This window comes from Agromyces albus (assembly GCF_004134825.1).
GTDB lineage: Bacteria > Actinomycetota > Actinomycetes > Actinomycetales > Microbacteriaceae > Agromyces > Agromyces albus.
On record NZ_SDPN01000011.1, the window covers coordinates 1 to 55,542 of the forward strand.

56 protein-coding genes and 1 tRNA gene (1 of these 57 only partly in view) are annotated in these 55,542 nt (G+C 69.0%); 32 read left to right on the top strand and 25 right to left on the bottom strand.

Translation table 11 applies throughout. The features are described from left to right. Positions 1–26: 26 nt before the first annotated feature. Entirely contained in the window at positions 27–929 is a 903-nt protein-coding gene (efeU, locus tag ESP51_RS07690) for an iron uptake transporter permease EfeU (RefSeq protein ID WP_241843044.1), read from the bottom strand. A gap of 71 nt (positions 930–1,000) precedes the next feature. Between efeU and ESP51_RS07695 the strand changes: the two genes are divergently transcribed. Together ESP51_RS07695 and ESP51_RS07700 are read left to right on the top strand one after the other, a co-directional pair. Further along, the gene (locus ESP51_RS07695; RefSeq protein ID WP_129520323.1) at positions 1,001–3,163 is read left to right on the top strand and encodes a S9 family peptidase; all 2,163 of its coding nucleotides are present in this window, start codon (positions 1,001–1,003) and stop codon (positions 3,161–3,163) included. 94 nt (positions 3,164–3,257) lie between these two features. Continuing rightward, positions 3,258–4,577 (top strand): FAD-binding oxidoreductase, encoded by a 1,320-nt coding sequence (locus ESP51_RS07700; protein ID WP_129520324.1) that lies wholly within the window; start codon positions 3,258–3,260, stop codon positions 4,575–4,577. Positions 4,578–4,633: 56 nt separating this feature from the next. Here the strand turns inward: ESP51_RS07700 and ESP51_RS07705 are convergent, their stop codons facing one another. From ESP51_RS07705 to ESP51_RS07715, 3 genes are read right to left on the bottom strand one after another with little or no spacing between them, the layout of a single operon-like run. Further along, positions 4,634–5,251, bottom strand: coding sequence for a DUF1349 domain-containing protein (locus ESP51_RS07705; protein WP_129520325.1), 618 nt, complete (start codon positions 5,249–5,251; stop codon positions 4,634–4,636). A gap of 27 nt (positions 5,252–5,278) precedes the next feature. Beyond that, positions 5,279–6,055: an aquaporin gene (locus ESP51_RS07710; protein ID WP_129520326.1), complete on the bottom strand. Its 777-nt coding sequence runs from the start codon at positions 6,053–6,055 to the stop codon at positions 5,279–5,281. Further along, positions 6,052–6,420, bottom strand: coding sequence for an ArsR/SmtB family transcription factor (locus tag ESP51_RS07715; protein ID WP_422386835.1), 369 nt, complete (start codon positions 6,418–6,420; stop codon positions 6,052–6,054). Before ESP51_RS07715 ends, ESP51_RS07710 begins: the two co-directional genes overlap by 4 nt. Positions 6,421–6,522: 102 nt before the next feature. Here ESP51_RS07715 and ESP51_RS07720 point away from each other — a divergent pair, with 102 nt between their 5' ends. From ESP51_RS07720 to trxB, 4 genes are all read left to right on the top strand, one after another. Next, positions 6,523–7,884, top strand: a complete 1,362-nt coding sequence (locus tag ESP51_RS07720; protein WP_129520327.1) for an NAD(P)-binding domain-containing protein — start codon at positions 6,523–6,525, stop codon at positions 7,882–7,884. A gap of 174 nt (positions 7,885–8,058) precedes the next feature. Then, positions 8,059–8,958, top strand: a complete 900-nt coding sequence (locus tag ESP51_RS07725) for a metalloregulator ArsR/SmtB family transcription factor (protein ID WP_241843045.1) — start codon at positions 8,059–8,061, stop codon at positions 8,956–8,958. Between the two features lie 79 nt (positions 8,959–9,037). Then, complete coding sequence (locus tag ESP51_RS07730) at positions 9,038–9,448, top strand: arsenate reductase ArsC (protein WP_129520328.1); 411 nt, start codon at positions 9,038–9,040, stop codon at positions 9,446–9,448. A gap of 3 nt (positions 9,449–9,451) precedes the next feature. Then, the gene (gene trxB, locus ESP51_RS07735; protein WP_129520329.1) at positions 9,452–10,510 is read left to right on the top strand and encodes a thioredoxin-disulfide reductase; all 1,059 of its coding nucleotides are present in this window, start codon (positions 9,452–9,454) and stop codon (positions 10,508–10,510) included. A gap of 134 nt (positions 10,511–10,644) precedes the next feature. On the opposite strand, the gene ESP51_RS07740 is transcribed toward trxB, so the two are convergent. The 4 genes from ESP51_RS07740 to ESP51_RS07755 form a co-directional block, all read right to left on the bottom strand. After that, the gene (locus ESP51_RS07740) at positions 10,645–11,322 is read right to left on the bottom strand and encodes a hypothetical protein (protein ID WP_129520330.1); all 678 of its coding nucleotides are present in this window, start codon (positions 11,320–11,322) and stop codon (positions 10,645–10,647) included. 121 nt (positions 11,323–11,443) lie between these two features. Then, a complete protein-coding gene (locus ESP51_RS07745; RefSeq protein WP_129520331.1) occupies positions 11,444–12,757 on the bottom strand; it encodes a cytochrome P450 in 1,314 nt (437 codons plus the stop codon). Further along, positions 12,754–13,017 carry a DUF202 domain-containing protein gene (locus ESP51_RS07750; RefSeq protein WP_129520332.1) on the bottom strand — a complete coding sequence of 88 codons (264 nt, stop codon included), beginning with the start codon at positions 13,015–13,017 and terminating at the stop codon, positions 12,754–12,756. The genes ESP51_RS07745 and ESP51_RS07750 overlap by 4 nt, the downstream gene beginning before the upstream one ends. 57 nt (positions 13,018–13,074) lie before the next feature. Beyond that, positions 13,075–13,302, bottom strand: a complete 228-nt coding sequence (locus ESP51_RS07755) for a hypothetical protein (protein ID WP_129520333.1) — start codon at positions 13,300–13,302, stop codon at positions 13,075–13,077. A 47-nt stretch (positions 13,303–13,349) separates the two neighbouring features. Between ESP51_RS07755 and ESP51_RS07760 the strand changes: the two genes are divergently transcribed. Continuing rightward, positions 13,350–13,829, top strand: coding sequence for a MarR family winged helix-turn-helix transcriptional regulator (locus tag ESP51_RS07760; RefSeq protein WP_129520334.1), 480 nt, complete (start codon positions 13,350–13,352; stop codon positions 13,827–13,829). A 40-nt stretch (positions 13,830–13,869) separates the two neighbouring features. After that, positions 13,870–14,490 (top strand): CBS domain-containing protein, encoded by a 621-nt coding sequence (locus tag ESP51_RS07765; RefSeq protein ID WP_129520335.1) that lies wholly within the window; start codon positions 13,870–13,872, stop codon positions 14,488–14,490. A gap of 8 nt (positions 14,491–14,498) precedes the next feature. On the opposite strand, the gene ESP51_RS07770 is transcribed toward ESP51_RS07765, so the two are convergent. The 3 genes from ESP51_RS07770 to ESP51_RS07780 all read right to left on the bottom strand — a co-directional run bounded on the left by ESP51_RS07770 (position 14,499) and on the right by ESP51_RS07780 (position 17,974). Further along, positions 14,499–15,416 carry an NAD(P)-dependent oxidoreductase gene (locus ESP51_RS07770; RefSeq protein WP_129520336.1) on the bottom strand — a complete coding sequence of 306 codons (918 nt, stop codon included), beginning with the start codon at positions 15,414–15,416 and terminating at the stop codon, positions 14,499–14,501. Positions 15,417–15,538: 122 nt separating this feature from the next. Next, on the bottom strand, positions 15,539–17,110 hold the full coding sequence (locus ESP51_RS07775; RefSeq protein ID WP_129520337.1) for an FAD-dependent monooxygenase: 1,572 nt from the start codon (positions 17,108–17,110) through the stop codon (positions 15,539–15,541). A gap of 60 nt (positions 17,111–17,170) precedes the next feature. Next, complete coding sequence (locus ESP51_RS07780; protein ID WP_129520338.1) at positions 17,171–17,974, bottom strand: DNA/RNA non-specific endonuclease; 804 nt, start codon at positions 17,972–17,974, stop codon at positions 17,171–17,173. Between the two features lie 150 nt (positions 17,975–18,124). Here ESP51_RS07780 and ESP51_RS07785 point away from each other — a divergent pair, with 150 nt between their 5' ends. Beyond that, complete coding sequence (locus ESP51_RS07785; RefSeq protein WP_129520339.1) at positions 18,125–18,694, top strand: hypothetical protein; 570 nt, start codon at positions 18,125–18,127, stop codon at positions 18,692–18,694. A gap of 93 nt (positions 18,695–18,787) precedes the next feature. On the opposite strand, the gene ESP51_RS07790 is transcribed toward ESP51_RS07785, so the two are convergent. After that, on the bottom strand, positions 18,788–19,378 hold the full coding sequence (locus ESP51_RS07790) for a hypothetical protein (RefSeq protein WP_129520340.1): 591 nt from the start codon (positions 19,376–19,378) through the stop codon (positions 18,788–18,790). 138 nt (positions 19,379–19,516) lie between these two features. Here ESP51_RS07790 and ESP51_RS07795 point away from each other — a divergent pair, with 138 nt between their 5' ends. Both ESP51_RS07795 and ESP51_RS07800 read left to right on the top strand, forming a co-directional pair. Then, complete coding sequence (locus ESP51_RS07795) at positions 19,517–19,852, top strand: ArsR/SmtB family transcription factor (protein ID WP_129520341.1); 336 nt, start codon at positions 19,517–19,519, stop codon at positions 19,850–19,852. After that, positions 19,849–20,328 (top strand): SRPBCC family protein, encoded by a 480-nt coding sequence (locus ESP51_RS07800; protein ID WP_129520342.1) that lies wholly within the window; start codon positions 19,849–19,851, stop codon positions 20,326–20,328. Before ESP51_RS07795 ends, ESP51_RS07800 begins: the two co-directional genes overlap by 4 nt. 95 nt (positions 20,329–20,423) lie before the next feature. Here ESP51_RS07800 and ESP51_RS07805 read toward each other — a convergent pair whose 3' ends face one another. Beyond that, positions 20,424–22,124 (bottom strand): cellulase family glycosylhydrolase, encoded by a 1,701-nt coding sequence (locus ESP51_RS07805; RefSeq protein WP_241843046.1) that lies wholly within the window; start codon positions 22,122–22,124, stop codon positions 20,424–20,426. 301 nt (positions 22,125–22,425) lie between these two features. Between ESP51_RS07805 and ESP51_RS07810 the strand changes: the two genes are divergently transcribed. Continuing rightward, positions 22,426–23,283, top strand: a complete 858-nt coding sequence (locus ESP51_RS07810) for a carbohydrate kinase family protein (protein ID WP_241843047.1) — start codon at positions 22,426–22,428, stop codon at positions 23,281–23,283. Positions 23,284–23,326: 43 nt separating this feature from the next. Here the strand turns inward: ESP51_RS07810 and ESP51_RS07815 are convergent, their stop codons facing one another. From ESP51_RS07815 to ESP51_RS07830, 4 genes are all read right to left on the bottom strand, one after another. Then, positions 23,327–25,111, bottom strand: coding sequence for a glycoside hydrolase family 35 protein (locus ESP51_RS07815; protein WP_129520344.1), 1,785 nt, complete (start codon positions 25,109–25,111; stop codon positions 23,327–23,329). Positions 25,112–25,204: 93 nt separating this feature from the next. Beyond that, entirely contained in the window at positions 25,205–26,554 is a 1,350-nt protein-coding gene (locus tag ESP51_RS07820; RefSeq protein ID WP_129520345.1) for an ABC transporter substrate-binding protein, read from the bottom strand. Between the two features lie 103 nt (positions 26,555–26,657). Then, entirely contained in the window at positions 26,658–27,545 is an 888-nt protein-coding gene (locus tag ESP51_RS07825) for a carbohydrate ABC transporter permease (protein WP_129520346.1), read from the bottom strand. Beyond that, a complete protein-coding gene (locus tag ESP51_RS07830; RefSeq protein WP_129520347.1) occupies positions 27,542–28,495 on the bottom strand; it encodes a carbohydrate ABC transporter permease in 954 nt (317 codons plus the stop codon). Before ESP51_RS07830 ends, ESP51_RS07825 begins: the two co-directional genes overlap by 4 nt. Positions 28,496–28,582: 87 nt before the next feature. Between ESP51_RS07830 and ESP51_RS07835 the strand changes: the two genes are divergently transcribed. The 3 genes from ESP51_RS07835 to ESP51_RS07845 all read left to right on the top strand — a co-directional run bounded on the left by ESP51_RS07835 (position 28,583) and on the right by ESP51_RS07845 (position 31,077). Further along, entirely contained in the window at positions 28,583–29,644 is a 1,062-nt protein-coding gene (locus tag ESP51_RS07835) for a LacI family DNA-binding transcriptional regulator (protein WP_241843048.1), read from the top strand. A 105-nt stretch (positions 29,645–29,749) separates the two neighbouring features. Then, on the top strand, positions 29,750–30,091 hold the full coding sequence (locus ESP51_RS07840) for a cupin domain-containing protein (RefSeq protein ID WP_129520348.1): 342 nt from the start codon (positions 29,750–29,752) through the stop codon (positions 30,089–30,091). A gap of 80 nt (positions 30,092–30,171) precedes the next feature. Further along, on the top strand, positions 30,172–31,077 hold the full coding sequence (locus ESP51_RS07845; protein WP_129520349.1) for an LLM class flavin-dependent oxidoreductase: 906 nt from the start codon (positions 30,172–30,174) through the stop codon (positions 31,075–31,077). Between the two features lie 7 nt (positions 31,078–31,084). Here the strand turns inward: ESP51_RS07845 and ESP51_RS07850 are convergent, their stop codons facing one another. From ESP51_RS07850 to ESP51_RS07865, 4 genes are all read right to left on the bottom strand, one after another. Then, complete coding sequence (locus tag ESP51_RS07850) at positions 31,085–32,002, bottom strand: DNA-3-methyladenine glycosylase family protein (protein WP_241843049.1); 918 nt, start codon at positions 32,000–32,002, stop codon at positions 31,085–31,087. A gap of 47 nt (positions 32,003–32,049) precedes the next feature. Further along, positions 32,050–32,922, bottom strand: coding sequence for a universal stress protein (locus tag ESP51_RS07855; RefSeq protein WP_129520350.1), 873 nt, complete (start codon positions 32,920–32,922; stop codon positions 32,050–32,052). 125 nt (positions 32,923–33,047) lie between these two features. After that, positions 33,048–33,695, bottom strand: a complete 648-nt coding sequence (locus tag ESP51_RS07860) for an NADPH-dependent F420 reductase (protein ID WP_129520351.1) — start codon at positions 33,693–33,695, stop codon at positions 33,048–33,050. 79 nt (positions 33,696–33,774) lie between these two features. Continuing rightward, entirely contained in the window at positions 33,775–34,827 is a 1,053-nt protein-coding gene (locus tag ESP51_RS07865) for an SDR family oxidoreductase (protein WP_129520352.1), read from the bottom strand. 86 nt (positions 34,828–34,913) lie between these two features. Here ESP51_RS07865 and ESP51_RS07870 point away from each other — a divergent pair, with 86 nt between their 5' ends. Both ESP51_RS07870 and ESP51_RS07875 read left to right on the top strand, forming a co-directional pair. Then, complete coding sequence (locus tag ESP51_RS07870; protein ID WP_241843050.1) at positions 34,914–35,228, top strand: ArsR/SmtB family transcription factor; 315 nt, start codon at positions 34,914–34,916, stop codon at positions 35,226–35,228. Positions 35,229–35,436: 208 nt separating this feature from the next. Continuing rightward, positions 35,437–35,661, top strand: a complete 225-nt coding sequence (locus tag ESP51_RS07875; protein WP_241843051.1) for a putative antibiotic biosynthesis monooxygenase — start codon at positions 35,437–35,439, stop codon at positions 35,659–35,661. Positions 35,662–35,674: 13 nt separating this feature from the next. Here ESP51_RS07875 and ESP51_RS07880 read toward each other — a convergent pair whose 3' ends face one another. After that, positions 35,675–36,244, bottom strand: coding sequence for a TetR/AcrR family transcriptional regulator (locus ESP51_RS07880; RefSeq protein WP_164990457.1), 570 nt, complete (start codon positions 36,242–36,244; stop codon positions 35,675–35,677). 156 nt (positions 36,245–36,400) lie between these two features. Between ESP51_RS07880 and ESP51_RS07885 the strand changes: the two genes are divergently transcribed. From ESP51_RS07885 to ESP51_RS07895, 3 genes are read left to right on the top strand one after another with little or no spacing between them, the layout of a single operon-like run. Further along, positions 36,401–37,450, top strand: a complete 1,050-nt coding sequence (locus ESP51_RS07885; RefSeq protein ID WP_241843052.1) for a zinc-dependent alcohol dehydrogenase — start codon at positions 36,401–36,403, stop codon at positions 37,448–37,450. A 40-nt stretch (positions 37,451–37,490) separates the two neighbouring features. Continuing rightward, the gene (locus ESP51_RS07890) at positions 37,491–38,195 is read left to right on the top strand and encodes an SOS response-associated peptidase (RefSeq protein WP_129520354.1); all 705 of its coding nucleotides are present in this window, start codon (positions 37,491–37,493) and stop codon (positions 38,193–38,195) included. A gap of 4 nt (positions 38,196–38,199) precedes the next feature. After that, the gene (locus ESP51_RS07895) at positions 38,200–38,868 is read left to right on the top strand and encodes an HAD family hydrolase (RefSeq protein ID WP_129520355.1); all 669 of its coding nucleotides are present in this window, start codon (positions 38,200–38,202) and stop codon (positions 38,866–38,868) included. 13 nt (positions 38,869–38,881) lie between these two features. Here ESP51_RS07895 and ESP51_RS07900 read toward each other — a convergent pair whose 3' ends face one another. Further along, positions 38,882–39,439, bottom strand: a complete 558-nt coding sequence (locus ESP51_RS07900) for a TetR/AcrR family transcriptional regulator (protein WP_277871070.1) — start codon at positions 39,437–39,439, stop codon at positions 38,882–38,884. 127 nt (positions 39,440–39,566) lie between these two features. Here ESP51_RS07900 and ESP51_RS07905 point away from each other — a divergent pair, with 127 nt between their 5' ends. Continuing rightward, on the top strand, positions 39,567–40,613 hold the full coding sequence (locus ESP51_RS07905; protein ID WP_129520357.1) for an SDR family NAD(P)-dependent oxidoreductase: 1,047 nt from the start codon (positions 39,567–39,569) through the stop codon (positions 40,611–40,613). A gap of 3 nt (positions 40,614–40,616) precedes the next feature. On the opposite strand, the gene ESP51_RS07910 is transcribed toward ESP51_RS07905, so the two are convergent. After that, on the bottom strand, positions 40,617–40,919 hold the full coding sequence (locus ESP51_RS07910) for a metal-sensitive transcriptional regulator (protein ID WP_129520358.1): 303 nt from the start codon (positions 40,917–40,919) through the stop codon (positions 40,617–40,619). Between the two features lie 171 nt (positions 40,920–41,090). On the opposite strand from ESP51_RS07910, the gene ESP51_RS07915 reads away from it, so the two are divergent. Together ESP51_RS07915 and ESP51_RS07920 are read left to right on the top strand one after the other, a co-directional pair. After that, positions 41,091–43,391, top strand: a complete 2,301-nt coding sequence (locus tag ESP51_RS07915) for a heavy metal translocating P-type ATPase (protein WP_129520359.1) — start codon at positions 41,091–41,093, stop codon at positions 43,389–43,391. 176 nt (positions 43,392–43,567) lie between these two features. After that, positions 43,568–44,065, top strand: a complete 498-nt coding sequence (locus tag ESP51_RS07920; protein ID WP_129520360.1) for a DUF305 domain-containing protein — start codon at positions 43,568–43,570, stop codon at positions 44,063–44,065. Between the two features lie 157 nt (positions 44,066–44,222). Here the strand turns inward: ESP51_RS07920 and ESP51_RS07925 are convergent. Further along, positions 44,223–44,309: transfer RNA gene (locus ESP51_RS07925), tRNA-Leu, on the bottom strand. 188 nt (positions 44,310–44,497) lie between these two features. Here ESP51_RS07925 and ESP51_RS07930 point away from each other — a divergent pair. The 9 genes from ESP51_RS07930 to pknB form a co-directional block, all read left to right on the top strand. Then, complete coding sequence (locus ESP51_RS07930; RefSeq protein ID WP_129520361.1) at positions 44,498–45,325, top strand: HAD family hydrolase; 828 nt, start codon at positions 44,498–44,500, stop codon at positions 45,323–45,325. Further along, positions 45,322–47,832 carry a glycoside hydrolase family 65 protein gene (locus ESP51_RS07935; RefSeq protein ID WP_129520362.1) on the top strand — a complete coding sequence of 837 codons (2,511 nt, stop codon included), beginning with the start codon at positions 45,322–45,324 and terminating at the stop codon, positions 47,830–47,832. Before ESP51_RS07930 ends, ESP51_RS07935 begins: the two co-directional genes overlap by 4 nt. A gap of 66 nt (positions 47,833–47,898) precedes the next feature. Then, positions 47,899–48,648 (top strand): FhaA domain-containing protein, encoded by a 750-nt coding sequence (locus ESP51_RS07940; RefSeq protein ID WP_129520363.1) that lies wholly within the window; start codon positions 47,899–47,901, stop codon positions 48,646–48,648. Further along, a complete protein-coding gene (locus ESP51_RS07945) occupies positions 48,645–49,190 on the top strand; it encodes an FHA domain-containing protein FhaB/FipA (RefSeq protein WP_129520364.1) in 546 nt (181 codons plus the stop codon). Before ESP51_RS07940 ends, ESP51_RS07945 begins: the two co-directional genes overlap by 4 nt. A 5-nt stretch (positions 49,191–49,195) precedes the next feature. Then, on the top strand, positions 49,196–50,425 hold the full coding sequence (locus tag ESP51_RS07950; protein WP_129520365.1) for a PP2C family protein-serine/threonine phosphatase: 1,230 nt from the start codon (positions 49,196–49,198) through the stop codon (positions 50,423–50,425). After that, positions 50,418–51,827, top strand: a complete 1,410-nt coding sequence (locus tag ESP51_RS07955; RefSeq protein ID WP_422386833.1) for an FtsW/RodA/SpoVE family cell cycle protein — start codon at positions 50,418–50,420, stop codon at positions 51,825–51,827. Before ESP51_RS07950 ends, ESP51_RS07955 begins: the two co-directional genes overlap by 8 nt. Further along, positions 51,824–53,278, top strand: a complete 1,455-nt coding sequence (locus tag ESP51_RS07960; RefSeq protein ID WP_129520366.1) for a peptidoglycan D,D-transpeptidase FtsI family protein — start codon at positions 51,824–51,826, stop codon at positions 53,276–53,278. Before ESP51_RS07955 ends, ESP51_RS07960 begins: the two co-directional genes overlap by 4 nt. Next, positions 53,275–54,999 carry a protein kinase domain-containing protein gene (locus tag ESP51_RS07965; protein ID WP_129520367.1) on the top strand — a complete coding sequence of 575 codons (1,725 nt, stop codon included), beginning with the start codon at positions 53,275–53,277 and terminating at the stop codon, positions 54,997–54,999. The genes ESP51_RS07960 and ESP51_RS07965 overlap by 4 nt, the downstream gene beginning before the upstream one ends. A gap of 50 nt (positions 55,000–55,049) precedes the next feature. Beyond that, positions 55,050–55,542, top strand: partial view of a Stk1 family PASTA domain-containing Ser/Thr kinase gene (gene pknB, locus ESP51_RS07970; protein ID WP_129520368.1) — the 5' portion only. It continues 1,202 nt past the right edge of the window; only the first 493 of its 1,695 coding nucleotides appear in the window; it begins with the start codon at positions 55,050–55,052; its stop codon lies beyond the right edge, outside the window.

Here is a 55,542-nt window from a genome sequence, read left to right on the forward strand (position 1 = left end):
AGCGGATGCCGCGAGGGCACGTCGGGTCATGTGTTGCTCCTGATCGGGGTGGAGGTGGGGGTGGGCGTGGGGGTGGGCGTGGTGGGAGTGGTGCGCTGCTGCAGCATGCCGAGGTAGAGCGCCGTCGTGATGGCGACGTAGCCGAGCCATCCGATGGCCTGCGCCCACGTGGGCTCGGGCGTGAAGTTGAAGATGCCGCCGAGCAGCGTGCCGTACCAGCTGCCGGGCGGCACGGCGGCGACGAGGCTGAACGCGGGCTCACCCCAGCCAGGAATGACGGATGCCTCCTGCAGGTCGCCGATGCCGTAGGCGAGCACGCCGGCGGCGACGAGCACGAGGAAGAGCCCGGTCCAGGTGAAGAAGACGGAGAGGTTGAAGCGAACGAGTCCACGTGAGATGCCCCACGAGATGGCCACCGCGGTGAGGATGCCGAGCACTGCGCCGGTCGTCCCGAGCACGGGATCGCTGCCTCCGGCGACGTTGGCCCACACGAAGAGGGCGGTCTCGATGCCCTCGCGGCCGACGGCGAGCGCGCCGAGCAGCACGATCGCGAACCACGAGCGGTCGACCGCGGCATCCACTTGGCCGCGGAGCTCCTTCGACAGACCGGCGCCGTGCGTGCCCATCCAGAAGATCATCCAGGTGACGAGGGCCACCGCGACGATCGAGAGCGTGCCGCCGAGGATCTCCTGCGCCTGGAAGCTCAGCGCGTAAGGACCCCATGTCAGGATCGCACCGACGCCGAGCGAGATCGCCACGGCGATGCCGATGCCGAACCAGAGCCGGCCGAACAGGTCGCGGCGCTCGATCTTGCCGAGGTAGGCGATGAGGATGCCGACGATGAGCCCTGCTTCGAGGCCTTCGCGAAGGCCGATCAGGTAGTTGGCGAGCACGCGCGTCTCCCGGAACGGAACGAGTGGATTTAGCAAAGGCTAACCTAACCTCACGGATGTCGCGAACCGGGCGTGAACCGCTCGAGGCGAGGGCGTAGCGTGGAGACGTGCTGACCCCTCCCACAACCGAGAAGCGACCCATCCAGCGCGTGCACCACGGCGACACCGTGGTCGACGACTACGAGTGGCTCCGAGAGAAGGACGATCCGGCCGTCGTCGCGCACCTTCACCACGAGAACGCCTACACGAAGGCGAAGACCGAGCACCTCGCGATCCTCCAGGAGCAGATCTTCGAGGAGATCAAGGCGCGCACCAAGGAGACCGACCTCAGCGTGCCGCACCGCGAGGGCGAGTGGTGGTACTACTCCCGCACGGTCGAGGGCGAGCAATACGCCATCCACTGCCGCGCCCCGATCGCCGGTCCAGACGACTGGGAGCCGCCGGTGCTGCCCGCCGCCGGCGAAGACGAGCTGACGGATGCCGCGAGCGGCACCCTTCCCGGCGAGCAGGTGCTCCTCGACGACAATGCCGAGGCCGCGGACCACGACTTCTACTCGCTCGGCAGCTTCGACGTGACGACCGACGGATCCACGCTCCTCTACGCGATCGACACCGAGGGCGACGAGCGTTACACGATCCGCTTGCGCGCGATCGACGGCACCGACCGTGCGTACACCGACGTCATCGAGGGCACGGCCGCCGGCGCCGTCTTCGACCCGAGCGGGCGCTACCTCTTCTATGCGACCGTCGACGAGTCGTGGCGGCCCGACACGATCTGGCGGCACGAGGTCGGCACCGCGGCATCCGACGACGTCTCGGTCTTCCACGAGCCCGATGAGCGCTTCTGGCTCGGCGTCGGCCTCACCCGCAGCCGAAAGTACCTCGTGATCGAGGCGGGCTCGAACATCACGAGCGAGACCTGGCTGCTCGACACCGCCGACCCGACCGGCGAGTTCGGGGTCGTGTGGCCGCGCAAGGACGGTGTCGAGTACGACGTCGACCACATCGTGGCCGGCGGCAGGGATCGCCTGCTCATCGTGCACAACGACGGCGCCGTGAACTTCGAACTCGTGAGCGTCGCGGCATCCGACCCTCAAGGCGACCGGCGGATGCTTCTGCCGCACAATCCCGAGGTGCGACTCGAGGGCGTCGACGCGTTCCGCGACTTCGTCGCCGTCGAGTACCGCCGCGAGGGCCTGCCCCGCGTCGCCATCGCGAAGGTGCCGCCCACCGGCGTGCCGGCCGACGCACGTGCCGACGACACCCTGCACGAGCTCACCTTCGACGAGGAGCTCTTCTCGGTGGGCGTGGGCGGCAACTCCTCGTGGGAGCAGCCGACACTGCGCATCGGCTACACGAGCTTCGTGACGCCCTCGACCGTGTACGACATCGTCGTGGCGAACGGTGAGCGGCGGCTCCGCAAGCGCCAGCCCGTGCTCGGCGACTACGACCCCGCGCGCTACACGCAGCGACGGGAGTGGGCGATCGCCGACGACGGCACGCGCATCCCGGTGTCGCTCGTGTACCGGCACGATCTCGTGAACCTCGGCGATCCCGCGCCGACGCTGCTCTACGGCTATGGCTCGTACGAGCACTCCATCGACCCGGGCTTCGGCATCCCCCGCCTCTCGCTGCTCGATCGCGGCATGATCTTCGCGGTCGCGCACGTGCGCGGCGGCGGCGAGATGGGCCGGCTCTGGTACGAGAACGGCAAGAAGCTCGAGAAGCGCAACACCTTCACCGACTTCGTCGCCGTTGCCCGCCACCTCATCGACAACGACATCACCGCTCCCGATCGGCTCGTCGCCCAGGGCGGCAGCGCCGGCGGTCTGCTGATGGGCGCTGTGGCGAACATGGCGCCGCGCTACTTCAGCGGCATCCTCGCCGAGGTGCCGTTCGTCGACCCGCTCACGTCGATCCTCGACCCCTCGCTCCCCCTCACGGTGATCGAGTGGGACGAGTGGGGCGACCCGCTGCACGACGCCGAGGTGTACGCCTACATGAAGTCGTACTCCCCCATCGAGAACGTGCATGAGAACCACTACCCGCGCATCCTCGCGGTGACCTCGCTGAACGACACGCGAGTGCTCTACGTGGAGCCCGCGAAGTGGGTGGCGCGGTTGCGCGAGTGCGGCGCCGACCCGCTGCTGAAGATCGAGATGGCGGCCGGTCACGGCGGCGTCTCGGGGCGCTACAGCGCGTGGCGCGAGCGGGCGTTCGCGTACGCGTGGGTCATCGACGCTGCGGGAGCGCACCCGAGCGGGGAGTAGCGGTTGCGGCCCGAAACGCACGTATGCGAAGGGATGAATTCCGCGCTGAGCGAGCAACCTTTCGCGTGTCAGAGGCCGCTGACAGACTGACGGAATGACCATCCTCTCCCAGTTGAGTGAGCGTGTTCCAGGCCGGGCGCATGGCCCCGGCGCAACCCACTATGACGCCGGCCGCACCGTGTTCGCGGGCGTCGGCGAACCCGACGCCGTCGTTCGTCCGCACACGGCCGACGAGGTCGCGATCGCCGTGAGCCTCGCCGCAGCAGCCGGCCTGCCCATCGCGGTCCGCAGCGGCGGCCACGGCATGGTGCCGGTCGACGACGGGCTCATCGTCGACCTCGCCGAGTTCACCTCGATCGACGTCGGAGCCGACGGCGTCGTCACCGTCGGCGGCGGCGCGCGGTGGGGCGACGTCGCCGAGGCTCTCGCCGAACATGGGCTCGGCATCAGCTCGGGCGACACACGCGATGTCGGCGTCGGCGGGCTCGCGCTCGGGGGCGGCATCGGATGGCTCGTGCGGGAGCATGGCCTCACGGTCGACGCGGTTCGCGAGGTCGAGCTCGTCACCGCGGCGGGCGAGGTGCTCACGGTCAACGCCGACGAGCACCCCGACGTGTTCTGGGCGCTTCGCGGGGGCGGGGGCAACTTCGGGGTCGTGACGCGGTTCGTCTTCCAGGCGTCCCCCGCCGACGGTCTCGTCGGCGGGCACGTGCAGTTCGACCAGTCCGAGATTCCCGCGGTGCTTCGGGCTTGGCGCGACGTCATGCGTGCCGGGCCCGATGAGCTCAACTCGACGCTCCTCGTGCTTCCGCCGTTCTCCCCCGAGATGCCGGCCGGTCCGCAGCTCGCCGTCGCACTCCGCGGCAGCGAAGAGCAGCTGCGCGAGCTGCTCGAGCCGCTGCTGTCGCTCCCGTCGGTGACCAACGTCTCGCTTGCGCCGGTCGCCTATGGAGACCTGCTCGAAGACGCCCCGCCCGGGCGTCCGCCGTTCCAGTTCATCGGTGGCAACGGGTTCGTGCCCGACCTCTCCGATGAGGCGCTCGACGCGATCGCCGGCGCGTTCGATCGCGAGGTGCCGACGATGATCCTGCTCCGTGCGCTCGGCGGGGCGTTCTCCCGAGTCGCTCCCGATGCCACGGCGATCGCCCACCGCGACGCCGAGGCGCTGCTCATCGTGAACGGTCTGCTCCCGGGCGACGCCACGCCCGAGCAGGTGGCGGCAGCGAAGGTCGGCAGCGATGCCGCTCTCGCCTTCACGACCGGCATCTACGGCAACTTCTCGGTCGAGCGGGGCGACGAGGTCATTCAGGCGATGTATCCGCCGGCGACGCTCGAGCGGTTGCGCCGCGTGAAGGCCGAGCTCGACCCGGGCAACGTGTTCCGGCAGAACCACAACATCACGCCCGCCGGCTGAGCACGAGGGCGGCGGCGGTCGGGGCGACCCGGCCGCCGACCCTCGGGCTCGGCAGCTCAGTCGATAGGCGGATCCTCGTGCAGGTCGGTGTCGAGCGCGACGTGGGCCCAGCGGGTGAACGTCACCTCGAGGTCGGCCCGCATCGGCGCGCAGAGCAGCGGACCCGCCCATGCCGCGCCGGCGGTGAACGGCGCGACCCGCAGCGTGCGCCATCCGCTCGACTCGGTGCGCGCCCGCAGCACCACGGCGTCGCCGGCGACCCCGGCGCGGCTCGCCCGGATGGTCACGAGCTGTCCGGCCCACTCGGGCACCGGTGCGAGCGACCAGTCCGAGACGCCGTTCGTGACGACCGCGCCGAGGTGCAACACTCCGTCAGACACCTCGAGGCCTGACTTGATCCACTGCTCGGGTCCGACGTGCAGCATGAGGCCCGCCTGGTCGTAGAGAGCGGTGAGGCTCGAGGCGTCGAAGGTCACCTCGACCGCGACATCCGTGGGCCAGTCGGCGAGCAGGGCATGGCCGTTGTCGTGCACGAAGCCGTAGTGCGTCGTGCGCCAGAAGTCGCTGTCTTCGATCGCGGTCGCGGTGAGTGCGCCGTCGGCTGTTCGCGTTGCGGCCGGCTCTCGCGTCCATTTGCCGGCGGTCCAGTCGAGCGTTCCCAGTTCATGCGCCATGCTCACACCGTATCGAAGGCGGTCGCGCTACGAGGTGGTCGTCGAGGGCGCGGCCTCGGTCGCCTCGATGCGCACCGGCGCCGGCTCCGGCTCCGGCTCCGGCTTCAGCACCGGCTCCGGCTCCGGCTCCGCCAACTGAACCGGCAACAGCCAGCGCACGAGCGCCAACCCGAGCACCGCGCCCGCGAGCTGTGCAGCGATGAACCACGGCGCCGAGCTCGGTGCGATGCCCGCGAAGCTGTCGCTGAAGATGCGACCGATCGTGATTGCGGGGTTCGCGAAGCTCGTGGAGCTCGTGAAGAAGTAGGCCGAGCCGATGTAGGCGGCGACGACCGTCGCTGCGAGGTGCGCGCGCCCCGAGCGCACGAGCGCGAAGATCGCGAGGATCAGTCCGGCGGTGGCCACGACCTCGGCGACGAGGTGGCCGGGCGTCACGCGATCGGTCGTGCTGATCGAGGCCGCCGCGGCGTCGAACATGACGTTCGCGAGCATCGCGCCGGCGATGCATCCGGCGATCTGCGCTGCGATGTAGGCGCCAACCTCGCGCGCACTCCGGTGCCCGAGCACGAGGTCGACGAGCGAGACCGCGGGGTTGAAGTGCGCGCCGCTGATCGGGCCGAGGACGGTGATCAGCACGAAGAGCCCGAGGGCCGTCGAGACCGCGTTGATGAGCAACTGCACACCGACGTCGCTCGAGAGGCCCGTGGCGGCGATGCCCGAACCGACGACGATCGCCGCGAGCAGCATGGCGCCGAGGAACTCGGTCGCAACCCGGCGGGTCACGGCCGCGACGGGCGCGCTCACACCGAGACCAGCGGTGCGGCGACGGCCTCGAGCGCACCCGGTACGAGCCGGTAGTACGCCCACGTGCCGCGCTTCGAGCGCGAGAGGAAGCCCGCCTCGGTGAGGATCTTCAAGTGATGCGAGACGGTCGGCTGGCTCAAGCCCACGGGTTCGGTGAGGTCGCAGACGCACGCCTCGTGCCCCTCGGAGGCGGCCACGATCGACACGAGGCGCAAGCGCACCGGGTCGGCGAGGGCCTTGAGCCGGCGCGCGAAGGCCTCGGCGTCGGCGGGGGTGATCGTCTCGCGGGTGAGCGGCCCGCAGCATGCGGCATCCGGCGCCGAACCGATTGCGATGGCGGCGGTCTCGCGCGTGACGAGGGGCAGGTCGATGGTGGTCACGAAGCGAGTCTAGCGGAATATTGACATCCGTCGATATAGTGACCAAACTCTGTATATCGACGAACGTCAATGAACGAAGGACAGCGGATGACCCTGATCGACCTCACCACGCCGAAGCCGATCGCCTCCCGACTGCAGGGGCTCCCAGTCGCCATCATCGGCGCCGGTCCGATCGGCCTCGCGACGGCCGCGAACCTCACCGACCGCGGCATCGACTTCGTGGTGCTCGAGGCGGGCGACCGCATCGGCGCGAGCGTGCTCGAGTGGGGGCACATACGGCTCTTCTCGCCGTGGAAGCACCTCGTCGACCCGGTCTCGCGGCGCCTGCTCGCCGACACCGGCTGGACCGAGCCGCCCGCCGACTCGCTGCCGACCGGCGCCGAACTCATCGAACGCTTCCTCACGCCGCTCGCCGCGCTGCCCGCGATCGCGTCGCGCACCCGGTTCACTGCGACCGTGTCAGATGTCACGCGCGAGGGCATGGACCGCACCCGCACCGCGGGCCGCGCGCAGGCTCCGTTCCTGCTTCGCGTGCACACGCCGGCCGGCATCGAGGAGCTCACCGCGCGCGCGGTCGTCGACGCCTCGGGCACCTACCGCACGCCGAACAGCCTCGGCTCGTCGGGCCTCGATCCGCTGGGCCTCCCCGAGGTCGCCGATCTCGTGAGCCACGCGCTGCCCGACGTGCTCGGCCGCGAACGCGCCGCCTTCGCCGGCCGTCACACGGTCGTCGTCGGGGCCGGGCACTCGGCTGCCAACACACTGCTCAACCTCGCGGACCTCGCCGAGCAGGAGCCGGGCACTCGCATCACCTGGGTCATCCGCAACGCCACGGCGGCACGCGTCTCGACCTCGCCCGACGACGAGCTGAAGGCCCGCGCCACGATCGGCATTCGCGTCGATGCGCTCGTCGACGCCGGCCGCATCGAGCTCGTCGATCGTTTCGAGATCGTGCGCCTCGAGCGCACTGTCGCCGACTCGGCCGCCGACGCCACCGCCGCGTCTGCGGGAGCCGCGCGAATCACGGGCCGCCGCGGCGACGGCCTCGAGACCATCGTCGCCGATCGCATCGTGAACGCCACGGGCTTCCGCCCGAACCTCGACATGCTGCGCGAGATCCGCCTCGAGCTCGACGAGATCGTCGAGGCGCCGCGCCGCCTGGCCCCGCTCATCGACCCGAACCTGCACAGCTGCGGCACGGTCGAGCCGCACGGCTTCGCCGAGCTCACCCAGCCCGAGCGCGACTTCTTCATCGTGGGCATGAAGAGCTACGGCCGCGCGCCGACCTTCCTGCTCGCGACGGGCTACGAGCAGGTGCGTTCGATCTCGGCGTGGCTCGCGGGCGACCAAGCCGCGGCGCGCAACGTCGAGCTCGTGCTCCCGGCGACCGGCGTGTGCTCGACGGATGCCGCGCCCGATGCCGGCCGCGGCGCCAGCTGCTGCGGGTGACCAGGGGCGCCTGTCGGGATGGTCATCCCCGGGGCTCATGTGAGATCTGCCTCACGTGAGGCGCGATTGACATGAGCCGAATGGCACATCGGTGAGGCGGCGCGTCAGTGCCGGGAGCGCGGCGCGCGGGTCATCGTCGGGTGATCCCGTGACCAGTCGAATAGACTTCGGTCTATGGATGGGATGGATACGGCGCGCGGCATCCGTCTGCTGACCGACCCGACGCGGCTGCGCATCCTCGGGCTCATCGAGGCGAGCCCCGACGGTCGCGCGCTCGTCGGCCGGCTCGCCGCCGAGCTCGGACTGCGCCAGCCCACCGTGAGCCACCACATGAAGGCCCTGCTCGACGAAGGCGTGCTCGAGCGCACGCCCGAGGGTCGCCAGGTCTGGTATTCGATCGCGCCGTCGGCCGCCGAGCGGGTAAGCGAACTGCTGCAGTCGGATGCCGCGAGCCACGCGTCAGACGAAGTGCTCGAGCGTGTGGCATCCGACCTCGCCCAGCGCTTCGCTGGCGTCTTCTCGCGAGAGACCGTCGAACGCTATGTGCATGAGAGCCACGACCTGCTCGCCGAGCGATCGCGCATCACTCGATATCTCCCATCGCTCACCTCGAAGTTCGCCGCCGACCGGCTGACCGCGCTCGCCCGGGAGCAGGCGCCGCACGGCGACGAGCCACCCGAGGTGCTGTTCGTGTGCGTGCAGAACGCAGGCCGCTCGCAGATCGCCGCGGCGATCCTCCGGCATCTCGCGGGCGATCGCGTGCGGGTGCGCACGGCGGGGTCGGAGCCGGCGAGCGCGGTGCGCTCGACGATCATCACGGCGCTCGACGAGATCGGCGTCGCGATCGGCGGGGAGTATCCGAAGCCGCTGACCGACGAGGTCGTGCGCGCGGCCGACGTCGTCATCACGATGGGCTGCGGCGACGCATGCCCGGTGTATCCGGGGCGGCGGTATCTCGATTGGGAGCTCGACGATCCGGCGGGGCTGCCGCTCTCGCGGGTTCGCGGCATCCGTGATGACATCGAGGCAAGGGTGCGGCAATTGCTCGACGAGCTCGAGGTGAATGCTGTATGAACACGGCCGCCGCGCGGTTGCCCGGCTGGAAAATCAATAGACGCTGATCTATGCTTTGAATGTCGAAAGCGAGGGAACCATGTCTGAAAACCCCACCGTGCTGTTCGTCTGCGTGCACAACGCGGGCCGCTCCCAGATGGCCGCCGGGTATCTCCGCGAACTCGGGCGAGGCCGCGTCGAGGTGCTCTCCGCGGGGTCGGAGCCGAAAGACACCATCAACCCCGTCGCCATCGAGGCGATGGCCGAAGAGGGCATCGACATCGCCGGCAACACGCCGAAGATCCTCACGGTCGACGCGGTGAAGGAGTCCGACGTCGTCATCACCATGGGCTGCGGCGACGCCTGCCCCATCTTCCCGGGCAAGCGCTACGAGGACTGGGAGCTCGAAGACCCCGCGGGCAAAGACCTCGAGACGGTGCGCCGAGTGCGCGACGACATCCGCGGCCGCGTCGAGGCCCTCCTCGCCGAGATCGTACCGACGGCGGCGTAGGCCATGAGCGAGCACATCGACCCCGTCGCATCCGCGGCAGCCGAGGCATCCGCGGCAGCCGCTGACGCCGAGACGCCCACCGAAGCCGACATCGAGAACGTCGTCGTCATCGGTTCCGGTCCAGCCGGTTACACGGCTGCCGTCTACCTCTCGCGAGCGGGCCTCGCCCCGGTCGTGCTCGCGAGCTCGGTCGAAGCGGGCGGAGCGCTCGTCACCACGACCGAGGTGGAGAACTTCCCCGGCTTCGCCGAAGGCATCATGGGCCCCGATCTCATGGAGCAGATGCGGGCTCAGGCCGAGCGCTTCGGCGCGCGCATCGTCTACGACGACGCGGTCGACGTCGAACTCACGGGTGACGTCAAGGTCATTCGTACGATCAACGGCGACGAATACCGAGCGCACACCGTCGTGCTCGCGATGGGCTCGGCCTACCGCAAGCTCGGCGTCGAGGGCGAGGAGCGACTCACCGGCCGCGGCGTCTCGTGGTGCGCCACGTGCGACGGCTTCTTCTTCAAGGGCAAGGACATCGCCGTCGTCGGCGGCGGCGACTCGGCGCTCGAAGAAGCGATGTTCCTCACTCGGTTCGCCGACTCCGTCACACTCGTGCACCGCCGCGACTCGCTGCGCGCTTCGCGGATCATGCAGGAGCGCGCGTTCGCGAATCCGAAGATCAGGCCGTACTGGAACGCCGAGGTGATCTCCGCCGAGGGCGACGACGGCCTCGAGCGACTGCAACTGCGCGACACCACAACGGGCGAGCGCTCGTTGCTCGATGCGACCGGGCTCTTCATCGCGATCGGCCACGACCCGCGCAGCGAGCTCCTCGCCGGCCAGGTCGACGTCGACGACGAGGGCTACGTGCTCGTGGAGCATCCGTCGACCCGCACGAACCTCGAGGGCGTGTTCGCGTGCGGCGACCTCGTCGACAAGCGCTACCGCCAGGCGATCACCGCGGCGGGCACGGGTTGCGCGGCCGCGCTCGACGCCGAGCACTTCCTCGCCGAACGCGGGCTCGCCGACCCTGTGGAGGAGCAGGCCGCCGTCATCTTCGAGACGTCCTGATCCGGCCAGGTCTGAGCCGGGAGGCCTGAGTCGAGAGGCCTGAGTCGAGAGGCCTGAGTCGAGAGACGCGAGCCGGATGTCGCGGCGCCACTGCGCTCCGTGAACGCGCCACCGACCCGCGCGCACTCCGCGCCTCAGCCGACGAAATCGCGAAAGGCGTCGTCAGCCTCAGCGCGACGTACACGTTCGGCCTCGGCCTCGCGGAGGTCGCGTTCGAGATCGACCAGCAGTTCGCGCGTGCGCTCGTCGCGCTCGGCCTCGTACTCCGCGTCGACCTCGATGTCGGGCCATTCACGATCGAGGCGCGCTTCGACCGCGGCCGCGATGTCCTCCCACGCGGCATCGCGCGCGTGCTCGGTGAACCGCTCGAGGTAGTCGGGATCTTCGCGCAGCTCCCAGAGCCGCTTCGCCACCCCGGCGTACACCCGCTCGCGATGGCGGAGGTTCACGGTGTCCACTCGGTGGTAGTCGTGCTGGTGCGCCGAACGCCCCTCGCGCTGCGATGCGCTCTCCCGCTCGGTGGCGGCGCGTTCGGCGGCCTCGTCGGCCTCCTGCACGAGTTCGTAGAGCACGTCGCGCGCGATCGCCTCGGCACGAGCAGGCTCGAACCGCTCCTCGCCCCGCAACGCGAACACGATGAGCCGGTTCTTCAGCGCCATCCGGCCAGCGGATTCCGCGACGAGCACGCCCTCGGCGAGCATCTCGTCGAACGACGGTGCCGGCGGCTTCGGCAAGGCGGATCGGTCGAACGGCTTGAACGGCCTTCGACGACGGAAGAGACGACTGACGAGACGACGGAAGAAGCGCTTCATCCGCTCACCTCCGCACTCCGATCGGCAGTCGTTCCGAGCCTACCGATCCGGGCGCCGGCACGAGCAGGCCGAGCGCGCGACCGAGGCGGGCCGAACGCCACAAGCGGTCGACCGGCCGCACTCACCCCGCGAACGCGAGCCGCATGTGGTCGGCGGGCAGCGCGGGGAAGTGCCGCAGGTTCGAGCTCAGGTCTTGCGGCGGAACCCGGAAATCCGCATCCACGAGAAAGCGTGCGAACTCCTCCATGAGGGCGATCGTGGCGCCTTCACCGGGGCAGCGGTGGCCGTCGTCGACGCTTCCGGGGCCCTGCGGGATGAGCGCGTTCACGTCGCCGTCCCAGGTCGCGAAGCGATCGGGGTCGAACCGGTCGGGCTCGCGCCAGATGCGCCGGTCGTGGTTCGTCGCCCAGAGGTCGAGCAGCACCCAGTCGCCCGAGCGCACGCGACTGCCGCGCCAGTCGAACGCCCCGCGCGCGGTGCCGCCGACGACCGGGAAGAACGGTGCCGTGCGCCGCACCTCGTTGACGAACCAGTCAACGTGGTTACCGCGCCGGATCCGCTCCTTCCATTCGGGATGCTCGATGAGGGCGAGCGCCGTGAACGCGAGGAACCGGCTCACGGCCGCGATCGGACGCAGCAGGTTGAGCAACTCCACGCCGGCGTCTTCGCCGGAGAGCGGATGCCCCTCGGCGTCGCGGTGCCCGGCGAGTCGAGCGATCGGCGAATGCTCGGCGACGGCGATCTGCCCGTGCCGCACGGCGATGATCGCCTCGCTCGCCCACCGCTCGGTGCCATGACGCTTCGCCCTGGCGCGCCAGTTCGACGGCCCGACCCGCCCGGCGTTGTCGACCATCGAGATGAGGTGCTCGGTGAGCTTCTCGGTGTCGACGAGTTCGATGGGGATGCCGCTCCAGCCGAGAGCCGCCCGCGTGAGAGCGAGCGGCGTCGCGTCGGCGATCGCGAGCGGCCGACCGCCGGCAGCTGCGACCTGGGCGCCCCATGCCACCACGAACCGCTCGCGGAGCCGCCCGAGCTCGGCCGGCTCCAGCACGTCGATGAAGAGCGACTTGCGGTGCCGATGCGCCTTGCCCTCGAGAGTCTGCACGCTGCCCTTGTCCTGCAGCAGGTGCTGCACGGTCGACGGCATCGCACGTTCTCGTGAGAACCGGCTTCCTTCGGTGAACATGCGCGCGGCCTCGGCGCCGAACACCACCGTCACCGGCCGGCCCATGAGTCGCGTGCGGAAGGCGTCGCCGCCCACCAGCTCGAAGCGGCGGCGGCCGAACTCGTAGCCGTCGGCCAGGAACCCCGCGGTGCTGTCGGGCACGCCGAGCGCAGGGATGCCGCCATCGCTCGATCCCCGCGCGGTCGCTCCCCGGGCCGCTCCCGGCGCTCGCGCGGTCGTCCGCATCGTCGTCGCCCGTATCACGGTCATCGCTCGCGCCGTGTCCGCAGGAAGGAGACGAGCGCGAGCAGCAGGAGCAGCGCCCCGACGCCCACGAACAGCGCCGACCCGATGATCACACCCGATTGCCACGCGGCATCCGCCGGCGCATCGCCCTCGACGGGCGTGTTCCGCGGCGTGAACGTGTAGATCGCAACGCCGACGATCCCGATGGCCAGCGCGATCACCCCGGCGATCGTGAGCACCCCGGTCTTCGCGCCGCTCGCCTGGATCCCGTCGCTCTCGTCCATGCTCCCGACGCTACGGCGGCCCTGTTCGACTGCACAGGGGGTTGACGCACGCCGCGCCTAAGGGCAGTGCAGTTGCGTGCGCGCACCGGAGCGGTCGATGTCGTGCTGCGACATCGGTGCACGGCAGATCGGGCAGCGCGGCGCCGAGGCCGCGCTCGGCGCCTCGTCGTACGGGCCGAGCGGAGGCGGCCCGAGGTACGGCAGCAGGCGTGCGTTCAGGCGCTCGATGAAGCCGGCGTAGCCTCGGCGGCCGGATGCCTCGGCATCCGACTTTCCTCGTGTCATAATCGTTAGTGTACTAACGATTCGTGCCCACGGCATAATGAGGGACCATGAACACTCGCATCGCATCCGACGCCGAACGCGATGTCGCGGCATCCGACGACCTCCTGGCTCTCGAGAACCAGGTCTGCTTCGCCCTCGCCGTCGCTGCACGCGGAGTGATCGGCCTCTATCGGCCGATCCTCGAACCGCTCGGCCTCACGCATCCGCAGTACCTCGTCATGCTCGCGCTCTGGCAGCGCAGCCCGCGCACCGTGCGCGACCTCGGCTCGGCGCTGCAACTCGAGCCCGCCACGCTCTCTCCGCTGCTCAAGCGACTCGAGGCGCAGGGCTACCTCACACGTGAGCGCAGTACCCGCGACGAGCGCGCGCTCGATGTGTCGTTGACGGATGCCGGCAGGGCCCTCCGCGCGCAAGCGCTCGAGATTCCGCCGCAGGTCGTCGACCGGCTCGGCATGAGCCTCGACGAACTCGGGAGCCTTCGCGACCGGCTGACCGAGGTCATCGCGGCGGTGCAGCACACGGCGTGAGCCGGTGCGCCCTGAGCGCGCGGATCGATACTCTGCTTGGGTGCGAGTGTTCGAGGTGGACGAGCGGGATTCGACGTGGGAGAGCGACCGGGCGCGCTACCGGCTGTATCTGTTCGAGGGACCGGGGAATGCCGTCACCACGCTCGACCTCCTCGACGCTCAGATTCACGACGTGCTCGAGGCGGCGGCATTGGCCGGCAAGGACGACAAGCTGTGGGCGATTGCGCTTGTGGTAGACGAATCGACAGCGGGCCGCGGGTTGATCTGGCTGTCCGGAATGGACTACAACGACACACCGGTCACGGCACCCCAGTGGCGGGCACGGGCGACGATGCAGAATCGCTACCTCATGGCCAAGCACAGTCGAGGGCAACCTCCTCTGTTGCCGGACGGGAGGCGGGTGATTCGGGTCTTCCCTGATCACGGACACCGGTGGCCGCTCTGGGAGAACTTCACCGACAAGTACGCAATGGAGCCCTCGGACTACAACCTCTCCAAGCCGCTCAGCGAAGGCTTTCGACGTTGGTACGACGAATGGGAACGTCGCGGCATTGACTGGCGACCCGACGACACCTGGAAAGAGGAGGGCCTGCGCTTGGTTCAGTCGCTGCAAGCAGAGGTCGTGGCCTTCGCCGAAGTCCGACCGGAATTCGACCGATAACGCTCGCCTCAAACGCTCGCGTCGAACCCCTCCACCGTGCCGTCGGCCGAGGCGTACTTCACGATGAGGCTGCAGTCCTTGCCTCCGTAGCCCTCGTCGATGAGCTGCTCGAACTGGTCGAGCGCGAGCCTCGCCCCGGGAAGGTGCAGGCCCGCCTCCTCGCCCGCGGCGAGCGCGAATGAGAGATCCTTCTCGGCGAGCAACGTCGTGAACGACGCGTCGAAGTTGCGGTTCGCGGGGCTCGTCGGCACGACGCCCGGCACCGGGTACCACATGCGCAGCGGCCACGAGTCGCCGGATGAGACCGATGCCACCTTCCAGAACGTCTCGGCGTCGAGGCCGAGCTCGGCCGCGAGCTGCGAGCCCTCGGAGAGGCCGACGAGCGAGACGAACAGCATGAGGTTGTTCGCGAGCTTGGCGGCGATGCCCATCGTGGGGCCGCCGACCGCGAAGACGTGGCCGGCCATCGGCTCGACGAGCGCCGTCGCCTCGCGTACGTCGGCCTCCTCGCCGCCGAGCATGAACGTGAGCGTGCCCGCCGCCGCTCCCGCGATGCCGCCCGAGACGGGGGCGTCGACGAACCGGAAGCCGTGATCGACGGATGCCTCGTGGCAGTACCGCGAGGTCGCCACATCCACCGTCGACGTGTCGAGCAGGAGCGCCGAGCGCGGCGCGTTCGCCCACACGCCGTCGGGTCCCTCGAGCACCTGCCGCACGTGCTCGCTGCGCGGCAGCGAGGTGAACACGGCGTCGGCGCCCGCAACGGCGTCGGCGATCGAGTCGACCACGAGCACGCCGCGCTCGGCGGCAGCTGCGCGCGCGGCCGGCACGACGTCGACTCCGCGCACCTCGTGACCCGCGGCGGCGAGATTGCCCGACATCGGGCCGCCCATGTTGCCCAGACCGATCCACGCGATGGTGGCCATGGCCCCTCCCGACGTCGTCGACGCGAAGTGCAGTCGGCACCGGCGCCGCTCGGGCGCCCATGCGCTTCCAGCCTATGGTCGGGGCATGCCGCGGGCAACGGATGCCACGCCGTGGGCGGCGTTCATCCGGCGAGCTGCTCGCGGAACGCCCGCGGGCCGCCGGGCACGGCGTGAGCGGATGCCTCGGCCGCGACGAACCCGTCGCGACGCACGAGGTACACCCGATCGGGTCGCAGCCGCCGGTTCGGATCGCGTCCGAACGCGTGCGCCTCGACGCCGAGCTCGCTCGCGATGCGTTCGACCTCGGCGGGCAGCACGCCGTACCCGTGCACCTGCCACGTCAGCGAGCGCAGTACGTCGTAGTTGCCGCCGGTCCACGGGAGGCGCCGGCCGACGACGGGATCGCGGCGGCCGCCGCGACCGCGACGCCCACGTCCGCGGGAGTCGCCCGCACGCGACATCCGATAGTGGATCCTCGTCTGCGACAGATAGCCGAACACCCGCTCGCCGCCGACGAGCCGCGGCACGAGTCTCACGGCGATCGGGCCGATGACCGGCACCACGCGACCGCGCACGAACCGCGCCAGCCGCGAGTCGGAGGTGAGCGTCGCGAACGCCCGATCGGTGGTGCCCACGAGGCGCGCGGCAACCGGTCGGCGCTCCACCTCGTAGCGGTCGAGTCGCGCGTCGGGCATGCCGCCGACGAGCACGTCGGCGAGCGCGCACGCGAGGTTGTGCGCTTCCTGCAGCCCCGTGTTCATGCCCTGGGCGCCGACCGGCGAGTGGATGTGCGCCGCGTCGCCGGCGAGGAAGAACGCGCCGTCGCGGAACCGCGCGGCGAGCCGGTGATGCAGGCGATAGGTCGCGAACCAACTCGAGTCGCGATAGCGCACGCCGAATCCGCGTTCGGCGCGCTCGCGCACGAGCGACTCGGGCAGGGTGCCGTCGGCGGCGAGATCGTGGTCGCGCACGAAGCCGAGCAGCCGCGTGTGCCCGCCGGGGCCCATCGGGAACGCGAGCAGGAAATCGTCGGCGTTGAACCTGATGTTCACCGCGCCGGCGACGAGTCCCGTCACGCCGTGGGCGTCGACCACGTAGAAGGTGTGCTCGTTGGTGATGCCCTCGAACGGGATGCCGCGAAGGCCCCGCACGATCGAGTGCGCTCCGTCGGCGCCGACGCAGTAGCGCGCGCGAACGGTGACGGGCCCGTCGGGCGAGTCGAGCGTCGCGGTCACCGGATGCCGCCGCCCCGCGGCATCCGTTCGCCCCGATGCCTCCTCGAGCGACGCGAGCCGGTGCTGCCAGCGCACCGACCGCCCGAGTTCCCCGAGCGCGTCGACGAGGATCGCCTCATTGCGGCTCTGCTCGAGCACCGTGATCTCGGGGTAGGGCGTGACACCGGCGCCGAGCCCGCGCAGCGCGACGCTGCCGAACGGCCGGTCGCGGAAGCCGGGCACGGCATTGCGCGCCGGATAGCTCTCGGCGAGCACACGGTCGACGAGGCCGAGCTGGTCGTAGAGCTCCATCGACCGCGCCTGCACGGCGAGCGCCCGCGACTCGCGCGTCGGCCCCGACTTGCCGTCGACGATCACCGCGTCGACGCCGAGCCGCGCGAGGCAGACGGCGAGCATGAGGCCGCTCGGGCCCGCGCCCACGATGAGCACGTCGGTGCTGAGCTCGGCCGAGTCGCCCATGCCCCAACTCTCGCACCGCCCGGCGGCCTCGGCCAGCCCGTGCGTCGCGGCGCGCTGCGATCAGAGCAAGAGGTCGGCGGAGGTCTCGAGCCGCCGCCATCCGGCCGCGGCGATCGTCTTGGGCAGGCGGTCGGCCTCGACGAGCTCGGGCATCTCGAGCTTCGTGAGCGCCGCGACATCCGCGACCGGAACCTGGAACGTGCGGAACGGCCCCAGGTCGGGCACTTCGCCCGGCAGGGGTGTCCTCGCTTCGCTCGTGTCGACGAGCGGCGCCTGGTCGACCACGAATCCGGCAGCGGCGAGCTCGCCGCCGGAGTTCCACGCGGCGATCTTCCAGTACCGGAGCGGCACGCGGATGCCGCGATAGGCCGGGTCGCCCGCGGCGAGAATCGGCGCCGTGAAGACGCTGAGCCGCATCCCGTTCACGCTCGCGTGCGCGAGAACGTGGTCTTCGAGCCCGAGCCAGAGCTCCTTCGACTGGTTGAACCCCGACGCCTGGGGCGCGGCGTTCGGATAGCGGAACGTCTCGGCGTTCGCGCGCGCCGCGACCTCTGGGCTGCCCCACACCGGGTCGCGCCGGCGCACGAGATGCCCTCGGTCGAGGTCGTTTCGCGCGTAGACCGCAGGGCCGGCCTGCCAGTCGGCCGGGATGCGCTCGTCGAGCTGCCAGTCGTCGCCGCCGCGATCGAGCTCGACGAGGGAGGCGCCGTCGACGTTCACGCCCGTGACCCGCGCGAGGCGCCTGGCGGTGTCGAGCACCACCGAGAAGTGCACGTAGTCGAGTTCGACGGATGTCGCGGCATCCGCTTCACTTACTCGCGGCATCGCAGCGTGCAACTCGAGGAACCGTGCGTCGAAGCCCATGGCCCCACTCGACCACGAACCGCCGACACGGCGCCACTCCCGGTGGTTGAGTAGGCCGCGCAGCAGCCGTATCGAAACCACCCCGCGCTACCCGCTCGCATCAGGCGCGCCCTGAATCGAAGGCGGGGGCCGACCCATACGATTGCGACCATGCACAGACCTCGACGCGTCGCCATGGCCGCAATCGCTACAGCCGTACTGGCCATCGGGATCTCGGCCTGCAGCTCGTCGAATGAACCGGAGGCCGTGCCGACCGAGACGGCAGTGGCGAGCGCAACCCCGACGGCATCACCCACTCCCGAGCCGACGACCCCGGCTGCAGCGCTCGCGACGTGCGACACGGTGCTGACCGATGCCGGGTACGCCGACCTCGAGAGCTCGAACCTCTCCGCGAGGGACTTCACCGCCCAGAGCTGGGACTACCCGCTGCTGCACACCATGGCGAACGACGGGGTCGTGTGCCTCTGGGGCAACTCGGGTGACGTCATGGTCGTGCTCGGTCAGCTCGCCATGGACCAGGCCACGTGGGACACGACGCGCGCCCAGCTCGAGGCCGAGGGCTACGTGGCGCAGGATGCCACCGTCGCCGGCTTCATGGACGGACCCGAAGCGACCAACGATGACAACTACCCCGGCCGCGGCTTCGTGCATCGCGAAGGCATTCTCTACTACTCGAGCTACGCCGAATTCTTCACGTTCGTGAGGGCGTTCCAGTCATAAGGCCCCCCGGTGGTTGAGTAGGCCGCGAAGCAGCCGTATCGAAACCACCGAGCACGACGAGTGGTTTCGATACGCGTCGGGCTGCGCCCGGCGCTACTCAACCACCGAGAGTCGCTCGACCATCGTGACCTGCAACTCGTCGAGCGCATCGTGCACTGCCGGCTTCGTCTTGCCGCAGCCGTCGCGCGGATAGTGCACGGGCACGAACCCACCGGATCGGGCCTCGAGCCAGAGCGGCGGCACCATCTCCATGTCGGCAGTGCACATGAGCCCCTCGGGTGGCACGTCATCGGCCGCCGCGAGGGCTTCGAGCAGCGGTCCGAGGTCGCCCTCGAAGCGTTCGACCAGCCAGAAGACCTCCATCTCGTCGCCGGCCTCACCGGGCTCGCCGAATTCGACGGAACAGCGAACGGCAGCGGATGCCTCGAACCCCTCAGGCACCCGGCCTGGCACCGGAATCGACTGGTCGGCGGTGGGCTCCTCAGCGCTCGGCAGCAGGGAGCTCGGCTCCGACCGGCAGTCGATGGCCTCTTGGAGCTCGGCCTCGGGGCGATCGGGCTGGCTCGTCCCTGGGCCGTCGGGCGCGTTCTGCGCGCAGCCGCTCACCAGGAGCCCGGCCAAGACCGCGAGGACCGCGAAGCCCAGGCCGCGGCGTCGGTCGCGAACGCTCGTCATGCTCGTCATGTCGTCTCCATCCGAAGGGTGCCCCTTACTCTCTGAGACGTACGAGCGTGGGGAAACGTTGGGTTGGAGACCCGCATCCGGAGAATTCGACCACCGGAATCATTGAACTTCCGGGTTCAGTGTTATACACTGAACCACATGGTTCAGCAACACACCTTGGATCGGGCGTTCGCGGCTCTCGCCGACGAGACCCGCCGCGGCATCCTCACCCGCCTCGGCGACGGCCCGGCCACGATCACCGAGCTCGCTGTGCCCTCGGGCATGACGCTCACCGGCATCCGGAAGCACGTCGACGTGCTCGAGGCAGCGGGCCTCGTCACGACTGAGAAGGTCGGCCGCGTGCGGCAGGTCCAGCTCGGCACCGAGCGTTTGGACGACGCGATGGCATGGATCACCTTCTACCAGCGGCTCTGGGAGCGTCGACTCGACGGTCTCGAGGTCTACTTCACCCTCAAGAAAGGAACGGAATCATGAGCGAGACCGAATCCGGTCAGTCGACGCAGACGAGCGAGATCGGCCTGCGGATGACGCGGCAACTGCCCGCCACTCCCGAAGAGGTCTTCGACGCCTACACCGATGCCGAGAAGCAGAAGATCTGGTACTCGATCCTCGACGAGGAGCCCGGCATCGTCGAGATCGAGGTCGACCTGCGCGTCGGCGGCAAGCAGACCGCCGTGTGGGGGCCCGACCGCGACACGCTCTTCCGCGAGACCCAGGTGTTCCTCGAGATCGACCGCCCGCACCGACTCGTCACCCAGTCCAGCGGCAGCGACCCGAGCGGCGCCATCATGACGACCAGGGTCGAGGTCACCTTCGAGGCCCTCGACGGCGGCACGCTCGTGACCGTCGAGCAGACGGGGTTCCCGACGCCCGAGATCCGCGACTTCTTCGAGACGATGGTCTGGGTTGGCGCATTCGACCGCATCGAGGCATACCTCACGCGCGCCTGAGGCGGAGCGCCGGAGGACTGCAACCGTATGCGTGACACGGTCTGGAAATGCCTTGGGGCGGTGCGTTGCTCGCACCGCCCCAAGAGTTTTTCGTGTCAGAGGACGCCGGTGACGGTCGAGCCGTCGCGGGTCACCGTGTACTGCAGGGTCTTGCCGCTCCAGAAGTGGAACGTCAGGGACACCGGCGAGCCGTCCGTGATGCTGTTCAGGTACCGCTTCGTCAGTTCGATGGTCCCGTTCTCGTAGTCCGGCTTGAAATCGTCCCAGAACTCCGGGAAGGCCGTCCAGCTGTGGTACCCGGCCCCGCTGCCGTCGGCGTAGACGGACTCCATCGTGGCCAGCCGGTCGCCGTTGAACGCCGCCGGGATCAGCACCGAATCGGTGGTGCCGGTTGCGCCTTCGATGACAGGGTCCTCTGAGCTGATCACGTTGAGCTTCCACGGCATGCCGTCGGAGAAGCGGACATTCAGTTGCGAGGTGGTCCCGACCCCCCGGTCGCCGAGGATGCGCTTCAGCAGCTTCGCCTTGAGCGTCAAGGTAGTGCCCTCGAGCGTGTAGTCCGGACCGGGCTTCAACGTGCTGTTCCCGAACCGGAGGTCCTTGAACTCGAGGCCGTTCAGGTTCAACGTGACCGACTTGTCCGTGACCTTGTCCGAGGCGTCGACGAACACGAGGTCGGACGAGGCGGTGGCTGAACGCGTAGTCCAGGCCGTGGAGATGTAGTCGAACTGCTCCTGGTCGCGCCATTCGCGCTTGTAGCGGTCGAAGTGCGTGCCGTTGTCCCACCACATGGTCGTGATGCCCGTGGTGCGAGCGAGGTAGCCGAAGTGCTCGAAGAACTTCAGATATTCGCCGCGCTCGACCTTGTTGTCGTAGTTGTCGAGCAAGCTGTACTCGCCGATGATGACCGGGACGCCCTTGGAGACGAAGGTGTCGACCTGGCTCTGGAAGTTCTCCACCAGCATGGTCTGCACCTCCTCGTTGTACGTCGTGTATCCGGCGACGTTGACGCTGAAAGGCCAGAAGCTGTAGTTGTGGGTGGTCGCGGCCAGCATCGGGTCGTCGAGCGCCTCGATCTCGGCGGCGAGGGCGTCCATGTGGACCGGGTCGGCTCCGGTGTGGAGCGTCGGCAGGACCAGCAGGCGGTCGGTGTTGTCGCCGCCGGAAGTGCGCACGATGTCGAAGAACGAGCTGTTCAGCTCGGCCATGTGACGGTGGTCCTCTTCAGTGCCGGAGGAGCCTTCGAAGCCCTGCTCGTTGATGGACTCGAACATGAGCTCCTGGGGGTAATCCCGGAAGGTGCTCGCGATCTGGGTCCAGGTGGAGTTGTACTGGGCCATGACCTCGTCGTGCCTGGTCGGCATGTCCTTGACCCACTGCCACGAGTCGTGATGGATGTTGATCATGACGTAGAGGTCGGCGTCGAGGGCCATATCGACGATCTCTTGCACTCGGGCCATGACGGCGGGGTCGATCGTGTAGTCCGGCGCTGGGCCGGTGTGGTTCCCCCAGCTGACCGGGATGCGGACCGACTCGAAGCCTTCGGCCTTGATGTCAGTGAAGAATGTGCTGTCGACCCGCGGGTTGCCCCACGCGGTCTCGTCAGCGCCCTCGCTGCAGCACATCGCGTCGAGGGTGTTGCCGAGGTTCCAGCCCGGCTGCATTGCCGCGACGAGATCTTGAGCGGACAACTGGGCGGTGTCGGCCTCTTCCTGGGCCTGCGCTGTGGTCGGCAGGGCCACCATGGCGAGAGCGAGTGAGGTGGCGACGAGCAGTTTCGAAGTTCGGCGTATCAACGGACGTCATTCCTTCCATCGCGCCAGGGACTGGCTGCGTCGGTGCAGCAGGTGGCGCGCTCCCTAGAGAGAGTGGCAATATTCGCGCGCATATGTCAATCAAGAGATGGGATGTCTGGCGCTGAAGAGCCGGGAATTTCGGGGATGATCGCGCGCTCATTTCGGCCCTGACCGGGTATTCATACGACCTTAAGTCGTTGAAGCGCTTCGATGAATTTCTCAAGCCAATGCCCCGGCGACGGTGGGCTGCGGCAGGATGGAGCGGCACCATCCAAACGACCCGCACCTAGGAGCACAACCGGTGACCGAGCACCTCTTCATCGCCGGGCCCGCCGCCTGGAACCGCATCGTCTACCTCGACCGACTGCCCGAACCGGTGCCGCACATGCAGTTCGCGCTCGACGAGTACGAGACGGTCGGCGGCACCTCGGCAGGCAAGGCGCTCGGGCTCGTCGGCCTCGGCCGCCGCGTCACGCTGCACCTGCTGCTGGGCGGCGACTCCGATGGAGCGAGGCTTCGAGGTCTGCTCGAGGCGGCTGGCGTCGAGCTGCTCGCTGAAGACAGCCCCGCCACCGAACGGCATCTCAACCTGATGACCCCGGCGGGCGAGCGCGTGTCGCTGTACCTGTCGACTCCCGGCGATCCGGCCGAGGGCCCCGGCCCGGCGGTCGAGTCGGCGATGACGGATGCCGCCGCCATCGTGCTCGATCTCGGCGAACGCACCCGCCGGCTCATCCCGGCAGCTCGCGCGACCGGTCGCCCCATCTGGACCGACATCCACGACTACGACGGCGAAGCCGACTTCCATCGCCCGTTCATCGAGGCCGCCGACGCGATCTTCATGAACGCCGACCGCATCGGCGACCCGCAGCCGTTCATGGAGCGCTGCATCCGCGGCGGGGCCGAACTCGTCGTCTGCACCCTCGGCGAGCGCGGCGCGATCGCGATCGACGAGCGGATGACGCTCCACGAGGTCGCGGCGGAGCCCGTCGACGTGGTCGACACCAACGGGGCCGGCGACGCGTTCATGGCCGGCGTGCTCGACGCGACGCTCGGCGGCGCCGAGCTGCCCGACGCCTTGCGGGCGGGAGCCCGGCACGCGGCATCCGTACTCGTGACCAGGCACCTGCACCCGGCCCTCGACGCGCTGCTCGCCTGACGGCGCGGCGACCGAAGCTATTCGGCCACTGGCTGGAGGCGCACTACACCTCGGTGTGGCCGAGGCTCGGTCGATCGACGAAGCTCGCGCCCGCGCCCGTGAACACGTCGAGCTCGAGCACGACGAGTTCGTTCACGCCGTCGCGCGTCGCAGGGCCGGGCACGTACAACGTCTGCTGCGGCCCGCGGCGCCAGTAGCGCCCGAGCGCGAAGTCGTTGATCCACGCGAATCCCTTGCCCCACGCGCTCGTGTCGAGGAAGAGGTCGGTCGCCGCACCGAGCGTGAAGCTCGCGTGCGCGAGAACGGGGCCGGCGACAGGTGCGGCGGGGGCATCCGCTGCGGCAGGCAGGTAGCCACCGCGGAGTGACGCGGTCGCCACTCCCGGCACGCGTTCGAGATCGAGCGGGGTCACGCTCCAGCCGGTGATCGGAACACCGTCGAGCCGGGCGCCGCCGATGAGCCCCTTCTCCTCGCCGATCCGCGTGCCGTAGTCGACCCGGCCCTGGTCTTCGACGAGCACGGTCAGCTCACCCCGGGCGGCGGGAAGCGCGAGCACCCGTTCGTGCGCATCGCGGGAGAGCACGCCGACCGGCACGCCGTCGAGGAACAGCCATGCACGATCGCGCACCTCGCCGAAGCTCAGGATGCCGGCCCCGCCGTCGCCCTCGAGCTGGGTGCTGTACAGGGCGAGCCCGCGGTCGTGGTGGAGTTCGTCGAAGGTCGGCAGGTCGTGGTGCGCCCGTCGTTCGCCGAGCTGCGCCTCGACCGCGAGCAGCGAGGCGGTGACCTCGAGCGGCACGTCGAAGGCCAGGGCGGGAGCGGATGCCGCAGGCTGTTCGTCGGGCACGGGCGCGTACTTCGCGATCACGTCGCGGAAGGCGAAGTACTTCTCCGTCGGATTGCCCGCCTCGTCGAGCGGGGCGTCGTAGTCGTACGACGTCGTGATGGGCAGGTAGCGGCCCTTGTGGTTCGCGCCGTTCGTGAGGCCGAAGTTCGTGCCGCCGTGGAACATGTAGAGATTGACCGAGCCGCCGGCAGCGAGGAGCGCGTCGAGGTCGGATGCCGACTGCTCGGCGGACGTCGTGTGGTGGTGGGTGCCCCAGCTGTCGAACCATCCGTCCCAGAACTCCATGCACATGAGCGGGCCGGTGGGCTGGAACTCGCGGAGCGTCGCCAACCGCTCGACCGAGCGCGAACCGAACGAGGCGGTCATGTGCAGGCCGGGGAGCCTTCCGGCTTCGAGCATCTCGGGCACCGGCTGGTCGATCGTCGTCAGCGGCAGGGTGATGCCCGACTCGCGCGTCACGCGCACGAGCTCGGCGAGGTAGTCCTTGTCGTCGCCGTAGGCGCCGTATTCGTTCTCGATCTGCACGAGCACGACCGGTCCGCCGTGCTGCACCTGCAGCGGCGCCACGATCTCGTAGACCTGGCGGAGGAACTCCGTGACGGCGTCGAGGTAGGTCGGCTCAGAGCTGCGCGGGCGCACTGCGGCATCGCGCAGCAGCCAGGCCGGCAGGCCGCCGTTGTCCCATTCGGCGCAGATGTAGGGACCGGGCCGCACGATCGCGTGCATCCCCTCGGCCGCGATGAGCGACAGGTAGCGACCGAGGTCGAGCCCGCCGTCGGTGATGAACTCGCCCCGGCGCGGCGCGTGGGCGTTCCATGCGACGTACGTCTCGATCGTGTTGAGCCCCATGAGCCGGGCCTTGCGGATGCGATCGGCCCACTGCTCGGGGTGCACGCGGAAGTAGTGCATCGCTCCGGAGATGATCTGGTGCGGCTTCCCGTCGAGCAGGAAGTCGTCTGCTCCGATGGCGAACTCTGGCATGAGGCTATATTGCCTTCCGATAGTGGGCGAACGTGTGCGGGCCGGTCTCCCGGCCCGCACACGTCGGACTGCGGCGATCAGCCGCGGCGATGATCAGCCCTTGACGTCGAAGCCCTGCTCGTTGCCGTAGTCGATGAGCTGCTCCTGCCAAGTCGCCAGTCCGTCATTGAGATCGGACTTGTTGGCGTAGGCCTGGCCGACGGTGTCGCCGAAGATGCTGTTCGCGTACACCTGGTAGGGCAGGTACGACCAGCCGGGCACGACGTCGCTCGCCGCCTGGGTCAGCACTTCGTTGATCTTCTGGCCGCCGAAGTACTCCGACTCCTGGTTCACGAACTCCTCGGACTCGAGCTCGGCGACCGTCGACGGGAATCCGCCGCTCTCGCCGAAGATCTTGATCGACTCGGGGTCGCTGTTGAGCCACTTGAGGAAGGCCGCGGCGAGCGCCGGGTTCTTGCTCTGCTTCAGCACGGCCTGGCCGCCGCCGCCGTTCTCGGCGGACACAGGCTCCCCGTCATACGTCGGCATCGGCGCAACACGCCAGTCGCCGGCTCCGTCGGGAACGCTCGACTCGAGCACGCCCGGCATCCACGCACCGAGCACGAGGCTCGCGATCGTGCCGTCGCCGAGACCCTTGAACCACTCGTCGCTCCAGCCCGGGATGTCGGAGAGGAGGTCCTTCTCGAGCAGCTGGTTCCACGTGGTCGCCCACTTGGCGCTGCCCTCGTCGGCGAGGTCGACGGTGATGTCGGCGCCGTCGACGTCGAACGGGTGACCGCCGGCCTGCCAGATCATGCTGGTCGCGAAGCCGGAGTCGCCCGTGTCGGAGGTGATGTACTTCGTCGGGTCTGCTGCGTGCAGCTGCTCACCGGCGGCGATGTACTCGTCCCACGTCGTCGGCACGGCGATGCCGAACTGCTCGAACACCGTCGCGTTGTAGAACAACGCCATGGGGCCCGAGTCCTGCGGCAGGCCGTAGAGCTTGCCGTCGATGTTCACCGAACCCCACGTCGAGGCGGTGTACTGGTCTTCGAGCTCGTCGAGGCCGTAGGCCGAGAGGTCGACGAGCGAGTCCGAAAGCGCGAACTGCGGCATCGCGTAGTACTCGATCTGCACGACGTCGGGGCCGCCCGAACCGGCCTTGATGGCGTTCTGGAGCTTCGTGTACTCCTCGGTGTTGGTGCCCGCGTTCACGAGCTTCACGTCGACCTTCGGGTAGGCCTCCTCGAACGCCGCGACCTGCGCCTCGGCCGATGGGGTCCAGCTCCAGTAGGTGATCGTGCCGCCCGCTTCGAGGGCTGCCTCGAGGTCGGATGCCGATGCATCGCCGGTGCCGGCGCCGGCGCTGGGTGCACAGGCGACGAGCGCGCCGCCGAGGGCTGCGACGGTGACGACGGCAGTGGCCATCCGGCGGAAGCCGGACCTGCTGCGCTTGGTGGTCATGGTGTTCCTTTCACTTCGTTGTAATCGGTGATCGTGATACGGGGGGTTCGGTGCAGGACGCGCCAGGTGAGAGGGATGGTGCTCGGCAAGACAGCGCCTCTCGTCACTGCTTGACGCTTCCGGCGCTCAAGCCCGACTGCCAGTACCGCTGCAGCACGAGGAAGGCGACGACGATGGGGACGATCGTGAGCAGCGATCCGGTCAGCACGAGGTTGTAGATCGGATCCGCCGAGGCACCGGTGGCCTGGTCGTTCCACTGGTCGAGTCCGACCGTGAGCGGATACCACGCGGGGTCGCTCAGCATGATGAGCGGGAGGAAGTAGTTGTTCCAGGTCGCCACGACGGTGAAGAGCAGCACCGTGACGACGCCCGGCGCGAGGAGCCGGAGCGAGATCGTGAAGAACGTGCGGAACTCCCCCGCGCCGTCCATGCGTGCCGCCTCGAGCAGCTCCGTCGGCACGGAGTCGACCGCGTAGACCCAGATGAGGTAGAGCCCGAATGGGCTGATGAGCGACGGGATGATGATCGCCCACGGCGTGTTCGTGAGGCCGAGCTGGCTGAACATGAGGAACGTCGGCACGGCGAGCGCGGTGCCCGGGATCGCGATCGCACCGAGCACGATGGCGAACACGGCCCGGCGGCCCGGGAACCGGAACTTCGCGAGACCGTAGCCGGCCACCGTCGCGAGCAGCGTCGCCCCGCCGGCGCCCAGCACGACGTAGAGCAGCGTGTTGCCGAGCCAGCGCACGAAGATGCCGTCGCGATAGGTGAGGGTCTCGACGATGTTCTGGCCGAGCACGAACTCGTCGCCGAACCACAGGCCGAACGTCGTGAAGAGGTCGGCCTGGGTCTTGCTGGCGTTGATCACGAGCCAGACGAGCGGCACGAGCGTGTAGATGACGAAGACCGACATCAACACGGTGAGCGTGATCGACTTGCGGGTGCGCGGGCTGGCGTTGCGGGGTCGGCCCGCGTACGCGATGCGGCTCATCGTTCTTCCTTTCGCGACCCGCGGAGCTGCACGACGTACGCGATCACCGCGGTGATCAGGCCCATCACGATCGCGACGGTCGCCGAGTAGTTGTACTGCTGCCCCGAGAACGACAGGTTGTAGGCGTACATGTTCGGCGTGAAGAACGTCGTGATGATGTTCGGCGCCAAGGGCTTCAGGATGTTGGGCTCGTTGAAGAGCTGGAAGCTGCCGATGATCGAGAAGATCGTCGAGATGACGATCGCACCGCGGAGGGCGGGGATCTTGATGCCGGTGATCACCCGGAACGGGCCGGCGCCGTCGAGCTCGGCCGCTTCGTAGAGCTCATTCGGAATGGTGCGCAGCGCCGCGTAGAAGATCAGCATGTTGTAGCCGACGAACTCCCACGTCACGATGTTGCCGATCGAGACGAGGATCCACTCGCGCGCGAACGGCGTCACGGCCTCGAAGCCGAGCAGGTCGTTGATGTTCCCCGCGAGGCCGAAGTTGCCGCCGTAGATGAATCCCCACATGAGCACCGCTACGACCGCTGGCACGGCGTAGGGCAGGAAGATCACGATGCGGAAGAACCCCGAGACGTGCAGCCGCGCGCTGTCGATGGCGAGGGCCGCGGCGAGAGCCAGCACGAGCATGATCGGCACCTGCACGACCAGGAAGAGCAGCACGCGCAGGAAGGACTCCCAGAACTGCGAGTCTGCGAACACCTCGGCGAAGTTCTCGAGTCCGACGAACGCGTTGCCTCCCATGAGCTGCTCGCGGAAGAGGCTGAGGTAGATCGCGTAGGCGACCGGCGCGATGAACACCAGCACGAACACCGCCATGAAGGGGCCCACGAACGCCCAGCCGCGCCAGTCGGGGCGCGATTTCACCTTGCGGGCGGGGGCCGCGGGGGCGGGCACCGTGCTCGGGCTGGGGGCCTCAGGGGCGTCCAGTTTCGACAACGTCGTCATTTCGCTCTCTCGGGCTCGGGCTATGTTCACGTAAACATCAGTCTGGCGACTGTAGCATGTTGACGTAACCATCACCAAGGGGGACCGATGACCGTTGCCGATGAGGCCACCGACGCAGGCCAGCCGCGCCGGCGGAGTCCTTCGATGGCGGATGTCGCGCGCGAAGCGGGCGTGTCGGGCCAGACCGTCTCTCGCGTCTCGACGGGCCGCCCCAACGTCGACGAAGACACCCGCAACCGCGTACTCGCGGCGATGCGCAAGCTCGGATACCGGCCGAACAGCGCCGCTCGAGCGCTCCGCTCGGGTCACTTCCGCAACCTCGGCGTCATCATGTTCACGCTGTCGTCGTTCGGCAACATGCGCACGCTCGACTCCATCGCCGTCGCGGCGGCGGCGGCCGGCTACTCGATCACGCTCATCCCGGTGCAGCACCCGACGCAGGGCGAGGTGACCGTCGCATTCAGTCGATTGAGCGAGCAGGCCGTCGACGGCGTCATGATCATCATCGAGGCGCACGCCCTCGATGAGGCCGACATCGAACTGCCGCCCGGGCTCCCGGTCGTCGTGGTCGACTCGAGCGCCCGATACCAGTACCCCGTCGTCGACACCGACCAGGCCGAGGGTGCGCGGCTCGCGACCGAGCACCTGCTCGACCTCGGTCACGACACCGTGTGGCACATCTCGGGCCCCGTCCACTCCTATTCCGCCGAGCGGCGGCGCGAGTCGTGGGCCGAGACGCTCACGACCCACGGGCGCCCAGTTCCCGACGTCATCGTCGGCGACTGGTCGTCGGAGGCCGGATACCGCGCGGGCCTCGAACTCGCCGCGCGTCCCGAGGTCACCGCGATCTTCGCCGCCAACGACCAGATGGCGCTCGGGGTGCTCCGCGCGCTGCACGAGCGCGGCCGCGCGGTTCCCGCCGACGTGAGCGTCGTGGGCTTCGACGACATGGATGAGTCGAAGAGCTTCTGGCCGCCGCTCACGACGGTCCACCAGAGCTTCGAGGAGGTCGGCCGGCACACCGTCAGCCAGCTCATCGAGGAGATCGAGGGCGCACCCCCCTCGTCAGTGAGCGTGCTGGTGCCGACCGAGCTGGTCGTGCGCGCGAGCTCAGGGCCCGCGCCGCGGCATCCGACCGCCGACGCCTAGCCTGACACCTCGCGCACGGCTGGTCCGGCGGCACTCCGGATGCCTCTGGACCGCGCCTCCCGCAGCGCGATAGCGTGTGTGCGCGTCAAGCCCTGGAGGTCAACGATGTCCATCTATCAGCGCACCGGCGACCAGACCGACGACGTCGACTGGAACGACAACATCGAGGGCGTCGCCCTCGGATCCGACGTCTCACTGATCCTCGAATACGAGTCGAGATCGGGCGCCGGGCCGCGGCTGCACCGGCATCCGTATTCCGAGACCTTCGTCGTGCGCCGGGGCCGTGCACTGTTCACGATCGGCGAGGAGCGGCTCGAGGCCCACGGCGGGCAGGTGCTCGTGGTGCCCGCGCTCACGGCGCACAAGTTCGAGGTGATCGGCCCCGAGCCCTTCGTGTCGACGAACATCCACGCGAACCCGACCTTCGAGACGGAGTGGCTGGAGTAGAACGGAGGCCCAACCTGTTGTAACGGGCAAGAGTGTTGTCGCAGGAACAGCCTTCGAACCCGGCACAGGATGGAGCACGGATGACCGACTACGGGCACGACCTGATCTTCGGCACGTTCATCACGCCGATGCACGAGAACGCCGAGCAGGTCGTTCGCGCGGCGCAGCACGCCGAACGGGCGGGGCTCGACCTCGTGACGTTCCAGGACCATCCCTACCAGCGGCGGTTCCTCGAAACCTGGACACTGCTGAGCTACGTCGCCGCCCGCACCGAACGCGTGCGTCTCGCCGGTGACGTGCTGAACCTGCCGCTGAGGCCGCCGGCGGTGCTCGCGAAGTCGGTCGCGAGCCTCGACGTGCTGAGCGGCGGACGCGTCGAGCTCGGCCTCGGCGCGGGTGGCTTCTGGGACGCGATCGAGGCGTACGGGGGCCGGCGGCTCTCCCCCGGCCAGGCGGTGACGGCGCTCGGCGAGGCCATCGACGTGATCCGGGCCATCTGGGACGTCGACGCGCGCGAGGCGACGGCGATCCGCGGCGAGTACTACCGGCTCGTGGGCGCGAAGCGCGGCCCGGCGCCGGCGCATCCGATCGAGATCTGGCTGGGTGCCTACAAGCCGCGGATGCTGCGGCTCACGGGCACGAAGGCCGACGGATGGCTCCCCTCGATCGGTCGCATGAGCACCGACGAGATCAGGGCCGGGAACGAGACCATCGACGCGGCGGCGATCACCGCGGGCCGCGAGCCCCGGAACGTGCGGCGGCTCGCCAACATCATCGGCCAGTTCGGACCGACGAGCCCGCGGCTGCTGTCGGGACCGCCCGAGCAATGGGTCGATCAGCTCGCGGCGATGACGCTCGAGCACGGCTTCTCGGGCTATGTCCTCGCCGGCGACAACACCGGCGACTACGACCGCATCGGGCGGGAGGTCATCCCTGCGGTGCGAGAGCTCGTCGCCGCCGAACGCGACCGCAGCCTGGCATCCTGACGTCGGGTCAGATCGCCCGGTGGTCGACGAACGACATCCGCGGACCTCGCCTCGGGCGCCCGCGCACCCCGGCGGCGCCGAGCAACCGCACGACCCGGTAGCGGTGGCCCGCCCACGGGGTCATCGCCTCGAGCATCTCGTCGTCGGTCATGTCGCGGCCCCAGAGCGCGTGGCCGAGGTAGTTCGAGAGGTGGTAGTCGCCGACCGAGAGCGCGTCGGCGTCGCCGAACGCACGCTGGGCGACTTCGGCTGCCGTCCACACGCCGATGCCCGGCAGCAGGGTGAGGCGGGCCGCGGCATCCGCCGGGCTCATCCGCACCGCCTCCTCGAGCCGCGCCGCGTACCGTGCGGCATTGACGATCGTGCGGGCCCGGCGCGGGTCGACGCCGGCCTGGTGCCACTCCCAGCTCGGGATCGACGCCCAGCCGCTCGGCGACGGCACGACGTGCATGGGTCGCGGCGTCGGGCCGGGCGCGGCGCTGCCGTGCCGCTTCACGAGCCGCCGCCAGGAGGCGTGCGCCTGCAGGGTGATCACCTTCTGCTCGAGGATCGCCGGCACGAGCGCCTCGAAGACACGCCCGGTGCGAGGGATGCGCAGGCCCGGGTTGCTCCGGTGCGCGTCGTCGATGAGCCGGATGCGCGGCTCGAACTCCGAGGGGTCGTCGAGGCCGCCGGCCAGCTCGGGCGCCGCCTCGACGGCAGTGGCCGCGCCGGGACCCCATCCGAGGCAGCGGAGCTCGCCGGGCGACCGCTGCTCGATGCGGATCGTCGCGGGCCCGTCATCGGTGAGCGTCGTGCGCCACACGGCACCGGCAGCGTCGATGTGCAGCGTCGGGTCGCCGCCGCCGCGCCCGAGACCCGCGAGCGTCTGCAGCAGGTCGGTCGGATGCGCCGGGCTCCACGTCAGTGCATGGTCGGCGATCACCCCTCCAGTCTGCAACACCGCACCGACGGCTCAGGCCGGTGCCCCGGTCACTCGCCGGGTCGCACGACGATCGTGGGCGACGTCATCGACACCAGTACGTCGTGGCTCACCGACCCGATCAGGAATCGGCCCACCCAATTGCGGCCGTGGCTGCCGACCACAAGGAGCGACGCATCGCGTGCCGCGAAGATGAGCTCCGCGGCTGCGCCGCCCTCCTCGAGCCGCCCCTCGGCCACCGCGCCGCGCGACGCCGCGATGTCGAGCGCATCGTCGAGGATCTGCCGGTGCATGTCCTGCACGACCGCGACGTCTTCCGCGTAGTCGTCGTAGACCGACTGCCATTCCGTGGGCACTCTCCAGACGTGCACGAGCGTGAGTTGCTCGCCCGTGCGTGCGGCCTCGTCGGCGCCGATGCCGATGGCCTCGATCGATGCCGCGGATCCGTCGACGCCCACGATGATCCCCGCCCGCACGGCAGGATCGAGGCCCTCGGGTATCACGGCCACAGCGCCGCCGCCGGGCCGTCCGGCGAGGCGCGAACCGAGCGTCCAGCGTGACGAGCGGCCGTGGGATGCGGCCCCCACGACGAGGAGCGTGCCCTGGGTGAGATAGTCGTCGAGCTCTCGAAGCGGGTCGCCGTGCACGGTCGCGGTCGTGAGCCGAAGCTCTGGGTAGGCTTCGCGCACCTCCTCGGTGACCTCCATGAGGTCGACGTGCGCGTCCGCCGGTGCGCCGGCATCGCGGTGCTCGCCCGATTGACCCGACTGGCCCGACTGCTCGCGGCCCGGCATCACCTGCACGACGACCAGTGGAACCCCGTTGGCGTGAGCCACCGCCCACTGGAGGGCGTCTTGATCGGATGGCGCGTCATCCCAGCCCACCACGATCTTGTCGAACACCGTGATCACCCGCTCTCGCACGTTGGTCGCCCTGGGTCCATTCTCCCACCGACGATCGCGCGGCACTCGGATCGAAGGTCACCTGGATGCGGAAACCGGCGTGGCCGCTTCGATCACGAAGCGGCCACGCCAGGGTCGGATTGCGGCTACGCCGCCAGAAGTCGCTCGGCCCGATCGAGGTTGGCCTCGAGCTCCTCGCGGTTCTGCCGCGCGACGTACGCGGGCTGATCGCGCTCGACCCGCCAGCTCTCGGAGAGCGGTCCGACGTTCACGGTGTCGAAGCCGAACTCGTCGTAGAGGGCGGTGACGAGTTCGATGGCGTCGTCGAAGTCGCTCGCGGTCGCGAGGGCGCGGCGGTTCGGCGAACCGGCGGCACTGCCGTCGGTGAGGATGTCGCCCCAGCCGATGTGATTGAACGCCTTCGCCACACGCGACTCGGGCAGGTGCGCCTGAATGAGGGCGGAGGTGGTGGTGCGGGCGCCGTCGAGCTCGGGAATGCGGCCATCGCGCTCCCAGTAGTAGTTGTTCGTGTCGAGCACGATCTTGCCCGCGAGCGGGGCGACCGGAATCGACGGGTACGCCTTGAGCGGCAGGGTCACGATCACGAAGTCGCCGGCCGCGGCGGCGACCTCTGGGGTGCTCGCAGTCGCCCGCGGGCCGAGCTCGCCGATGAGGGCGCCGAGGGTTTCAGGCCCCCGCGAGTTGCTGATGGTCACGTCGTACCCGCGCTCGATGAGCCCGCGTGCGAGGGTTCCGCCGATGTTGCCTGCGCCGATGATTCCGATTCTCGTCATGCGAGAGGAGAACGCAGGCGGGTCGGGTGTATTCCGCCCGACGTCAAAACCGTCGCGAAGCGCGCCGCCTGCCCGACCCCTAGGGGATGAGGCGCCGGTCGCGGAGATTCTGGAAGATCCGCAGGAACATGGACTCGGTGTCGACGTATTCGTAGAAACCAGCCCGGCGCGATTTCGAGGTGTCCGCGATGACGTCATAGTCCCAGGCGAAGACGAAATCACCGAACTGCCACGACGACACGTCCTCGTAGGGCGTCTGAACCAGACCGTGGCGTTCCACCATCTCGCTCCAGAGGCCGGCCTTGTCGCCCATGACGTCGGTGAGGCTCATCGTCAGTGGCGGCGCAATGTCGAGGTCGAAGAACGCGGCGAGCTTCGGCCACATCGACGACCACCGGAACAGGTCACCGTTGGTGATGTTGTAGGCCTGGTTCCGGCTCTCCGGATTGGTCGCCGCCCAGACGGTCGCTTTCGCGAGCAGGTCCGCGTCGGTCATCTCGATCAGGCTCGTGTACGCCCCGGGCTCTCCGGGGAAGCGAAGCGGGATCCCCAGCTCCTTGCTCATCGACGCATAGACGGCGATGACCATCGCGAGGTTCATCGGATTGCCGAGGCCGACGCCGGCCACGACCGATGGGCGAAGGGCCGACCAGGACCACGGCGCGCCATCCTGGCGCCGTTCGAGGAACTGCTGCTGGTCGACATTGAACTCGGGCGGCATGTGCGGCGGGTCGTCCTCCTTCGCCGGCGTGGCGAAGGGACCCAGATGCGCGCCGTAGACCTTGTACCCCTGCATAAGGCTGATGTGCTCGAGCGCCGGTGCCGCGGGCTCGATCGCGTCGACGACGTTGGTCAGCATCGCCAGGTTCGGTCCGACCAGCTCCGCCCAGGAGGGCCGGTCCTGGTATGCGGCGTAGAAGACGTGCGTCACGTCGACCAGCTCGCTCAGCTTGGCGATCGAGTCATCGCGGTTGAGGAGATCGACCGCAACGTGCCGAACCGCACCGGCATCCGTTCCGCCACGGCGTGAGAGCCCCACGATATTCCAGCCGCCTTCGCGCTCCAGGTGAGCGATGAGGTTTCCCCCGATCACTCCTCGCGCTCCGACCACCAATGCTGTCTTCTGATCCATTTCGCCCCCGTCGTCAAATCGTGATTTACCGATCTATTGTCTAGCACAACATCGATAAATCCCGATATTGCGATACACTCGGCGATGTGGCTGAGTTGACGGAAGAGGAGATGGTCGCAGCGTTCAAGGCGCTGGGTCATCCGACGCGGCTGGCGATCCTCGGCTGGTTGAAGGAACCCGAATCGTTCCCGCCGCAAGACCGGCCGGCTGCCGAGGTCGGGGTGTGCCTGAAGCACATCCAGGCCAGGGCCGGGGTGTCGCAGTCGACGGCCTCCCAGTTCATGGCAACACTGCAGCGCGCCGGGCTGGTCACGTGCACCAGGGTCGGCCAATGGTCCCACTACCGCCGTGACGAAGACGCCATCGCCGCGCTCGGCCAGAAGGTCGCGCTCAACGTATAGATCTGGATTCCCCGATGCTCGCGGGTGGACAATGGAGAAGGGCCAGCTGCGTCCGCATGTCGCGCCCGCTGCCGTGGCCCCACCCGATCGCGGAGTCGAAGAGATGACAGCGACGCCTCCTGAGCACGGCCGGCCGGTGCCGAACGCCGATTCGCCCCCTTCCGAGGCGCCCCCCGCTCCGCCTGTGCCGCCGAGGCCCAATGCGCACGTGACCGCGCTCATCGTGTGGCTCACGATCTTCCCGCTCGTCGCCATCTTCAGCACGCTGCTCGGACCGGTGATGATCGACTGGCATCCCGTGCTCAGAGCGTTGGTGCTCACCCTCGTCGTCGTTCCGATCGCCGCGTACTGGCTCATGCCGCAGATGTTCCGGTGGTACGGGGCGTGGGCGCGGCGTCGGGCCATGCGGCGCGCAGGCAAGCCCGCGCAGTAGAGCGGATGCGGCGTCAGACCGGGCGATACGGCTCGAGCAGACGACGCACCGACTCCGACAGCACGCGACGGAGCGTTGCCCGGTCGATGAGGCTGCTCGCCGGGTCGGCGCCCGTCATCATCAGCCCGCCACCCGCGATGATGAGTGCCGCCCGTGCCGCGGGTGTCGGGTGCTCGCCGATGAGCGCACGGTCGAGTTGTGCGGTGAGCGAGGCGAACGACTCGTCGGCGGTAACGAACTCCGCGACCGCGGCATCCCTGCGGATCATCGCGGCGATCTCGCCGTGCTCCATCACGAGATCGACGAGTCCGTCGAGCACCATGTCGAAGTCATCGGCTCGCGAGCCAGCCTGCTCGACGCTTCGCGGGATGCTCCGCATCTGCTTGATCGCGGGCTCGAGCACTGCTGCGAGGATCTCGGCCTTCGAAGGGAACTGGTGGTACACGGCCGCTTTGGTGACCCCGAGGGCACCGGCGATCATCTGCAGCGAGGTCGCGGCGAAGCCGCGCTCGATGAAGAGGGACCGCGCGGTACGGATCACCCGGTCTCGCGCCGAGACCGTGCCGCCTCGATCCTCTGCCACGCGCACCTCCTGAGTGTCGGCTGCGACTCTACCGGAACAGTTGAGGCGAACTAGCCGATCGGCTATCCTCGTGATCGATCCTAGCCGATCGGCTAGGCGGTTGACGGATGCCCCGGCACCGGCGACCCCGACCACACCCGTGAAAGGCGCCCGACGATGAGCCCCCAGGCATCCGTCTCCCCCACTGACACCATGCACGCCGTCTACGTCACCGGTCCCGGAACCGTGGCGAAGCTCGAGGTGCCGCGACCCACGGCCGGACCGCGCGACATCCTCGTGAAGGTACGCGCCTGCGGCATCTGCGGCTCCGACGCCTTTTATACGCAGATCGGCGGCATCCCGCCCAGACAGGGCGAGACCCCGCTCGGCCACGAGCCGGCAGGCGAGGTCGTCGAGGTCGGGGCCGAGGTCGCCGGCATTCCGCTCGGTGCGCATGTCGTGATCAACCCGATGGTCGCGCCGAGCGGCATCATCGGCAACGGCGGCGCGACCGGCGCCCTCGCGAGCTACCTGCTCATCGAGGACGCCGTGCTCGGCTCGAGTGTGGCGATCGTGCCCGACCACATCCCGTTCGCGGTCGCCGCCCTCAACGAGCCGATGGCCGTCGCCCGTCACGGCGTCAATCGCCTCGAGCCGAAGCCCACCGACAAGGTCGTCGTGTTCGGAGCCGGCCCTATCGGCCTCGGAGCGGCCATCGGCTTCAAGCTCCGCGGCGTCGAGAGCGTGGTCGTCGTCGACCTCATCCCCGCCCGCCTCGAGACCGCACTCGAGGTCGGCGCCGACGCCGTCATCAACTCGGCTGAGGAAGACGTCGTCGCGCGCCTCGTCGAGCTGCACGGCAACGAGCCGCGGCGCCCAGGCGAGTCGCGGCCCGGCACCGACCTCTACCTCGATGCCGCGGGCGCTCCCGTCGTGATCGACACCATCCTGAAGAACGCCAAGCACGGCGCGAAGCTCGGCATCGTCGCGGTGCACAAGAAGCCCGTCGAGGTGGACTTCGGCTCGATCCTCTCGACGGAGCTCACGATCGTGATGGCGATGGGCTATCCGACAGAGATCTTCGAGGTCACGAACGACATCATCGAGCACTGGGAACGGTACGCCGCCATCGTCAGCGACCAGTTCTCGTTCGACGACGTCGAGGAGGCGCTCGCGACCGCGGCGACGCCCGGCGCGGCCGACAAGGTGGTCGTGACCTTCGACTGAGGTACGTGCGCCTGTCGGCGGTCGGGTGCAGACTGAGGGCATGTGCGGACGCTTCGCGAACGACGCCAAAGTCGACGAGATGATCCAGGAGTTCGTCGCGCAAGGCAACGACTACCGCGACTGGAGACCCCAGTACTCGCTTGCCCCCACCCAGCTGGTGCCGATCGTGCGCGAGCGCCAGAACAAGGAGACGGGCGAGATCGTGCGGTCGATCGAGCCGGCCGTCTGGAACTTCCACCCCGCCTTCATGAAGGAGTCGAAGCGCCCGCAGTTCAACACCCGCATCGAGACCGTCGCCACGAACGGGCTGTGGAAGGGTGCATTCGCGTCATCCCGATGCCTCGTGCCGATGCGCGGCTACTACGAGTGGACCGGCGAGCCGGGCAACAAGCAGGCGTTCTTCCTGCACGGCCCACAGCCGATGCTCGCCGCGGCCGGCATCTACACGGCGCGCAAGGTCGGCGACGAATGGGAGGTGTCGACCTCGATCATCACGCGCGAGGCTCGGGATGCCTCGGGCGAGGTGCACGACCGCATGCCGGTCTTCCTCGACCGCGACGCGTGGGACGAATACCTCGCCCCGGTCAAGCTCGACGACGACGGCAAGGAGGAGATGGTCGCACTCCTCAATGCCGAATCCGAGAAGGTGGCCTCGACCATCACGAACTACGAGGTCGATCGCAAGGTGAACAACACGCGCGCGGTCGACCCCGAAGACCCCACGCTCATCGAGCCGCTCGAGTGACCCGGTGAGCACTTCAGGCCGGCCGCGCGCGGTTCTCTTCGACGTCGATGGCACCCTCGTCGACTCCAACTACCTGCATGTCGAGGCCTGGCACCACGCGTTCGAGCGGCTCGGAGTGGCCGCCGATGCGTGGCGCATTCATCGCGCCATCGGGCAGGATTCCGCTCGGCTCATCACGATGGTGGCCGGCGAACGCGACGAGGCGTGGATCGAGCGGGCGAAGGGCCTCCACAGCGACTTCTACCGCGACCTCGCGTCGCGCCTGCGCCCGTTCGACGGGTCTCGAGAGCTGCTCGCGGCAGTGGCCGATCGCGGCATCCGTGTCGTGCTCGCCACTTCGGCGCCCCGCGACGAGCTCGAGCTGTTGCTCGAAGCGCTCGACGCGGGCGACGCGATCCATGCCACCACGTCGGCCGACGACGTCGAGACCGCCAAACCCGATCCGGCCATCATCGGGGTCGCGTTGCAACGCGCGGGAGCCGCCCCGTCTGAGGCCGTCTTCGTCGGCGATTCCACCTGGGACATGATCGCCGCCGGGCGCGCGGGAGTCACGGCATACGGGCTCCGCTCGGGCGGCATCCCCGATGTCGAGCTCACGGATGCCGGTGCGCGAGCGGTCTTCGATGACCCGGGCGACCTGCACGCGAACCTCGACGAGATCGTCGGCGGCTGAGCGACGAACGTGCTCAGCGCGGGGCGAACGCCGCGTGGAAGAGCGCCCACGCTCGCCGTGCGACGTCGCGACGATCCTCGGGGTCGCTGCGGGCGAGCACGCCACTGAGCATCGAGACGGCGAGCAGCAGGTCGTCGGTGGCGACGTGGGCACCGATGCGGCCGGCCGCTCGCTCCCGATCGAGCGCTCGCTCGGCGATCTCGTAGAACCGCTCGCCCAGGTGCACGACCCGTGGATCGTGCGGATTGGCGGTGACCATGTCGATGAACGCCGTCGAGACGAGCGCCTGCTCGATCACGAGGTCGAGCAGGTCGTCGAGCGTCGTGTCGGGACGGTCGACGATGGCCTCGAGGTTGCCGATGTTCTCGTCGAAGACGGCCACGGCGAGCGCCGTGCGATCGGGGAAGTGCCGGTAGAGGCTTCCCTGCCCCACCCCCGCTCGTCGTGCCACGGTGCTGAGCGGTGCGGTGAGGCCCCCGGTCGCAAAGACCTCCCGTGCCGCTGCGATGAGCGCGCGCCGGTTCTCGGGCCCGGCACTGGGGCCACGATTCGCTTTCCGACTCCCAGACACGGGTGTTAGCGTACTACCGGACAAGGGTGTCCGGTAGCACGCACGACTCGCTGCACGGCACGCTGCCGAGGCATCCGTCACGCCCCGTCAACCGCACAGAACCCGAGAAGAAGAAGGAAACGCTCGCATGACCATCTCCCCCGCACCGCTCAGCGGTGACGCCTCGATCGGCACTTGGCTCGACCACTCCGTGGGCGGCCCCATTCTCCGCGACCTGCTCGCCCAATCCGGACAGAGCGCCGAGGTGATGCGGCCCGTGCGCCGGCTCGCGATCAAGCGCCTCGTCAAGCTCAGCCGCGGCTCGTTCACCCAGGAACAGCTCGACGAGCTCGTGCGCCGCGCAGCTGCCGGCGACGTTCCCGTCACGGAACCCGCCACCGAACCCGCCACCGCGCCCCCGGTCGAACGCCCCGAGTGGGTCGAACGCATCGACTCGGGCCGCTTCACCGGCAAGACGGTCATCGTCACGGGAGCGGGCTCCGGCATCGGCCGCGCGACGGCATCGCGTGTGGCCCGGGAGGGCGGCCGAGTGATCGCCGTCGACATCTCGGAGGAGCGCCTCGACGAGTTCGTCGCCGAGCTGCCCGACGCCGACATCGTGCCCGTCGCCGCCGACATCACCGCCGACGACGCGATCGCGCGCATCCTGTCGGCCGCCGGCGACCGCATCGACGCCCTCGCGAACGTCGCCGGGATCATGGACGACATGACCCCCGTCGGCGAGATCTCCGACGCGGTCTGGAAGCGCGTGTTCGCGATCAACGTCGACGGCACCATGAAGCTCATGCGCGCTGTCGTGCCGACCATGCTCGCCCGGGCGAACGGTTCGATCGTGAACGTCGCCTCCGAGGCGGCGCTGCGCGGCTCTGCGGCAGGCGCCGCGTACACCGCCTCGAAGCACGCCGTCGTCGGGCTCACCAAGAGCAGTGCCTTCATGTACGGCCCGAGCGGCATCCGCACCAACGCCGTGGCCCCCGGCCCCACCATCACGAACATCGAGGCGAAGTTCGCGTCGGCGCTCGGCGCTGAGCGCGTTCGGACGGGCATGGCGGTGATGCCCGAGGCCGCCGAGAGCGACGCCCTTGCCGCCTCGATCACCTTTCTGCTGAGCGACGACGGCGTGAACGTCAACGGCGTCGTGCTCGCGAGCGACGGCGGTTGGTCGGCCGCCTGACGATCAGGATCGAACGAGCCGGGCGATGGCCTCGGATGCCTCGCGCAGCTTCTCTTCGGCCTCCTCGCCGCCTTCCTGGGCGGCCGTGAGCACGCAGTGCGTCATGTGGTCGTTCAGCAGGCCGAGCGCGACGGCCTCGAGCGCCTTGGTCATGGCCGACACCTGCGTGAGGATGTCGATGCAGTACTTCTCATCGGAGACCATGCCCTGCAGCCCGCGCGCCTGGCCCTCGATGCGCCTCAGGCGTCGCAAGTACTCGTCTTTGTCGCTGATGTAGCCGTGGTGGCCGGTGGCCGTGTGGCTCATGTGCGTCCTCGTTCCGCTCGTGCGAGCTGCGCTGCCCTCGGTTGACAGACTACCCCTGTGGGGTATAGGAAGAGTGTACCCCATGGGGGTATATACTTCGATGAGTTCGAGTGAGGACACACTGATGCGCGACACCAACGGCACCCACGAGTTCGTCGGCGGCCTGTCGCGATGACCGCCCAGCAGGTCGAACTGCTCGTCGGCGGCATGACCTGCGCGTCCTGCGCCGCTCGCATCGAGAAGCGCCTCAACCGGATGCCAGGGGTCGAGGCGATGGTGAACTACGCGACCGAGAAGGCGAGCGTGCACCTCCCCGATGGCGTCAGCGTCGATTACGCGATCGCGATCGTCGAAGCGACCGGGTACACCGCCGAGCTGCCGGCGCCCCCGCCAACCGAATCGACCGAGTCCGGCGCCAGGTCCGAGATCGGCGCCGAAGCGGCATCCCTCCGCCGGCGCCTGTTCATCTCGATCGCGCTGACGATCCCGGTCGTGGCGATGTCGATGATCCCGGTGCTGCAGTTCACGAACTGGCAGTGGCTCGCCCTCGCCCTCGCCGCCCCTGTCGCCGCCTGGGGTGCGTGGCCGTTCCATCGCGCCGCGTGGCTGAACCTCAGGCACGGCGCGGCGACGATGGACACCCTCATCAGCGTGGGCGTCCTCGCCGCACTCGGCTGGTCGCTGTACGCGTTGTTCTTCGGCATGGCTGGGATGGCCGGGATGACGATGAACTTCGTCCTGTTCAGCGAGCCGGGCGGCGGGGCCGACGAGATCTACCTCGAGGTCGCCGCAGCGGTCACGGTCTTCATCCTCGCCGGGCGGTACTTCGAGGCGCGCGCGAAGCGGCGTTCCAACGCCGCCATCACCGCGCTTCTCGAGATGGGCGCCAAAGAGGCGACTGTGCTCCGCGGCGGCGTCGAGCTGCGAGTGCCCGCCGCGAACCTCGTGGTGGGCGACCTCTTCGTGGTTCGCCCCGGCGAGAAGGTCGCGACCGACGGCAGGGTCGTCGAGGGCAGCTCCGCCGTCGACGCGAGCATGCTCACCGGCGAGGCCGTTCCCGTCGAGGTCGGGCCGGGCGACGAGGTCGTCGGCGCCACCCTGAACGCGGGCGGGCGACTCATCGTGCGCGCCGAGCGAGTGGGCGCCGACACGGAACTCGCCGTCATGGCTCGTCTCGTCGAGCAGGCGCAGACCGGCAAGGCCGACGTGCAGCGGCTCGCCGACCGCGTGTCGGCCGTGTTCGTGCCCATCGTCATCGGGCTCTCCCTGACGACGCTCACTGTGTGGTTGCTCATCGGCGCGAGCCCCGAGGTCGCGTTCGCGGCAGCGGTCGCGACGCTCATCATCGCGTGCCCGTGCGCGCTCGGCCTCGCGACCCCGACGGCGCTGCTCGTCGGCACCGGGCGGGGCGCCCAGCTCGGCATCCTGATCAAGGGTCCGCAGATCCTCGAGTCGACCCGCCGCGTCGACACGATCGTGCTCGACAAGACGGGAACCGTGACGACCGGCAAGATGAGCCTCACTGCCGTCATGCCGGCCCCGGGCGAGGATGCCTCCGAGGTGCTGTGGCTCGCCGGTGCAGCCGAGACCGGCTCCGAGCATCCGATCGGCGCGGCGATCGCTGCCGCTGCCCGTGAGGGCGGCGAGCCCTTGCCGGCGTTGGAGTCGTTCACCTCCGAGCGGGGACTCGGCGTGCAGGCCGTCGTCGACGGGCACCTCGTGCTCGTCGGCCGCCCCTCGTGGCTCTCCGCCAAGTGGGAAGTCACGCTTCCGACCGACCTCGCCGATCAGCAGGCGTCGCTCGAGATGGCCGGCGGCACCGTCGTCGCGGTCGCCTGGGACGGTCGGGCTCGAGGCATCCTTGCGGTCTCCGACACGGTGAAGGTCACGAGTGCCGCGGCCGTGGCACAGCTCAGGGCGCTGGGGCTGAACCCGATCCTCCTCACCGGCGACAACGAGCGGGCAGCTCGCGCGGTCGCGGCAGAGGTGGGCATCGACGACGTGCGCGCTGAAGTGCTGCCCGCCGAGAAGGCCGACGTGGTGCGCACACTGCAGCAGGGTGGCCGCGTCGTCGCCATGGTCGGCGACGGAGTGAACGACGCCGTCGCCCTCGCGACGGCAGACCTCGGCATCGCAATGGGAACCGGCACGGATGTCGCGATCGAAGCGAGCGACCTGACCCTCGTGCGCAGCGAGCTGGTCGCCGTCGTCGACGCGATCCGCCTCTCCCGGCGAACGCTCGCGACCATCAAGGCGAACCTCTTCTGGGCGTTCGCGTACAACGTCGCGGCCATCCCGTTGGCGATGCTCGGCATGCTGAATCCGCTCGTCGCGGGCGCGGCGATGGCGCTGTCATCGGTGTTCGTGGTGAGCAACAGCCTCCGGCTGCGCCGCTTCCGCGGTGCCCCCGACACGGCCGGCGCGCAGTCCCTCCGTCAGCGCCGCGGCGAGGTCGCGATCGCCTCCACCTGAACCACTGCCGACTGGGGCGTGCATTCGCCATGCCTGTCGGCGGCTCCGGTTCGATCGATTCCGACGACGAAAGGAACTCACCGATGCTGAACACACGCAAGTTCGTCCTCGTGTCCGCCGCGGCCGCTGTCGCTCTCAGCTTGAGCGGCTGCGCAGGAGGAGGAGGAGGAGGAGACATGTCCGGAATGGACATGAGCGCCTCGGATGCCCCGGCCGACGCCGCCTTCAACAGCGCCGATGTCATGTTCGCCCAGATGATGATCCCGCACCACGAACAGGCCGTGGAGATGAGTGAGATGCTCCTCGCGAAAGACGGCATCGATGAGCAGGTCCGTGACCTGGCAACCCAGATCAAGGACGCCCAGCAGCCCGAGATCGACCTGATGAGGGAGATGCTCTCCGAGTGGGGTGAGGACGACAGCGCCATGGGTGGGATGGACGACGGCGGCTTGCTATCCGACGAGGAGATGGCCGCGCTCGAGGATGCCACGGGCGCTGACGCTGCCCGCCTGTTCCTCGAGGGCATGACCGTGCACCACGAGGGCGCCATCGAGATGGCCGAGGCCGAGGTGTCCGACGGCGAGAACGCCGAGGCGAAAGAGCTCGCCGACGCCATCATCGCCGCCCAGACCGACGAGATCGCCGTCATGCAGGAACTGCTCGCCGACTTCTAGTCACTCGGGCGGTACGCAGCGCTCCACACCCGTCGCGTTCCAGCTGGGGCCCTTCCTTCTTATAGGGCCCCGCACACGCCTCTTACTGAGAACGCCTGAGATCTTGCGTCATGAAGGTCGCGCCCCGGCTCGGATTCGAGCCAGCCGACATGTCAAGTGGTGCGCGAGGGGGGACTTGAACCCCCACACCCTTGCGAGTACTGGCACCTGAAGCCAGCGCGTCTGCCAATTCCGCCACTCGCGCACGTGCAGCGCGCCGAAGCGCGCCAACCAAGCGAGATTATCACCCTTGGGCGACCAAAGCCATTCGAGCGGCGCGCCGGCGCCGCGCGCCGAACCCTTGGCGATTCCTTCGAGTCTGCATTCTGCCTCGCGCTCGCCCGTCCTCGGGAATAGCATCGTCTCGCGGGTTCTGGCGCCCCGGCCGACACGATGAAAGGAACGCCCGTGACCCCCTCCCCCACCTCAGACGCCGCTGCCGTCGATCTCACCGGCATCCGCGGCTATCTTTTCGACCTCGACGGTGTGCTCACGCCGACCGCCGTCGTGCACATGCACGCGTGGTCGCGCCTGTTCACGCCGATCCTCGAGGCGCACGGCGTCGCGCCGTACACCGACGACGACTACTTCGCCTACATCGACGGCAAGCCCCGGTACGACGGCGTTCGGAGCCTCCTCGAGAGTCGCGGCATCCGCGTGCCCGAGGGTGAGCCCACGGATGCCCCGACCGCCGATACCGTGCACGGCTTCGGCAACCGCAAGAACGAGGCCTTCAACGCGACCCTCGCCGAAGAGGGCGTCACGGCCTACGCCGGGAGCGTCGCGTTCCTCGACGCCGTCGAGCGCGCAGGCCACAAGGTCGCCGTCGTCTCGAGCTCGAAGAACGCGCCGTCGGTGCTCGAGGCCGCGGGCCTCGCCCATCGGTTCGACGTCGTCGTCGACGGCGCCGTCGCCGTGCGCGACGGACTGCCGGGCAAGCCCGAGCCCGACACGTTCGAGCGCGCCGCCGAGCTGCTCGGCCTGCCGACCACCGTGTGCGCCGTCGTCGAAGACGCCGAGTCGGGCGTGAAGGCGGGCGCGGCGGGAGAGTTCGGCATCGTGATCGGCGTCGACCGCGGTGTCGGGCGCGCCGCCCTCGAGGAGCTCGGCGCCGACGTGATCGTCGACGAGCTCGATGAACTGATCCCCGCGGTCGAGCGTGCCGCCGCGGCATCCGACCCCCGAAACCCCACCTCTATCCCCCGAGAGGACCGTGAATGAGGTTCGCCGACCACGACCCCCTGAACCGCAGCCGCTTCCCCGTCGACGAGTGGGCACTCGTCGAGACCGAGTTCGGCGTCGGCGATCTCGGCCGCACTGAGACGCTCTTCGCCGTCGGCAATGGCTACCTCGGGCTTCGCGGCAACGTCGAGGAGGGTCGCGACGGGCACATGCAGGGCACGTTCGTGAACGGCTTCCACGAGACGTGGCCGATCCGTCACGCCGAGGAGGCGTTCGGCTTCGCGCGCGTCGGGCAGACGATCGTGAACGCTCCCGATGCGAAGATCATCCGTCTCTACGTCGACGACGAGCCGCTCGTGCTCACCGAGGCCGAGCTGCTCAGCTATGAGCGCCGGCTCGACTTCCGCCTCGGAGCGCTCTCGCGTTCGATCATCTGGCGCACGCCGTCGGGCAAGCGCGTGCTCATCACGAGCCGGCGCATGGTCTCGTTCACCGACCGGCACCTCGCCGTGCTCGACTACGAGGTCGAGATGCTCGACGCGGATGCCGCGGTCACGATCTCGAGCCAGATCCTCAACCGTCAAGACGGCCGCGACGAGTACCGCTCGGGTGTGCTCGAGGCGGCGGGGGCGTTCGACCCCCGCAAGGCCGAGCAGTTCACCGAGCGCGTGCTGCAGCCGCGCCACAAGCGGCGCGCCGAGGGTCGCTACGTGCTCGGCTACCAGTGCACCAACTCGGCCATGACGATCGCGATCGGCGCCGAGCACTCGATCACCACCGACAACACATTCACCGAGTCGGGTTCGATCGAAGACGACCTCGCAAAGCACATCTACAAGGTGCATGCCAAGCAGGGCGAGCCGATCCGCATCACGAAGACCGTCAGCTATCACACCGCACGCCGGGTGCCCGCGCGCGAGCTCGTCGACCGGTGCGACCGCACGCTCGACCGCGCCGCCGAGCTCGGCGTCGGTGAGGTCTTCGCGCAGCAGCGCGCCTGGCTCGACGACTACTGGGCCCGCTCCGACGTCGAGATCGCGGGCCAGCCGGCGATCCAGCAGGCCACGAGGTGGAACCTCTTCCAGCTGGCGCAGGCCACCGCCCGCACCGACGGCGGCGGCGTCGCGGCGAAGGGCGTATCGGGCTCCGGCTACGGCGGCCACTACTTCTGGGACAGCGAGGTCTACGTCCTCCCGTTCCTGAGCTACACGGCCCCGATCGTCGCGCGCAACGTGCTGAGATTCCGGCAACGGATGCTCGACTCCGCACGCGCCCGCGCGCTCGAGCTCAACCAGCGCGGGGCCCTGTTCCCGTGGCGCACGATCAACGGGCTCGAATCGTCGGCGTACTACGCCGCCGGCACCGCGCAGTACCACATCGACGCCGACATCTCCTATGCCGTGTGCCAGTACGTGGCGGCCACGGGCGACGAGGACTTCCTGGGCCGCGGAGCCATCGACATCCTCGTCGAGACCGCTCGAATGTGGGAAGACCTGGGGTTCTGGCGCACCAACACCGACGACGTGTTCCACATCCACGGCGTGACCGGCCCCGACGAGTACACGACCGTCGTGAACGACAACCTGTACACGAACGTCATGGCGCGCTCGAACCTCGCTGCCGCGGCATCCGCCGTCGACAACCTGCAGGTGCTCGACCCCATCGGCTATCACCGGCTCGTCGACCGTCTCGGCGTCACCGCTGCCGAGGTAGCGAGCTGGCGGCGCGCCGCCGCGCACATGCACATCCCGTTCGACCAGCAGCTCGGCATCCATCCGCAGGACTCGGCCTTCCTCCAGAAGGAGCTCTGGGACCTCGAGAACACCCCCGAAGACCGCCGGCCGCTGCTCCTGCACTACCACCCGCTCGTCATCTACCGCTTCCAGGTGTTGAAGCAGGCCGACGTGGTGCTCGCGCTCTACCTGCAGGGCGACCGCTTCACGACCGAAGAGAAACGCGCCAACTTCGAGTACTACGACCCGCTGACCACGGGCGACTCCACGCTCTCGGCGGTCGTGCAGTCGATCATCGCCGCCGAGGTCGGCTACCACGAGCTCGCGCTGCGCTACTTCCGCTCAGCGCTCTTCGTCGACCTCGCCGATCTCCACCACAACGCCGCCGACGGCGTGCACGTGGCGTCGGCCGGCGGCGTGTGGAGCACGCTCGTGTCGGGATTCGGAGGATTCCGCGACCACAACGGCATCTTCAGCTTCGATCCGCGCCTGCCCGATGGCTGGGAGCAGCTGACGTTCCGCATCACCTTGCGCGGCACCCGCCTGCGGGTCGTCCTCACGGGCGATTCGATCACGTTCGCCGTCGAGGAGGGCGTGGAGGCCCGCGTCCGCGTGCGCGGTGCCGAGGTCGTCGTCACGACCCTCTCCGAGGTGTCGGTGCCGCTGCACGGCCAGGGTCCGCGACTCTACGGTTCGCCCACGATGCGCGACGTCACCGGCTCGCGCCGAGCCGACGGCACCCTGCTCACCGCGTCGATCCCGACCCTGTCCCTCGACTCCGAAGAGGCGGAATCCACAGTCCCTGTCGACTGATCGCAACTGGTTCACAGTCGCTCGGGCTACCATGTCACACAGTCACGGAACCGGATCGGGAGACCTGTGGGCCTACTGGACAACTTCGAGAAGGGTCTCGAGCGCGCCGTCAACGGCGCGTTCGCGAAGACCTTTCGCTCGGGACTGCAGCCCGTCGAGATCACGTCAGCACTGAAACGCGAGATCGACACGAAGGCCGCAGTCGTCTCGCGCGACCGCGTGCTCGTGCCGAACACGTTCACCGTGCGCATGGCGCCGGCCGATCATGACAACATGGCGGGCCTCGGGCCGGCACTCATCGACGAGCTCGTCGACCTCGTGCAGAAGCACGCGGCGAGCCAGCGCTTCCAGTTCGCGGGCGGCATCTCGATCGCGTTGCAGGCCGACCCCGGCCTCAGCGTCGGCATGGTGCAGGTCGACTCGCGCAACGTGAAGGGCCAGGTCGCCTGGACGCCCGTGCTCGAGGTCAACGGCAAGCGGCATCCGATCCTCAAGGGCCGCACGGTCATCGGGCGGGGCAGCGAGGCCGATCTCACCCTCGACGACTCCGGCGCCTCGCGCCGTCACGCCGAAGTGCAGTGGGACGGCACGCGGGCTCGCGTGCGCGACCTCGGCTCCACGAACGGCACCCAGCTGAACGGATCACCCGTCAAAGACGCCATCCTCGAACCTGATTCGGTCATCACCATCGGGCGCTCCCGCATCACGTTCCGGGTGCTCGCGCAAGCGACGCCGGGGGCCACCGACTCCCGCGGTCGCACCGACCCGGCCACCGAACGCCATGACATGGGCGGGTTCTGGGGGCCCGGCGAATGAGCGAACTGACCCTCCTCGTCCTGCAACTCGGCTTCCTGCTGCTCCTCTGGGTATTCATCTTCGCGATCATCTACGCCCTGCGCAGCGACCTCTTCGGCCAGCGGGTGCGCAAGCTGCAGCCCGATGTCGCCGCCGCACCGGTCGCCGCCGCGGCATCCGTCTTCCCGAGCTCGCCGGTCACGCCGCCGCCGACACCCGCGGTCACCTCCCCGGCCGGCCGGCCGGGCGCCGGCGAGCTCGCCTCGACCGAGAACGCCACCCGGCTCGTCATCACCTCCGGAGCGAAGGCCGGGGCCGAGTTCCCGCTCGGCCGTGACGAGATCACGATCGGGCGCTCGAGCGACTCGGCGATCATCATCCGCGACGACTACACGTCCACCCACCACGCGCGGCTCATGCTGTGGAACGGCCGCTGGATGATCCAAGACCTCGACTCCACGAACGGCACGTTCCTCGGCGGCTCACGAGTGACGGTGCCCACCCCGGTGCCCCTCGGAGCCACTGTGAAGGTCGGAGCAACCACGTTCGAGCTGCGACGGTAGCCCCGATGGCGACTGTCAAAGCGAGCGCTGCGGTCTCGCACGTCGGGCGGATCCGCGCGAACAACCAAGATTCCGGTTATGCCGGCCGGCAGTTGTTCCTCGTCGCCGACGGCATGGGCGGCCACGCCGGCGGAGACGTCGCGAGCGCCATCGCGACCCGCCGCATCGCCGAGGCCGATGCCGACTACAACGGCATCACGGATGCCGCATCCGAACTCCAGTCCGCCCTGATCTCCGCGAACCGTCAGCTCGCCGAGACCGTCGCCGAGCACTCCGAGCTCACCGGCATGGGCACGACCGTGAGCGCGCTGCTCCTGCACGGCGACCGCGTGGTGATCGCGCACATCGGCGACTCCCGCATCTATCTGCTCCGGTCGGGCGAGCTCAGCCAGATCTCCACCGACCACACCTTCGTGCAGCGCCTCGTCGACGCCGGCCGCATCACCGCCGAGGAGGCGATGGTGCACCCTCGACGTTCGGTGCTCATGCGCGTGCTCGGCGACGTCGAAGCGTCACCCGAGATCGACACGATGCTGCTCGACACGCGCGCCGGCGACCGGTGGATGCTGTGTTCCGACGGGCTCTCGGGCGTCGTGAGCTTCGACGACATCCACGAGTTGATGTCGGCCGAGGCCGGTGCGAAGCAAGTCGCCGACCGGCTCGTGAAGGCCTCGCTCGACGGCGGCGCACCCGACAACGTCACGGTCGTGGTCATCGACATCGGCGAGCCGCCCGCGCCCGCCACCCCTCCGCTCGTGGTGGGCTCGGCGGCGGCGCCGCTCGCGTTCGGTGCGCCCGAGCCGGTGCGAGCCCGCGGCATCCGGCTCACGCCCTTCCGGCCGCACCCCGTGCAGGAGACGCACTTCGAGCCCGACTCGGCCGACTACTTCGACGAGATCATCGAGGAAGACGCCCGGCGCCGACGTCGGCGCCGCTGGATGTGGGGCTTCTGGATCGTGCTGCTCATCGGCGCGATCTTCACGACCTTCGCACTCGGCTACCAATGGACCCAGACCCGCTACTACGTGGGCGAGTCGAACGGGCGGGTCGCGATCTTCCAGGGCATCCAGCAGGACCTCGGGCCCATCTCGCTGCACGAGCTCCACACCGAGACCGGTCTCGACGTCGCGGATCTCCGCACCTACGACCAGCAACGCGTCGAGCAGACGATCAGCGCCGGCTCGTTCTCCGAGGCGTACCGCATCGTGCAGCGACTGGAGGACTCCCTTGACTGACCAGAGCGGGCCCATCGTGGGCGCCCCGCGGTCGGCCGCCCCGCCGACCGCGAGCGTGCGACGCATCCGGCTGCCCCAGAAGCTGCGCAACCTCGAGCTGGGCCTCCTGCTCGTCGCGTGCATCATCAACGCCGGAGCGATCGTGCTCGTGCAGCTCGGCGCGCTCGGCCGCGTCGACACCCAACTCGTGCTGCTCGGCGCGGGCCTCTCGGCGCTCGTGTTCGGATTGCACATCTGCATGCGGTTCGTCGCTCGCGACGCCGACCCGTTCCTGCTGCCGATCGCGACCGTGCTCAACGGCCTCGGCATCGCCATGATCTACCGCATCGACATCGCGTTCGGCGACACCGGATGGGAGAGCGCCGCGGTGCGGCAGATCGCGTGGAGCGCGATCGCGATCATCGCCGGCATCGCCACGATCCTCGTCATCCGCAACCACCGGGTGCTCTTCCGGTACACCTACCTCTCGGGCCTCATCGCGATCGTGCTCCTGCTCCTGCCACTCGTGCCCGGGCTCGGCCGCCAGGTGAGCGGCGCCCGCGTGTGGATCGGCTTCGGCGACGTCGCCACCTTCCAGCCCGGCGAGATCGCGAAGATCGCCCTCGCGGTCTTCTTCGCGGGGTACCTCGTGCGCAACCGCGACAGCCTCTCGATGGTGGGCACCAAGCTGCTCGGCATGCGGTTCCCGCGGGCTCGCGACCTGGGTCCGCTCCTCGTGGTGTGGGCGCTGTCGATGGCCGTCATCGTGTTCCAGCGCGACCTCGGCACCGCGCTCCTCTACTTCGGCCTGTTCCTCGTGATGCTCTACGTCGCGACCAGCCGGTTGTCGTGGGTCGTGCTCGGGCTCACACTGTTCCTCAGCGGCGCGCTCATCGCGAGCCAGACGCTCGATTACGTGAACGGCCGATTCCGCAACTGGCTCGACGCGTTCAACCCCGAGGTCTACAACGCCGACGGCGGGAGTTTCCAGCTCGTGCAGGGGCTCTTCGGCCTCGCGCACGGCGGACTGATCGGCAGCGGCCTCGGCGAGGGCCGGCCCGACATCACCCCCGTGCCGCAGAGCGACTACATCATCGCGAGCCTCGGTGAGGAGCTGGGCCTCGCGGGCGTCTTCGCGATCCTCGCCCTCTACGTGCTCTTCGTCGCACGAGGCTTCCGCATCGGCTTCGCCGGTCAGGACGACTTCGGAAAGCTGCTCGGCGTGGGCCTCGCGTTCGTCGTCGCCCTGCAGGTGTTCATCGTCGTGGGCGGCGTCACCCGCGTCATCCCGCTCACCGGGCTCACGACGCCGTTCCTCGCGGCGGGCGGTTCGTCACTCGTCGCGAACTGGATCATCGTCGGGCTCCTGCTGCGACTGTCCGACACGGTACGCAACCACCCGAGGCTGGTGATCGACGGATGAATCGCGAGCTCAAGCGCGTCTCGATACTCGCTCTCCTCATGTTCCTGACCCTTTTCGTCTCCTCGACGATCATCCAGTACGCGCAGGCGGAGTCGCTCGGGGCCGACCCGCGCAACTCCCGCACGCTCTACGACAGCTACTCGGTCGAGCGCGGCCCCATCCTCGTCGGCGGCGACCCGATCGCCTTTTCCCAGCCCTCCGACGACGACTACAAGTTCCAGCGCGTCTACGCGAACGGCCCGCTCTATGCACCGATCACCGGGTTCATTCCGGTCAACGGCGAGGCGACGGGCCTGGAGCGCTCGCTCAACGACTTCCTGAGCGGACAATCGAGCAGCCAGTTCTTCGACTCCATCAACCGCTTGATCTCCGGACAGGATCCGATGGGTGCCTCCGTCGAGGTCACGATCGACCCCGTGCTGCAGCAGGCGGCCTGGGATGCGCTCGGCGACTACACCGGCGCCGTCATCGTGACCGAGCCGAGCACCGGACGCATCCTCGCCATGGTCACGAAACCCTCGTACGACCCCAATTCGCTCGCAGTGCACAGCGGAGACCAGGTGGAGGCGACCTACGAGGGGCTGCTCGCCGACCCGGGCGACCCGCTCTTCAATCGCGCGACGGGCGGCGACATGAACCCGCCCGGCTCGGTGTTCAAGCTCGTCGTCACGGCGGCCGCCCTCGAGTCCGGCCGGTACACGCCCGACAGCACCTTCCCGAACCCCGGAACACTCACGCTGCCCGGCAGCGATGCGGTGGTGCGCAACTCTGGTGGAGGCACGTGCGGCGGCGGCGCGGAGGTCACGCTCGCCACCGCGCTGCGGCTCTCGTGCAACATCCCGATGGCACAGCTCGGCATGGAGCTCGGCGACACCGCGATTCGCGAGCAGGCGGAGAAATTCGGCTTCAACCGTGAGTTCGAGATCCCCACCCTGACGGAGTCGAGCGTGTACCCGCGTGCCCTCGACGATCCGCAGACCGGGCTCAGCGCGTTCGGTCAGGGTGAGGTTCGCGCCACACCGTTGCAGATGGCCATGGTTTCGGGGGCGATCGCGAACGGAGGAATCGTCATGAACCCGAATCTCGTCGACGCCATCGTCGCGCCCGACTTCACTCCGTTGCAGGAGTTCGAGGGCTCGGAGTTCGGCCGTGCGATCAGCGAGGAGACGGCGAACACCATGGTGCAGATGATGGTCAACGGCGTCGAAGACGGTGCCGCGAGTAATGCAAGAATAGGTGACGTCAGCGTGGCCGGTAAGACGGGTACAGCAGAGAACGGTGAGAGTGACCCCTACACTCTCTGGTTCACAGGTTTTGCCCCCGCCGACGACCCTCAGTATGCAATCACGGTGCTCGTGGAAGATGGCGGGGGACTTGGTCAGGAGGGGTATGGCAATCTCATTGCCGCACCCGTCGCAAAGCAGGTACTAGAGGCGGTGCTGAACAAATGAGACCGAGCGCAGGGCTCACCTTCGGAGGGCGCTACGAGCTGCAATCCCGCATCGCGATCGGCGGGATGGGCGAGGTGTGGCAAGCCACCGACCTCGTCATCGGCCGTCAGGTAGCGATCAAGATCCTGAAGGATGAGTACCTCGGCGACCCCGGTTTCCTCGAGCGATTCCGCGCTGAGGCCCGGCACGCCGCCCTCGTGAACCACGAGGGCATCGCGAACGTCTTCGACTACGGCGAGGAAGACGGCAGCGCCTACCTCGTCATGGAGCTCGTGCCGGGCGAGGCGCTCTCGACCGTCCTCGAACGAGAGCACGTGCTCTCGACCGACAAGGTGCTCGACATCGTCGCACAGACAGCGGCGGCGCTGCAGGCTGCTCACGCGGCCGGCCTCGTGCACCGCGACATCAAGCCCGGCAACCTGCTCATCACGCCCGACGGGCGCGTGAAGATCACCGACTTCGGCATCGCTCGCATCGCCGACCAGGTGCCGCTCACGGCCACGGGCCAGGTCATGGGCACCGTGCAGTACCTCTCGCCCGAGCAGGCTTCCGGTCACCCCGCTTCGCCGACGACCGACATCTACTCGCTCGGCATCGTCGCCTACGAGGCACTCGCCGGCCGACGCCCCTTCACCGGGGAGTCGCAAGTGGCGATCGCGATGGCGCAGATCAACGAGACGCCGCCCGACCTGCCCGTCACCGTGTCCGAACCGGTGCGCAATCTCGTCTACGCGTGCATCGCGAAGAACCCGGCCGACCGTCCGCAGTCAGCCGCGCACCTCGCTCGTGCCGCAACCGCGCTGCGCCGAGGCGACGTGCAGGCTGCAGCAGCAGCCGTCCCCGCCGTGCTCGGTGCCGGCATGACCGCGGCCACGATGCTCATGCCCAACCAGGGCGCAACGGCGGCGACCACGGTGCTGCCGTCTGCAGCCGCAGCCGCCGCCGCCGGTGCCGGTGCCGCGGGTCTCGGCGTCCCCGCCGACGGCGAGGAGCCCACGAAGAAGCGCAGCCCGTGGACCTGGCCGCTCATCGTGCTCATCGCGCTCCTCGCGATCGTGCTCATCGGCACGATCATCGCACTCGCACTGAACGGCGGCGGAGGCGGAGGCGGCGCGACACCGTCGACCGCAGCGAGTCGGACGACACCCGCTGCGACCACGCCCACCACACCACCGCCCGCTCCACCCACGAGCGCGGCACCCACCACCGCGCAGATCACGCGCGAGGAGTACCTCGGTCTCACCGTCGATGAGGCGCGAGCCAAGCTCGAGGGTCTGGGCATGGTTGCGAACGCCGTCGAGGGCAACGCGGCGACGACCCCCGAAGACGCCGGCCGCGTCTACGAGGTGAACCCCACCGGACCGGTGCCGATCGGCGACCAGGTGACGATCACGTACTACGCCAACCCCGTGACACCGTCGACTCCGACCGACGCGCCCACCACCGACAAAGACTCGGTGAACAGCGGCGGCACGGTGAAGGTGTCGTGGAGTGCGCAGAGCTGCCCCGCCGGGCAGACGCTCTCGGGCTACGAAGTGCAGGTCACCGGAGACGCGGCGATCCAGGGCGGTGGAGTCGTCGGGCCGGGCAGCACCACGGTCAACGTCACGGCAGGCAGTCAGCCGTTCGACGTCTCGTACCGCTACTTCTGCGGCCAGCTGAGCTCGGAGTTCTCTCCGACGACCAGTGTCGCGATCGACGGCCTCGACCTCGACGGCTGAGCGCAGTCGACCACTGACGAGATGACGAGCGGAAGGGACGGAACTGCACGGTGAGCGATGAAGGACGCATACTCGCGGGGAGATACCGCGTCGGTGCCCTCATCGGGCGCGGCGGCATGTCCGACGTGCACGTGGGTTCCGACACTCGTCTCGGTCGTCAGGTCGCGATCAAGCTCCTGAAGCCGCAGCTCGCCACCGATCCGGCGTTCCGCATGCGCTTCCGACAGGAGGCGCAGTCCGCTGCCCGAATGGCGCACCCCACGATCGTGCGGGTCTTCGACGCCGGCGAGGAGACCGTCGTCGACGCCGCCGGGCAGGAGGTGCAGCTGCCGTTCATCGTCATGGAGTTCGTCGAGGGGCGACTGCTCAAGGAGATCATCCACGACGGCCCGCTCGAGGCTGCCGCGGCCGTTCGCGTCATCGACGGAGTGCTCACCGCGCTCGAGTACTCGCACCGCGCCGGCGTCGTGCACCGCGACATCAAGCCCGGCAACATCATGATCACCACCACGGGCCAGGTGAAGGTCATGGACTTCGGCATCG

Bases quoted from the DNA above. Each gene is read 5' to 3' on its own strand.
- ESP51_RS07700 (WP_129520324.1), top strand. From the start codon at position 3,258: ATGACCATCCTCTCCCAGTTGAGTGAGCGTGTTCCAGGCCGGGCGCAT.
- ESP51_RS07705 (WP_129520325.1), bottom strand. From the start codon at position 5,251: ATGGCGCATGAACTGGGAACGCTCGACTGGACCGCCGGCAAATGGACG.
- ESP51_RS07720 (WP_129520327.1), top strand. From the start codon at position 6,523: ATGACCCTGATCGACCTCACCACGCCGAAGCCGATCGCCTCCCGACTG.
- ESP51_RS07725 (WP_241843045.1), top strand. From the start codon at position 8,059: ATGGATGGGATGGATACGGCGCGCGGCATCCGTCTGCTGACCGACCCG.
- ESP51_RS07730 (WP_129520328.1), top strand. From the start codon at position 9,038: ATGTCTGAAAACCCCACCGTGCTGTTCGTCTGCGTGCACAACGCGGGC.
- trxB (WP_129520329.1), top strand. From the start codon at position 9,452: ATGAGCGAGCACATCGACCCCGTCGCATCCGCGGCAGCCGAGGCATCC.
- ESP51_RS07740 (WP_129520330.1), bottom strand. From the start codon at position 11,322: ATGAAGCGCTTCTTCCGTCGTCTCGTCAGTCGTCTCTTCCGTCGTCGA.
- ESP51_RS07745 (WP_129520331.1), bottom strand. From the start codon at position 12,757: ATGACCGTGATACGGGCGACGACGATGCGGACGACCGCGCGAGCGCCG.
- ESP51_RS07750 (WP_129520332.1), bottom strand. From the start codon at position 13,017: ATGGACGAGAGCGACGGGATCCAGGCGAGCGGCGCGAAGACCGGGGTG.
- ESP51_RS07755 (WP_129520333.1), bottom strand. From the start codon at position 13,302: ATGACACGAGGAAAGTCGGATGCCGAGGCATCCGGCCGCCGAGGCTAC.
- ESP51_RS07760 (WP_129520334.1), top strand. From the start codon at position 13,350: ATGAACACTCGCATCGCATCCGACGCCGAACGCGATGTCGCGGCATCC.
- ESP51_RS07770 (WP_129520336.1), bottom strand. From the start codon at position 15,416: ATGGCCACCATCGCGTGGATCGGTCTGGGCAACATGGGCGGCCCGATG.
- ESP51_RS07775 (WP_129520337.1), bottom strand. From the start codon at position 17,110: ATGGGCGACTCGGCCGAGCTCAGCACCGACGTGCTCATCGTGGGCGCG.
- ESP51_RS07780 (WP_129520338.1), bottom strand. From the start codon at position 17,974: ATGGGCTTCGACGCACGGTTCCTCGAGTTGCACGCTGCGATGCCGCGA.
- ESP51_RS07785 (WP_129520339.1), top strand. From the start codon at position 18,125: ATGCACAGACCTCGACGCGTCGCCATGGCCGCAATCGCTACAGCCGTA.
- ESP51_RS07790 (WP_129520340.1), bottom strand. From the start codon at position 19,378: ATGACGAGCATGACGAGCGTTCGCGACCGACGCCGCGGCCTGGGCTTC.
- ESP51_RS07795 (WP_129520341.1), top strand. From the start codon at position 19,517: ATGGTTCAGCAACACACCTTGGATCGGGCGTTCGCGGCTCTCGCCGAC.
- ESP51_RS07800 (WP_129520342.1), top strand. From the start codon at position 19,849: ATGAGCGAGACCGAATCCGGTCAGTCGACGCAGACGAGCGAGATCGGC.
- ESP51_RS07815 (WP_129520344.1), bottom strand. From the start codon at position 25,111: ATGCCAGAGTTCGCCATCGGAGCAGACGACTTCCTGCTCGACGGGAAG.
- ESP51_RS07820 (WP_129520345.1), bottom strand. From the start codon at position 26,554: ATGACCACCAAGCGCAGCAGGTCCGGCTTCCGCCGGATGGCCACTGCC.
- ESP51_RS07825 (WP_129520346.1), bottom strand. From the start codon at position 27,545: ATGAGCCGCATCGCGTACGCGGGCCGACCCCGCAACGCCAGCCCGCGC.
- ESP51_RS07830 (WP_129520347.1), bottom strand. From the start codon at position 28,495: ATGACGACGTTGTCGAAACTGGACGCCCCTGAGGCCCCCAGCCCGAGC.
- ESP51_RS07835 (WP_241843048.1), top strand. From the start codon at position 28,583: ATGACCGTTGCCGATGAGGCCACCGACGCAGGCCAGCCGCGCCGGCGG.
- ESP51_RS07840 (WP_129520348.1), top strand. From the start codon at position 29,750: ATGTCCATCTATCAGCGCACCGGCGACCAGACCGACGACGTCGACTGG.
- ESP51_RS07845 (WP_129520349.1), top strand. From the start codon at position 30,172: ATGACCGACTACGGGCACGACCTGATCTTCGGCACGTTCATCACGCCG.
- ESP51_RS07860 (WP_129520351.1), bottom strand. From the start codon at position 33,695: ATGACGAGAATCGGAATCATCGGCGCAGGCAACATCGGCGGAACCCTC.
- ESP51_RS07865 (WP_129520352.1), bottom strand. From the start codon at position 34,827: ATGGATCAGAAGACAGCATTGGTGGTCGGAGCGCGAGGAGTGATCGGG.
- ESP51_RS07885 (WP_241843052.1), top strand. From the start codon at position 36,401: ATGAGCCCCCAGGCATCCGTCTCCCCCACTGACACCATGCACGCCGTC.
- ESP51_RS07890 (WP_129520354.1), top strand. From the start codon at position 37,491: ATGTGCGGACGCTTCGCGAACGACGCCAAAGTCGACGAGATGATCCAG.
- ESP51_RS07905 (WP_129520357.1), top strand. From the start codon at position 39,567: ATGACCATCTCCCCCGCACCGCTCAGCGGTGACGCCTCGATCGGCACT.
- ESP51_RS07910 (WP_129520358.1), bottom strand. From the start codon at position 40,919: ATGAGCCACACGGCCACCGGCCACCACGGCTACATCAGCGACAAAGAC.
- ESP51_RS07915 (WP_129520359.1), top strand. From the start codon at position 41,091: ATGACCGCCCAGCAGGTCGAACTGCTCGTCGGCGGCATGACCTGCGCG.
- ESP51_RS07920 (WP_129520360.1), top strand. From the start codon at position 43,568: ATGTCCGGAATGGACATGAGCGCCTCGGATGCCCCGGCCGACGCCGCC.
- ESP51_RS07930 (WP_129520361.1), top strand. From the start codon at position 44,498: ATGAAAGGAACGCCCGTGACCCCCTCCCCCACCTCAGACGCCGCTGCC.
- ESP51_RS07935 (WP_129520362.1), top strand. From the start codon at position 45,322: ATGAGGTTCGCCGACCACGACCCCCTGAACCGCAGCCGCTTCCCCGTC.
- ESP51_RS07945 (WP_129520364.1), top strand. From the start codon at position 48,645: ATGAGCGAACTGACCCTCCTCGTCCTGCAACTCGGCTTCCTGCTGCTC.
- ESP51_RS07950 (WP_129520365.1), top strand. From the start codon at position 49,196: ATGGCGACTGTCAAAGCGAGCGCTGCGGTCTCGCACGTCGGGCGGATC.
- ESP51_RS07960 (WP_129520366.1), top strand. From the start codon at position 51,824: ATGAATCGCGAGCTCAAGCGCGTCTCGATACTCGCTCTCCTCATGTTC.
- ESP51_RS07965 (WP_129520367.1), top strand. From the start codon at position 53,275: ATGAGACCGAGCGCAGGGCTCACCTTCGGAGGGCGCTACGAGCTGCAA.